General features: G+C 61.1%; 57 protein-coding genes (2 of these 57 cut by a window edge). 41 read left to right on the top strand and 16 right to left on the bottom strand.

Annotated elements, in window-relative coordinates:
• Positions 1-96, top strand: partial view of an FAD/NAD(P)-binding protein gene (locus tag BS629_RS09610; RefSeq protein ID WP_018244778.1) — the 3' portion only. 1,389 nt of this gene lie to the left of the window's left edge; 96 of the gene's 1,485 nt are visible here — the last part of the coding sequence; its start codon lies off the left edge, out of view; it ends in the stop codon at positions 94-96.
• A 107-nt stretch (positions 97-203) separates the two neighbouring features.
• Positions 204-1,097, top strand: a complete 894-nt coding sequence (locus BS629_RS09605; protein WP_018244779.1) for a DMT family transporter — start codon at positions 204-206, stop codon at positions 1,095-1,097.
• Positions 1,098-1,100: 3 nt separating this feature from the next.
• Here BS629_RS09605 and BS629_RS09600 read toward each other — a convergent pair whose 3' ends face one another.
• From BS629_RS09600 to BS629_RS09585, 4 genes are read right to left on the bottom strand one after another with little or no spacing between them, the layout of a single operon-like run.
• A complete protein-coding gene (locus tag BS629_RS09600) occupies positions 1,101-2,720 on the bottom strand; it encodes a VOC family protein (RefSeq protein WP_018244780.1) in 1,620 nt (539 codons plus the stop codon).
• A 21-nt stretch (positions 2,721-2,741) separates the two neighbouring features.
• Positions 2,742-4,337 carry a response regulator gene (locus tag BS629_RS09595; RefSeq protein ID WP_018244781.1) on the bottom strand — a complete coding sequence of 532 codons (1,596 nt, stop codon included), beginning with the start codon at positions 4,335-4,337 and terminating at the stop codon, positions 2,742-2,744.
• Positions 4,338-4,341: 4 nt separating this feature from the next.
• Positions 4,342-4,767, bottom strand: a complete 426-nt coding sequence (locus BS629_RS09590) for a response regulator (protein WP_018244782.1) — start codon at positions 4,765-4,767, stop codon at positions 4,342-4,344.
• The gene (locus tag BS629_RS09585) at positions 4,754-7,057 is read right to left on the bottom strand and encodes a sensor histidine kinase (protein WP_018244783.1); all 2,304 of its coding nucleotides are present in this window, start codon (positions 7,055-7,057) and stop codon (positions 4,754-4,756) included. The genes BS629_RS09590 and BS629_RS09585 overlap by 14 nt, the downstream gene beginning before the upstream one ends.
• Before the next feature lie 28 nt (positions 7,058-7,085).
• Here BS629_RS09585 and BS629_RS09580 point away from each other — a divergent pair, with 28 nt between their 5' ends.
• The 3 genes from BS629_RS09580 to BS629_RS09570 all read left to right on the top strand — a co-directional run bounded on the left by BS629_RS09580 (position 7,086) and on the right by BS629_RS09570 (position 9,116).
• Entirely contained in the window at positions 7,086-7,463 is a 378-nt protein-coding gene (locus BS629_RS09580) for a response regulator (RefSeq protein WP_018244784.1), read from the top strand.
• 480 nt (positions 7,464-7,943) lie between these two features.
• Positions 7,944-8,648, top strand: coding sequence for a response regulator transcription factor (locus tag BS629_RS09575; protein WP_018244785.1), 705 nt, complete (start codon positions 7,944-7,946; stop codon positions 8,646-8,648).
• Between the two features lie 30 nt (positions 8,649-8,678).
• Positions 8,679-9,116 (top strand): response regulator, encoded by a 438-nt coding sequence (locus BS629_RS09570; RefSeq protein WP_018445830.1) that lies wholly within the window; start codon positions 8,679-8,681, stop codon positions 9,114-9,116.
• Positions 9,117-9,119: 3 nt separating this feature from the next.
• Here the strand turns inward: BS629_RS09570 and BS629_RS09565 are convergent, their stop codons facing one another.
• From BS629_RS09565 to ybaL, 4 genes are all read right to left on the bottom strand, one after another.
• Positions 9,120-9,836, bottom strand: a complete 717-nt coding sequence (locus BS629_RS09565; RefSeq protein WP_018244787.1) for a sensor histidine kinase — start codon at positions 9,834-9,836, stop codon at positions 9,120-9,122.
• A 163-nt stretch (positions 9,837-9,999) separates the two neighbouring features.
• Positions 10,000-12,546 carry a protein translocase subunit SecD gene (gene secD, locus BS629_RS09560; protein WP_018244788.1) on the bottom strand — a complete coding sequence of 849 codons (2,547 nt, stop codon included), beginning with the start codon at positions 12,544-12,546 and terminating at the stop codon, positions 10,000-10,002.
• An 82-nt stretch (positions 12,547-12,628) separates the two neighbouring features.
• Positions 12,629-13,009, bottom strand: a complete 381-nt coding sequence (locus BS629_RS09555) for a hypothetical protein (RefSeq protein ID WP_018244789.1) — start codon at positions 13,007-13,009, stop codon at positions 12,629-12,631.
• Between the two features lie 54 nt (positions 13,010-13,063).
• Positions 13,064-14,884, bottom strand: coding sequence for a YbaL family putative K(+) efflux transporter (gene ybaL, locus BS629_RS09550; protein ID WP_018244790.1), 1,821 nt, complete (start codon positions 14,882-14,884; stop codon positions 13,064-13,066).
• 34 nt (positions 14,885-14,918) lie between these two features.
• Here ybaL and BS629_RS09545 point away from each other — a divergent pair, with 34 nt between their 5' ends.
• Positions 14,919-15,224, top strand: a complete 306-nt coding sequence (locus BS629_RS09545; protein WP_018244791.1) for a helix-turn-helix transcriptional regulator — start codon at positions 14,919-14,921, stop codon at positions 15,222-15,224.
• 6 nt (positions 15,225-15,230) lie between these two features.
• Here BS629_RS09545 and BS629_RS09540 read toward each other — a convergent pair whose 3' ends face one another.
• The gene (locus BS629_RS09540) at positions 15,231-16,652 is read right to left on the bottom strand and encodes an ArnT family glycosyltransferase (protein ID WP_018244792.1); all 1,422 of its coding nucleotides are present in this window, start codon (positions 16,650-16,652) and stop codon (positions 15,231-15,233) included.
• An 830-nt stretch (positions 16,653-17,482) separates the two neighbouring features.
• On the opposite strand from BS629_RS09540, the gene BS629_RS09535 reads away from it, so the two are divergent.
• The 13 genes from BS629_RS09535 to visR all read left to right on the top strand — a co-directional run bounded on the left by BS629_RS09535 (position 17,483) and on the right by visR (position 29,758).
• Positions 17,483-19,111, top strand: a complete 1,629-nt coding sequence (locus BS629_RS09535; protein WP_032981405.1) for a globin-coupled sensor protein — start codon at positions 17,483-17,485, stop codon at positions 19,109-19,111.
• A 63-nt stretch (positions 19,112-19,174) separates the two neighbouring features.
• Positions 19,175-19,471: an STAS domain-containing protein gene (locus tag BS629_RS09530; RefSeq protein ID WP_003545491.1), complete on the top strand. Its 297-nt coding sequence runs from the start codon at positions 19,175-19,177 to the stop codon at positions 19,469-19,471.
• Positions 19,468-19,833, top strand: coding sequence for a chemotaxis response regulator CheY1 (cheY1, locus tag BS629_RS09525; protein WP_003545492.1), 366 nt, complete (start codon positions 19,468-19,470; stop codon positions 19,831-19,833). The genes BS629_RS09530 and cheY1 overlap by 4 nt, the downstream gene beginning before the upstream one ends.
• A 17-nt stretch (positions 19,834-19,850) precedes the next feature.
• A complete protein-coding gene (locus BS629_RS09520) occupies positions 19,851-22,142 on the top strand; it encodes a chemotaxis protein CheA (protein ID WP_018244794.1) in 2,292 nt (763 codons plus the stop codon).
• Positions 22,143-22,146: 4 nt separating this feature from the next.
• Positions 22,147-22,614: a chemotaxis protein CheW gene (locus BS629_RS09515; protein WP_012756045.1), complete on the top strand. Its 468-nt coding sequence runs from the start codon at positions 22,147-22,149 to the stop codon at positions 22,612-22,614.
• Positions 22,611-23,519 carry a protein-glutamate O-methyltransferase CheR gene (gene cheR / locus BS629_RS09510; protein ID WP_017992932.1) on the top strand — a complete coding sequence of 303 codons (909 nt, stop codon included), beginning with the start codon at positions 22,611-22,613 and terminating at the stop codon, positions 23,517-23,519. The genes BS629_RS09515 and cheR overlap by 4 nt, the downstream gene beginning before the upstream one ends.
• Positions 23,516-24,559: a protein-glutamate O-methylesterase CheB gene (gene cheB / locus BS629_RS09505; protein WP_018244795.1), complete on the top strand. Its 1,044-nt coding sequence runs from the start codon at positions 23,516-23,518 to the stop codon at positions 24,557-24,559. Before cheR ends, cheB begins: the two co-directional genes overlap by 4 nt.
• Positions 24,560-24,949, top strand: a complete 390-nt coding sequence (locus BS629_RS09500; protein ID WP_003556488.1) for a response regulator — start codon at positions 24,560-24,562, stop codon at positions 24,947-24,949.
• The gene (cheD, locus tag BS629_RS09495; RefSeq protein ID WP_018244796.1) at positions 24,946-25,500 is read left to right on the top strand and encodes a chemoreceptor glutamine deamidase CheD; all 555 of its coding nucleotides are present in this window, start codon (positions 24,946-24,948) and stop codon (positions 25,498-25,500) included. The genes BS629_RS09500 and cheD overlap by 4 nt, the downstream gene beginning before the upstream one ends.
• A 16-nt stretch (positions 25,501-25,516) precedes the next feature.
• Complete coding sequence (cheT, locus tag BS629_RS09490) at positions 25,517-25,906, top strand: chemotaxis protein CheT (RefSeq protein WP_018072555.1); 390 nt, start codon at positions 25,517-25,519, stop codon at positions 25,904-25,906.
• Positions 25,907-26,117: 211 nt separating this feature from the next.
• Complete coding sequence (gene fliF, locus BS629_RS09485) at positions 26,118-27,809, top strand: flagellar basal-body MS-ring/collar protein FliF (RefSeq protein ID WP_018244797.1); 1,692 nt, start codon at positions 26,118-26,120, stop codon at positions 27,807-27,809.
• Positions 27,810-28,256: 447 nt separating this feature from the next.
• Positions 28,257-29,003, top strand: coding sequence for a transcriptional regulator VisN (gene visN, locus BS629_RS09480; RefSeq protein ID WP_026188624.1), 747 nt, complete (start codon positions 28,257-28,259; stop codon positions 29,001-29,003).
• 8 nt (positions 29,004-29,011) lie between these two features.
• Positions 29,012-29,758, top strand: a complete 747-nt coding sequence (visR, locus tag BS629_RS09475) for a transcriptional regulator VisR (RefSeq protein ID WP_018244799.1) — start codon at positions 29,012-29,014, stop codon at positions 29,756-29,758.
• Between the two features lie 106 nt (positions 29,759-29,864).
• Here visR and BS629_RS09470 read toward each other — a convergent pair whose 3' ends face one another.
• The 6 genes from BS629_RS09470 to motA form a co-directional block, all read right to left on the bottom strand.
• Positions 29,865-30,308: a hypothetical protein gene (locus tag BS629_RS09470; protein ID WP_018244800.1), complete on the bottom strand. Its 444-nt coding sequence runs from the start codon at positions 30,306-30,308 to the stop codon at positions 29,865-29,867.
• 5 nt (positions 30,309-30,313) lie between these two features.
• Entirely contained in the window at positions 30,314-31,393 is a 1,080-nt protein-coding gene (gene flhB / locus BS629_RS09465) for a flagellar biosynthesis protein FlhB (protein WP_026188625.1), read from the bottom strand.
• Positions 31,394-31,726: 333 nt separating this feature from the next.
• On the bottom strand, positions 31,727-32,767 hold the full coding sequence (gene fliG, locus BS629_RS09460; RefSeq protein ID WP_018244802.1) for a flagellar motor switch protein FliG: 1,041 nt from the start codon (positions 32,765-32,767) through the stop codon (positions 31,727-31,729).
• Positions 32,768-32,795: 28 nt separating this feature from the next.
• The gene (gene fliN, locus BS629_RS09455; RefSeq protein ID WP_018244803.1) at positions 32,796-33,383 is read right to left on the bottom strand and encodes a flagellar motor switch protein FliN; all 588 of its coding nucleotides are present in this window, start codon (positions 33,381-33,383) and stop codon (positions 32,796-32,798) included.
• A gap of 65 nt (positions 33,384-33,448) precedes the next feature.
• On the bottom strand, positions 33,449-34,399 hold the full coding sequence (locus tag BS629_RS09450) for a FliM/FliN family flagellar motor switch protein (protein WP_018244804.1): 951 nt from the start codon (positions 34,397-34,399) through the stop codon (positions 33,449-33,451).
• The gene (motA, locus tag BS629_RS09445) at positions 34,400-35,272 is read right to left on the bottom strand and encodes a flagellar motor stator protein MotA (protein WP_077988129.1); all 873 of its coding nucleotides are present in this window, start codon (positions 35,270-35,272) and stop codon (positions 34,400-34,402) included.
• Positions 35,273-35,526: 254 nt separating this feature from the next.
• Here motA and flgF point away from each other — a divergent pair, with 254 nt between their 5' ends.
• The 13 genes from flgF to fliP all read left to right on the top strand — a co-directional run bounded on the left by flgF (position 35,527) and on the right by fliP (position 44,489).
• On the top strand, positions 35,527-36,261 hold the full coding sequence (flgF, locus tag BS629_RS09440; protein ID WP_018244806.1) for a flagellar basal-body rod protein FlgF: 735 nt from the start codon (positions 35,527-35,529) through the stop codon (positions 36,259-36,261).
• 21 nt (positions 36,262-36,282) lie between these two features.
• Positions 36,283-37,680, top strand: a complete 1,398-nt coding sequence (gene fliI / locus BS629_RS09435) for a flagellar protein export ATPase FliI (RefSeq protein ID WP_018244807.1) — start codon at positions 36,283-36,285, stop codon at positions 37,678-37,680.
• 2 nt (positions 37,681-37,682) lie between these two features.
• Positions 37,683-38,225: a hypothetical protein gene (locus BS629_RS09430; RefSeq protein WP_018244808.1), complete on the top strand. Its 543-nt coding sequence runs from the start codon at positions 37,683-37,685 to the stop codon at positions 38,223-38,225.
• A 180-nt stretch (positions 38,226-38,405) separates the two neighbouring features.
• A complete protein-coding gene (flgB, locus tag BS629_RS09425) occupies positions 38,406-38,798 on the top strand; it encodes a flagellar basal body rod protein FlgB (protein ID WP_018072565.1) in 393 nt (130 codons plus the stop codon).
• Between the two features lie 4 nt (positions 38,799-38,802).
• A complete protein-coding gene (gene flgC / locus BS629_RS09420; protein WP_018244809.1) occupies positions 38,803-39,219 on the top strand; it encodes a flagellar basal body rod protein FlgC in 417 nt (138 codons plus the stop codon).
• Positions 39,220-39,221: 2 nt separating this feature from the next.
• Complete coding sequence (fliE, locus tag BS629_RS09415; protein WP_018244810.1) at positions 39,222-39,563, top strand: flagellar hook-basal body complex protein FliE; 342 nt, start codon at positions 39,222-39,224, stop codon at positions 39,561-39,563.
• A 19-nt stretch (positions 39,564-39,582) separates the two neighbouring features.
• Positions 39,583-40,371 (top strand): flagellar basal-body rod protein FlgG, encoded by a 789-nt coding sequence (gene flgG / locus BS629_RS09410; protein ID WP_018244811.1) that lies wholly within the window; start codon positions 39,583-39,585, stop codon positions 40,369-40,371.
• A gap of 15 nt (positions 40,372-40,386) precedes the next feature.
• Positions 40,387-40,869 (top strand): flagellar basal body P-ring formation chaperone FlgA, encoded by a 483-nt coding sequence (gene flgA / locus BS629_RS09405; protein WP_018244812.1) that lies wholly within the window; start codon positions 40,387-40,389, stop codon positions 40,867-40,869.
• Positions 40,866-41,987, top strand: coding sequence for a flagellar basal body P-ring protein FlgI (locus BS629_RS09400; RefSeq protein WP_018244813.1), 1,122 nt, complete (start codon positions 40,866-40,868; stop codon positions 41,985-41,987). The genes flgA and BS629_RS09400 overlap by 4 nt, the downstream gene beginning before the upstream one ends.
• The gene (locus tag BS629_RS09395; RefSeq protein WP_018244814.1) at positions 41,984-42,526 is read left to right on the top strand and encodes a MotE family protein; all 543 of its coding nucleotides are present in this window, start codon (positions 41,984-41,986) and stop codon (positions 42,524-42,526) included. Before BS629_RS09400 ends, BS629_RS09395 begins: the two co-directional genes overlap by 4 nt.
• The gene (flgH, locus tag BS629_RS09390) at positions 42,523-43,239 is read left to right on the top strand and encodes a flagellar basal body L-ring protein FlgH (protein ID WP_003556536.1); all 717 of its coding nucleotides are present in this window, start codon (positions 42,523-42,525) and stop codon (positions 43,237-43,239) included. Before BS629_RS09395 ends, flgH begins: the two co-directional genes overlap by 4 nt.
• 12 nt (positions 43,240-43,251) lie before the next feature.
• Complete coding sequence (locus tag BS629_RS09385) at positions 43,252-43,755, top strand: flagellar basal body-associated FliL family protein (protein WP_018244815.1); 504 nt, start codon at positions 43,252-43,254, stop codon at positions 43,753-43,755.
• The gene (gene fliP / locus BS629_RS09380) at positions 43,752-44,489 is read left to right on the top strand and encodes a flagellar type III secretion system pore protein FliP (RefSeq protein WP_018244816.1); all 738 of its coding nucleotides are present in this window, start codon (positions 43,752-43,754) and stop codon (positions 44,487-44,489) included. The genes BS629_RS09385 and fliP overlap by 4 nt, the downstream gene beginning before the upstream one ends.
• Positions 44,490-44,731: 242 nt before the next feature.
• On the opposite strand, the gene BS629_RS09375 is transcribed toward fliP, so the two are convergent.
• Positions 44,732-46,648, bottom strand: a complete 1,917-nt coding sequence (locus BS629_RS09375; RefSeq protein WP_032981411.1) for an O-linked N-acetylglucosamine transferase, SPINDLY family protein — start codon at positions 46,646-46,648, stop codon at positions 44,732-44,734.
• Positions 46,649-47,093: 445 nt separating this feature from the next.
• Between BS629_RS09375 and BS629_RS09370 the strand changes: the two genes are divergently transcribed.
• The 9 genes from BS629_RS09370 to BS629_RS09330 form a co-directional block, all read left to right on the top strand.
• Positions 47,094-47,999 carry a flagellin N-terminal helical domain-containing protein gene (locus BS629_RS09370; protein ID WP_018244818.1) on the top strand — a complete coding sequence of 302 codons (906 nt, stop codon included), beginning with the start codon at positions 47,094-47,096 and terminating at the stop codon, positions 47,997-47,999.
• A gap of 281 nt (positions 48,000-48,280) precedes the next feature.
• The gene (locus BS629_RS09365; protein WP_018244819.1) at positions 48,281-49,189 is read left to right on the top strand and encodes a flagellin N-terminal helical domain-containing protein; all 909 of its coding nucleotides are present in this window, start codon (positions 48,281-48,283) and stop codon (positions 49,187-49,189) included.
• Positions 49,190-49,436: 247 nt separating this feature from the next.
• The gene (locus tag BS629_RS09360) at positions 49,437-50,348 is read left to right on the top strand and encodes a flagellin N-terminal helical domain-containing protein (RefSeq protein ID WP_018244820.1); all 912 of its coding nucleotides are present in this window, start codon (positions 49,437-49,439) and stop codon (positions 50,346-50,348) included.
• A gap of 300 nt (positions 50,349-50,648) precedes the next feature.
• Positions 50,649-51,611, top strand: a complete 963-nt coding sequence (locus BS629_RS09355) for a flagellin N-terminal helical domain-containing protein (RefSeq protein ID WP_018244821.1) — start codon at positions 50,649-50,651, stop codon at positions 51,609-51,611.
• A 204-nt stretch (positions 51,612-51,815) separates the two neighbouring features.
• Positions 51,816-52,445 (top strand): hypothetical protein, encoded by a 630-nt coding sequence (locus BS629_RS09350; RefSeq protein WP_026188627.1) that lies wholly within the window; start codon positions 51,816-51,818, stop codon positions 52,443-52,445.
• Positions 52,442-53,770 carry a MotB family protein gene (locus tag BS629_RS09345; protein WP_018244823.1) on the top strand — a complete coding sequence of 443 codons (1,329 nt, stop codon included), beginning with the start codon at positions 52,442-52,444 and terminating at the stop codon, positions 53,768-53,770. Before BS629_RS09350 ends, BS629_RS09345 begins: the two co-directional genes overlap by 4 nt.
• Before the next feature lie 4 nt (positions 53,771-53,774).
• The gene (motC, locus tag BS629_RS09340; protein WP_018244824.1) at positions 53,775-55,070 is read left to right on the top strand and encodes a chemotaxis protein MotC; all 1,296 of its coding nucleotides are present in this window, start codon (positions 53,775-53,777) and stop codon (positions 55,068-55,070) included.
• Positions 55,067-56,497 (top strand): flagellar hook-length control protein FliK, encoded by a 1,431-nt coding sequence (gene fliK, locus BS629_RS09335; protein WP_018244825.1) that lies wholly within the window; start codon positions 55,067-55,069, stop codon positions 56,495-56,497. The genes motC and fliK overlap by 4 nt, the downstream gene beginning before the upstream one ends.
• A protein-coding gene (locus BS629_RS09330; protein ID WP_018244826.1) for a transglycosylase SLT domain-containing protein crosses the window boundary here: on the top strand, positions 56,445-56,846 show its 5' portion. 156 nt of this gene lie beyond the right edge of the window; the window shows 402 of its 558 coding nt (coding positions 1-402); it begins with the start codon at positions 56,445-56,447; its stop codon lies off the right edge, out of view. The genes fliK and BS629_RS09330 overlap by 53 nt, the downstream gene beginning before the upstream one ends.

Here is a 56,846-nt window from a genome sequence, read left to right as displayed (position 1 = left end):
ATGGGTCTACCGCAGGTGACCGAGCATGCCTTCTTCATCGCCGGCGAGATCGCCGAAAAGCTGCGGACGAGCGCGACGAATAGGCGTCCTGCCTGATTTTCCATCGATATGTCGCTCTTCGACTGTCCCCGGTGAGCGACTTCTGATAGTCACTCGGCCACCAATTCCCGCCCGGCATTCGGGCGGCCAGAAATATCGAGACCATGTCGCAGGCTGCCTCCACCCTTTCCGAAGCCTCGCCTTCCAATCGTTTCGCCCTCGCGGCGCTGCTTCTCGGCGGGGCGGCGATCGGCGGCTCGCCGATCTTCGTCAGACTGTCCGAGGTCGGACCGATGGCGACGGCCTTCTGGCGCGTGGCGCTGGCGCTGATCCCGATCGTCGTCGTCTCGCTGCTGAAGAAGGATGCGGGGCCGAAGCCGCAGAGCCTTTCCGACTATGGCATGCTGATTCTGCCAGGCGTCATGCTGGCGCTCGACCTCGGCGCCTGGCACTTTTCGCTCACCATGACGTCGGTCGCCAATGCGACGCTGCTGGCCAACCTCGCACCGGTTTTCGTCACGCTGATCGCCTTCCTCTTCTTCAGCGCGAGGATCAGCCGCATCTTCATGCTCGGACTTGCCGTGGCTCTCTCCGGCCTCGTCATTTTGAAGGGCGGGCCCGCAGCCATTGGTAACGGCGATTTCAGCGGCGATGGCATCGCGATGATCGCCGCCTTCTTCTATGCCTGCTACATCCTGGCGATCGGCAGGCTGCGCAGCCGGTTCGATACGATCCGCATCATGTTGTGGAGCACAGCCTGCGCTGCGGTCTGCATCTTTCCGATCGGCCTGATCTACGAGGGCCATATGCTGCCCGCGACCGTCTACGGCTGGTCGATCGTTTTCGGCCTGGCCTTTATCAGCCATGCCGGCGGGCAGGTGGCGATCACCTATGCGCTGGCCTATCTGCCGGCGGCCTTTTCCTCGCTGACGCTGCTGTTGCAGCCGGTTGTTGCGGCCATTCTCGCCTGGGCGTTGCTAAACGAGGCGATCGGGACGATGCAGGCGCTCGGCGGCGCCGTCGTGCTTGCCGGCATCATGGTTGCCCGCCGCGGTTGATCGTCAGCGATTTTCCTGCAGCAGCCATTTCTGGATGATCGGAATGTCGGCATCGCCGAGATCGTGGCCGCCGGGGATGACGTCGGAATCGACGGTGGCGCCTGAACTCTTCAGCCTCTCTTCCAACTCGCTCGCATATTTGCCGTAGGCATCCGTCTTGCCGCTGATGACGAGCAGGTCCGTGCCTTTCAGATCAGCATGCGGATAGTCGCTGAGCACAGGCATGGAGCGCAGCAGCACCGCCTTGTGAACCAGGTTCGGGTGCAGGTAGAGCAGCGAGTTCAAAAGGTTGGCGCCATTGGAGTAGCCGACATAGACGACCTTCTGAGGATCGAGCCCGTAGGATTTGACAGCGCCCTCAATGAAGGCCGCGAAGGCCTCCGCCTCGGTCTTGATGTCGTTCTGGTCGAAGGAGAAGGGAGTAATGCGCTTGTACCAGCGTGGAAACCCTTCCTCCGTCGCCCGGCCGCGCACGCCGAGCAGCGTCGCCCGCGGCGCCGCCTTGTTCAGCAGCGGCATCAGCGTCGTCTCATTGCCGCCGGAGCCGTGCAGCAGCACGAAGACGCTGCCATCGGGATCGGGGGGCGTATAGAAACGATGGACGAATGGCAGCTCGCGATAATTGATGCGCGGCTGACCGGGCATTGAAAATTGCGGCAGCATCACCTTCAGGTCATGGAGATTGGTGATGGCTTCGGGTGGCGCGAAGAGCTTGCCCCCGAGGGCGGCGTGCTCTTCGTCCACGGTCATGCCCGGCTTGTCGGTCGCAAGCTCCACCAGCGTGCCGCCGGGCTCGCGCGCATAGAGCGAGCGGAAATATTTGCGGTCGTGCATATTGGTCGGCGACGCATCGGTCGCTTCCAGCGCCTTGCGAACCGAAAGCAGCGTCTCCTCGTCGGCGGCGCGAAAGGCGACGTGATCGACCGTGCCGGTGCCCGGCGCACCGGACCAGAAGCCACGCGCATCGCGCACGTCGATAATGTCGCCGGACTGCGACACCAGCCTGTCGATCGTGCCGCGGCTGGCCTGGAAACGGTAACCGAAATGGCTCTCGAGGAAGTTGCGGCTTTCGGCGGGCTTCTCCGTCAGCATGGTGGCGCCGCGCACCCGCTGGATGGCATGCTCGGCCGGGATCGAGGCGCCGTCCCAGGCGGCCGGCGATACCAAGTTCTTTGCGCCTGCGAGCTTGAGGATGATGTTGTCAGGGTCCTTCAGCCGCAGGACGGGCTCACCGAATTCGTCGGCCGGGCCCTCCGAGCGCAGGCCGAAGCTCATGGCGCGCGTCAGCCAGTAGCCGATGCTGGCAGGGTCGATCGACAGCGATATTTCGCTGATCTGGCCATAGCCGGCCCGGCCGGGCGCGCCATCTTCCCAGGCGAGGAAGGTCAGCAGCGAACCCGGCGTCCCTGCCGCATCGCCATAGAAGAGATGAAGTTGCGTCGCGTCCTCGTAACCGGCTGTCTGCTTGACGAGCCGCATACCGAGAAATCCCGCGTAGAAGTCCACGTTCGCCTGCACCTTTCGGGTGACGGCCGTGACGTGATGTATGCCTGATACCATCGAGAGCAGTCCTGATTGAAGCGGCGTCGTCAGGAGCGCGAGTATGAGAGCTGCGAAGGTCATACCGTTGCCAATGACGATCGCTTAGTTTTGTTCCGCACAAAGCGCAAGCGAATCGCCGCGCTGCAACAACTCCAAATGTTCAACATCTTCGAGCGCCTCTTCCAGTTGCTGCAGGGTCGGCGGCTTGACCATATAGGCGCGCGCGCCGAGATTTCTGGCCCGTCGCATGTCGCTCTCGTCGCTTGACGTGCTGAGGATGCAGACGGGAATTTGCTTGAGGCGGACGTCGGCTGAAAGCGCATGCAGCACCTCGAAGCCGTCCATGATCGGCATGTTGATGTCGAGCAGCATCAGGTCGATCTGCGGCACATCGGCGATGCCTGCGCGTTCTTCGAGCAGCCGCATTGCCTCGCGTCCGTTGGTGGCGACATGCAGGTTGAAATTCACCTTCTCCCGCCGCATCAGCTTGATCTTCAGAATCTGGATGTCGGCCGGGCTGTCTTCCACCAGCAGCACCTCGGCCAGCCTGCCCGAACCTTCGCCTGGCTGCTCCGCCGGCTTGGCGCTGTGCGGGATGACCGATGCGGCAGGCGGCGTGGACCTCACCTCGGCGAGCGGCACTTCGAGAATGAAGGTGGCGCCCGGCCCATTTTCTGCCTCGCACCAGATCGAGCCGCCATGCATCTGCGCGATGCGGCGGCATATGGCAAGGCCGAGCCCGGTGCCTTCGATGCCACGACCGACGAGGCGCTTGAACGGCTGGAAAATCAGTTCGCGATGCTCCGGATCGATGCCAGGCCCGTTGTCACCCACGGTGAGGCGGCAGATATCGCCCTGCGCTTCGCCTATGATGCTGATCTCCGGAACCTTCTGCTCGCAATAGCGGATGGCATTCGACACCAGGTTCTGCAGGAGCTGGGTCAGCAGCGTCGCATCGCCCATGACCTCCGGCAGCGCCCCGCGGATGATGACGGCGCCGCGGCTTTCGGTCTGCTGACGCAGATTGTCCTCCACCTGGTCGAGCACGGCCGATAGCGAGACCGGCCTGAGCTCCAGCCCGCCGTAGGCCTCGAGCTTGGTGAAACCCGAGACTTTGACGATCAGGTCTTCCATATGGTCGGCGGCGCTGAGTACGTAATCAAGCAACTCCCGGTCTTCGGCCGGGAGCGCGGCAGAGCCGTGCAGGATGCGGCTGAAGGATTTGATCGTCCGGAGCGGCTCCTTCAGATCATGGGCCATGGCGCGAGTGAAGATCTCCAGCGATTGTCGCTTCTGCTCCAGCTTTGCTTCCAGCATGCCGTGCATGATGGCGTTCTGGATGCAGCGATGCAGTGTTTCAGGCGAAAGCGAATCCTTTGTCAGATAGTCGCGTGCCCCGCTCTTCATCACCTCGACGGCGACGGTTTCGTTGCCCTGGCCGGTCAGCATGATGACGTTGGCGGCGGGGTCATCCTCCAGGATATCGGCAAGAACGCCGAGCCCGTCGCGCCCCGGCAGCGAATAGTCGAGCAGGATGCAGTCCGGCCGTTTCCGGCCGTTCAGTGCAAGGCCCTCTTCGCCCGTCTCCGCCTCCACGACGGTATAGGCGGTGCTGGAAACGCGGCCCAATATGCGGCGATAGACCTCGCGATCGTCGATGTTGTCGTCGATGATGAGAATGGAGCAGTGTTCCGCCAATCTGTCAGTCCTCGAGCGGCAGGATGGCGATTTCGAACCAGTATTCCTTCAGCCGCTGGATCGCGGCGAAGAGCCCGTCGAGATCGACCGGCTTCTGCACATAGGTATTGGCGCCGAGCGCATAGCAGCCTTCGATGTCACGTTCGTCGTCGGAGGTCGTGAGGATCACCACCGGGATCTTGCGCCAGCCGGCATTCGACTTGATCGCCTCCAGCGTCTTGCGGCCGTCAAGGCCCGGCATGTTGAGATCGAGCAAGATCAGTCCCGGTTTCGGCACCATTGAGGCGAGCATGTCGAGCGCTTCCTGACCGGAAGCCGCCCAGCGGATCGAGTTGCGCAGGTTGGTGCGTTTGAAGGCGCGCATCGTCGCTTCGAAATCGTCTTCGCTGTCTTCGACGATCAGGATCGGTTGCGTGTCACGCTGCTGCATTTTGCCCCTCGCGCTTTTTTCCCAAGGTGAAATAGAATGTTGTGCCGGTGCCGACCTCGGATTCCAGCCAGATATCGCCATTGTGCCGCGCGATGATCTTGCGCACGAAGGTAAGGCCTGCTCCGGTGCCGTCGTCGGAATCCTGCGACTTTTCCAGCCGCTTGAAAATGCGGAAAATATCCTCGTGGAATTCCTGCGGAATGCCCTTGCCGTTATCCTTAACGAAAAACACGTTGCGGGCAACCGTGCCGTCCTTGCCGACGAAACGGTCGAGGTAACCGATCGAGACGAGCGGCGCCGGCTTGTCGTTGTATTTGATCGCATTGGTAATGAGATTGCGGAACACTTCGGTCAGCCGCGGCGCGTCGCAGACCACCTCCGGCAGCCGGCCGTCAATGATGACCTTGGCATGCCGCTCCTCCAGCAACAACTCCATCGTCGCGACGACATCCTTGACGATCAGGCCGATGTCGGTGCGTTTGACCGCCAGCTGCTGACGCCCGAGCCGGGAGAAATAAAGTAGGTCGTTGACGAGTTTCTCCATGCGTTGGCTGAGACGCACGAGCCGGTTCAGCCGGCGTACGCCGTCCTCGTCGAGCTTGTCTTCATAGTCCTCCAGAAGGAAGCGGGAGTGGTTGTGCAGGCCGCGCAGCGGCTCTTTGAGATCATGCGAGGCGATATAAGCGAATTCATCGAGGTCGTGGTTGCTGCGCTCGAGCTCGGCCGTATAGGCCTCGAGCTGGGAAAGCGTCGTTTTCATCCGTTCTTCCTGCCGGACGCGCTCGCTGATGTCGCGCACGATACCGACGAAGGTCTTTGTCTGGCCGGTGACGACGGCGCTGATGGAAACATCGATCGGAAAGACGATGCCGTTCTTGCGTCGTCCGGAGACCATGCGCGTCGTGCCGATGATGCGCTCCTCGCCAGTCTGCCGGTAATGGGCGAGATAGCCGTCGTGCTCGGAATGGTAGGGTTCGGGCATCAGCATCTTGATATTCCGGCCGATCGTCTCCTGCGGGGAGTAGCCGAACATGCTTTCAGCCGCCGGATTGAAATTCTTGATCGTTCCACGCTCGTCGATGACGACGACCGCATCAGGGGTGCCGCGCACCAGCGCGCCGAAGCGGACGCGCTCGCCTTCCAGGTGATGGGTGTTGCGCATGAAATAGTAGACGAGGAGCGCGATCAGCCAGAGCGTGGCAGCCGTAATAGTGCGGTTGGCGATCTCCTGCCAGAACGCCGCCTCATTGTGCCTGACGGCGAAAAAGCCGAGCATCAACAGCACGGTGCAGGCAAAGGCGAAGAAAAGCGGCGCATTTCTGTTGCCGAACCAGAGCGCCGTCAGCACCAGCGGCACATAGAGAATGCCGTTGGCGACACCCAGCGGCGTATAGAGATCGACGAGAAGGCCGGTGAAGCAGACCGCAGCCGGGATCCAGAGCGGGATCTGCGCCCGGTTTGCCGGCTGCATCCACCAGGAGCGGGCGAGAAGCCCCGAGCCGAAGATCACGATGCCGATCGCCGTATGCAGCGCCATTGCCGCATAGGGACCCCAGCGGTAACCCTGTTCGGCATCGGTGACATAGCCGGCCAGCGCGATCATGCCGAGCGTGACAACGACATAGCTCGTCAGTTCCTGCACCACCTGGCTCTTTTTCTCCATGTGGAGCGAGAGCAGCAGCGAAAGATTGGCGATCAGGAAGACCAACGCCGTGTTCGGTCCCATGCCGCCGCCGATCTTGGCGATGAAATCGGGCGGAACCAGGAAGCGCGTGATCAACACGTCGACATTGTGAAAAGTCCGCCCGATCGTGACGATTTCCACGAGCCGGGCCGCAGCGATCGCCGCCGCAAGCCCCGCCGTGATCGTTGCCGTCACGCGAAAACGGCGGGCCGCCAGTGTCGAGGCGGCAAGCCCCACGCCGGAAAGCACGAAGCACAGCGCGGTGTTGAAGGCCATCGACGGAAAGCCGGGAACCAGCGAAATGACAATCTCGACCTGCAGCAGCCAGCCGGCAAGGGCAGTCAAGCCGAGAAGGAACATCAGGCAGCCGACCGCAATCGCAAAGGCACGGTAGTGCCGCCTTGGCTGATCCTGCAGGTCCACGTTGCCCTGATCCTGCACCCGTGTGTCCTCCTTCGGTTCGCGCGGCCATCTTTTCCGAAATCGAGGAATACTCAATAGGCAAGGCGGGGCGGTGCCACGCTTTTTGCGAAATGATCTGCGATGAGGTATATCGAATTTCAGTGGAACCGCGATATGGTGATGTCGAAGGACAGCGAGGTTCATTCGAACAATATCCAAATTACGGTGCTAGATGACCACCCTATTTTATGTCGACGACAGCAAGGATGACCTCTTCTATCTCGACTATATCTGCAGAAAGCAGCAGATAGACGTCGATCTATTCTGTTTCTCCGCAGCCGACATGGCGCTGGAGGCGCTGGAGACGCGCGCGGCGGAAGGCAAGACACCGCCTGACGTGCTGGTCGCCGATCTCTACATGCCACTCGATAGCGGCATCGGCCTGATCACTCGGTTGCGCCTGGATGATCGTTTCAAGGCGATGCGGCTTGCTATCTGCAGCGGATCGGATGCTGCCGAGGACCGCGCGCGCTCGCTCGATGCCGGCGCCGATGTATATCTGGAAAAGCCACTTGACCTTGCCTCGATCATTCTCAATCTTGAGATGTAGAATACGGCGAAAGCCGGATGACCTGTTCCCCCTCATTCGTCCAAGCCATATGACGAACCGCAATTGACAAGGTCGAGGACGCATCACAAGATGCAACCGGAGCGAAGAATATGGAACGCAAAATAAGCGCTGAGAGAACCGATCAACCCGCGTTCGCCGCCACGAACATCAGCCAACCCCTTAGCTGAATGGGTCTATCGGCTCTCTCGCGCTTACGTCTGGCACTGCCTTCTCGCATTCATGGATGTTGAATGCAGGAAGAATACGATACCCAGGTAAGAACTACTGCCCCTCAGTAAAATCTGCCCGTGCATCACCTGTCGTTGAGATAATTGATGATTTCCGCCTTACATATCGAAAGTCCCCGTTTTCGATATCCCTCATCAACCGTCTCGCAATTTTTGTAGCTCTTCGCGTTTAAGACGTATATCCCAAGATTTCGGGATTAGAGGTATTGGCGGGAAGAGAGGAAGAGTTGGAATGAGCAATGCCCCGGCAATTCCCTTTCATGCCGGACCGGAGCTTAGCCGGGCGATCAACCGCACCGATTTTTTCCGTCTGCTGAAGTCGGCGGCGCAGCATTACAACTTCAACAATTTCGCGCTTGCCCGCATTTCCGAGGCTTCGGCCCCTTTCGGTGAACGTGATATCGTCATCACCAATGTCGCCGAGCGACGTGTCGGCCTTTTCATCACGACGTTGAAGGAAGCGCTCGGGACCGTCCGGGCAAAGAGCGCCCAGTTCCTGGCAACGCCGGTCCATGGCAGGAGCGCACAGCCGGAAGCTTACCCGTCCAATCTTGTTTTCAACGAATTCCTGAGCGGCGTCTTTCTCTTCATCCCGCTATTTACGCCGGAAGGGCGGCGATATTGCCTCGTGCTCAGCGGCGAGCGTCAGGAGCCGGATCAGAGTGAGATCGCCGACATGCTTCTCGACGCCATGCGCATTTTCGACAAGCTCTACGAGGAAATCCTGACGCCGGAAATGTCCGGACGGCTGACCCAGCGCGAATCGGAAATCGTCAAATGGACGAGCGAAGGCAAGACGTCGGCGGAAATCGCCATCATTCTCGGTCTGTCCGAACATACGGTCAATTCGCACATCACCGCGGCCGCGCGCAAACTTGACGCTGTCAACCGCGTTCATATGGTGGCGATCGCCTTGAGGAATGGTTTGGTTTCGTGAAGTTGGTTTCGGGATTGGGGAAATGAGATGATGATCACCGAAACGAGCCGAAGGAACACTGTCAAGGTTCTCTTTGTCGATGACGAATTCATCGAATTCCGTGCGCTCAAGAAGAAGATCGCCGATCTCTCCGAGCCGGCCGTCGAGGTTGAATATTCGCCATCGATCGGTGACGCGCTGGAAAAGATCCGCTTGGCGCGCTTCGATCTCATCCTGCTCGACAACCGCCTGCTGCCCAATGCCGATTTCCGCGAAACGGTGCCGGAGCTGCGGGGCATCGGTTACACCGGCCCGATCGGCGTTGTCTCGACCGATATATCGGGCGGCTATTTCCAGGAATTCCCGGATTACGGCGTCGATTTCCGCATCGGCAAGGACGAAATCGATGCCCAGGCGCTGCAGCACATCATCCGCGAATATGTGACCTATGACGTCCCGGATTTCTGGAAGGACGATTACAGCATCTAACCATCAAGCGATGGGAAGGCGGATGATGAAACAGCTGCCGCTTGCATCCGAATGTTCGAGGCTGATATCGCCGCCAAGCGCCGTCAGAAACTCCCGCGCCGTCGTCAGTCCGAGACCGGCGCCCTGGACTGCTCCCGGCTTCGGCAATTTCCAGAACGGCTCGAATATCCGCTCCCGATAAGCCGGATCGATGCCCATCCCATTGTCGGCAATCCGGATGAACCAGTCCGTCCCCTCGCGCTCCGCGGCAATGGCCACACGCGGCGACACTTCGCTGCGATAGGTGAGGGCATTGGTCAGCAGATGCCGCAGCACCAGACCGAAGAGGGCAGGGTCGGTACGGATGGAAGGCAGGCCGTCGCTTTCAAGCGTTGCCTCACGGACCGCCGTCTCATCGGTCAGTTCGCCCCAGACATTTTCGGCCAACGCCTGCAGATCGATCTCTTCAGGCGTCACCTGAGGTGTGCCGCCGGCAAGGCTCATCAACGCCTTGGTGAGACGCTGCGCCGTCTGCGCCTTTTCCATGATCATCCGGAGGCTCTGAAGCTGTTCGCCGTCGAGCGTCTCCTCGAGATCGTCGAGCAGCAGCTCGGCATACATGGCGATATGACGGAGCGGCGATTGCAGGTCGTGCGAGGCGGTTGCGAGAAAACGCTTGATGCGCTCCTCGCTGTCTCCGGCAACGGTGGTTTCCGGCGGTCTCGTCGGGTCGGATGACATCTGGCGGTTTCCCCGATCTCAATTGCAGCGCCGCGCGTCTTTTCAGACGCGCTAAGGACGCTCTAACACTTTGAATTGGCACATAATGCAGCAGCCGACAATAGAAAGAGGGCGCCGGCTCTGCAACCGGCGCCCTCTTCAAAGATGCGTTAAAAACGGGGATTTAGCTCGCGGACTTGCGCGGGCGACCCTGTTCCGGCGGGATGATCTCAACTGCCGCATCGGTTGCCGGTGCCTTGGCATGGCGGCGGCGCCAGTCGCCCAGGAAGAGCAGGATGGGTGCTGCGATGAAGATCGACGAGGCGCCGGCCACGAGAATGCCGAAGACCATCGGGATCGCGAAGCTCGAGACGGCACTACCGCCCCAGATCGCCATCGGCACCAGAGCGAGGAAGGCCGTCGCATTGGTGTAGAGGCTTCGCGCCAAGGTCTCGTTGATCGACTTGTCGATGATCTCGCGCAGCGGCATCGACTTATAGAGTCGCATGTTTTCGCGCATGCGGTCATAGACGACGACCTTGTCGTTCACCGAGTAACCGACGAGCGTCAGAATGGCGGCGATCGCCGTCAGATTGAAGTCGAGGCCGGTGATCGCGAAGAAGCCGATCGCCTTGGTGACGTCGAGCACCAGCGTGACGATGGCGCCGACGGCAAACGGCCATTCGAACCGTACCCAGATATAGATGAGCATCGCGAAGCTTGCGATCACGACCGACAGGATACCGGCCCAGGCAAGCTCGCCGCTGACCTTCGGCCCGATGACGTCGGTGCCCTCGATGGTGGCGGTCGGATCGATTTTGGCGACTTCGGCCTTCAGCTTGGTCACCGCTGCCGTCTGTGCCTCTTCGCCGCCTTCCTGCCGTTGGGCACGAACGAGAATGCTGTTCTTGTCACCGAAGGACTGCAGCGAGATTTCGCCGAGACCAAGCGTGTTCAGGCCTTCACGGAACGTCGCAAGATCGGCCGGGGCGGTGGTCCTGACGGCCATCTGGATGCCGCCGCGGAAATCGACGCCGTAGTTGAGGCCGGGATGGATGAAGAGCACGACGGAGGCGATCGAAAGCAGCGCTGAGACGGTGATGCCGAAGAAGCGCGCCTTCATGAACTGGATGTGCTTGTCATAGGGGCTGAACGGGATCAACGGCCGGATGTTCAGCACCTTGAGCTTTCTGCGGCGGGTGATCTCGATCATCGCCACACGCACGAAGGCGACCGATGTGAACATCGAGATGATCAGGCCGAGCGCCATGGTCACGGCAAAGCCGCGAACCGGTCCGGAGCCGAAAAAGAACAGGATGGCCGCAGCGATCAGGGCCGTCATGTTGCCGTCGATGATGGTCGAATAGGCACGGCGGAAACCGGTGTCGATGGCGGCGAAGGCGCTCCTGCCCTTGCGCGTTTCTTCGCGGATGCGCTCGTTGATGAGAACGTTGGCGTCGACCGCAAGGCCGATGCCGAGCACGACACCGGCAATGCCCGGTAGCGTCAGCGTCGCACCAACCAGCGTAAGCGCCGAGAAGGTCAGGATCGTGTGAATCAACAGTGCGATATTCGCCAGGAAGCCCCAGGTGCCATAGAGAACGAAGATGAAGACTGCGACGAGGACAAAGCCGACGATGCCGGAATAAATGCCCATCTTGATCGCGTCGGCGCCGAGGTCGGCGCCGACGGTGCGCTCCTCGATAACCGTCAGCTTGGCGGGCAGGGCGCCGGCGCGCAGCATGGCGGCCAGCGTCGTGGCGCTATCGGCCGAGAAGCTGCCGGAGATCTGACCGGAACCGCCAGTGATCGGCTCGCGGATAACAGGCGCGCTCAGCACCTTGTCGTCGAGGACGATGGCGAAGGGATTGCCGACATTCTGGCGGGTGATCTCGGCAAAGCGGCTGGCGCCGGCGCTGTCGAAGCGGAAGCTGACGATCGGCTCATGCGTGTTCGGGTCGAAGCCGACGCGGGCATCCGAAAGGCGGTCGCCGGAGATTTCGACGCGGTCGAGGACCGGATAGGATCGGCCTTCATCGTCCTTCAGCATGGTCACGCCGGGTCCGGGCGCATTGTTCGGCGCCAGCATGTGGAACGACATCTTGGCGGTGGAACCGAGAAGTTCGCGCAGGCGTGACGGATCCTGCGCGCCCGGAAGCTGGACGAGCACGCGGTTGGCGCCGATGCGCTGAATGGTCGGCTCGGAGACGCCGACCTGGTCGACGCGCTGGCGGATGACTTCGAGGCTCTGCTGGACGGCATTGTCGACATTGGCGGAGATGCCGGCCGGCGAGAAGCCGACGGTGATGGTGGCGCCGTTCGCAGTGACATCAAGATCGGCCTGGCCGGCGCTGAGGCCAGTGCTGATCGGGTTGGCGAGCGTCTTGAGTTCGGTGACGGCAGCATCGCTCTGTGAGGCATCGGCGAGCGTCACGACGATCTGGTTCTGGCTGCGGACCACGGCTTTCGGCTGGATGCCCTTTTCGCGCAGCACGCGGCGCGCATCCTGAAGCAGCGATTGCAGCCGCTCCTTGGTCAGGTCGGCTTCGTCGACTTCCAGAACGAGGTGCGAACCGCCGCGAAGGTCGAGGCCGAGCGACACCTGCTCATGCGGCAGCCAGGCCGGCACGCGCTGGAGGACGGATTGCGGCAGGACGTTCGGCAGGGCGATCAATAAGCCGAGTAGGATGATCACCGTATAGGTGAACACCAGCCATGGTGAAGTACGCATGTTGTATTCCTTGATATCGAGGGCCGGCGCTCGGGCGCTGGCGGCATGTCGTCAATGTCGGAAGCGCCGATCGGCGCGAGCGTCAGGCAGCGACCGGCGGTGCGCGCGGCTGATGGGTCCTGGAGACTGCGGCGTGAAGCGAAGCTTCGAATGCCGGAAAAGCGGCTGATATGTTCCAGCCGGCGAAATCAAGGGCCGGAGCGGCGGCAAGGGCAGGCGAGCCGGCGTCATGTGCCGTCTGCTTCGGCGCAAGCTTGCGCTCCGTGGCAAGCAGCCCACGCACGGTGTCGCGCGCAGTCAACTGCGGCGGCTGCGGATCTCGACCGGAAGAGGAAAGCGTATTGACGGCAGCGGCTGGCGAGATCACCAGATTGCCGCCGAAAAGCAGGCCGAGATAGGCAAAGATGGCGACGAGGAGAGAAGCGGCGATACGGCTCGTCAGACGGTGCTGGTCCAGCTCCATCTTCTCCGTCCCGGCGATGTCACTCCCGTATCGGCTCAAAAGCGCGCCAATCTCTCATTCTCTTTCCGGCGGAGGGTCGTCCGTCGGCATAATTGTATCAGGCCCATGCCCGTCTTCATAGGGTTCACTCTCATGATGCACTTGGGCGAGCCGGTCAACCATGCCAAGCGCGATTTCACGCTCGCCCATGATGACGGTGTCGGCGCCATAGAGCTTCAGCTCATCGACCTCGGCGTCGGAATGGGCGCGGGCGACGATGAGGATCGACGGATTGACGCTGCGCGCCTGCTCGGCGATGCGGCAGGCCTCGAAGGCGTTGGGGATAGCGATGGCAATGCTGCGGGCGCCGGAAAGATTGGCAAGGTCGAGCGTTTCCCGCATCACCGCATTGCCCGCCAGGGTTTCGATACCCTGCTCCTTCAGCTCGCCGATGCGCTTGTCGGAGTCCTCAATGACGAGAAAAGGTGTGGCTGACGACTTGAGATTCTGTCCGACGATGCTGCCAACCCGCCCATAGCCGACGAGAATGGCGTGGCCGCTGAGAGCGGTTGGGTGCACCTCGTCGTCTTCGGGCGGCATCTCCTCCTGCGCTGCTATCGCATCTGCAGCGGGAGCAGGGTCCGCCACGACGTCTTCGCGCTTTGCACCATCCAGCAGCGGCCGCATGCGGTCACAGAGGAAAAACAGCAGCGGATTGAGGATGATCGAGATGATGGCGCCGGCAAGGATCAGATCGCGGCCTTCCTCCGGCAGCAGCCCCAGTTCGACGCCGAGGGCGGCGAGGATGAAGGAGAATTCGCCGATCTGGCCGAGGCTGGCCGAAATCGTCAGCGCGGTGCCGAGCGGCTTCTTGAAGGCGAGCACGATCAGGAGCGCGGCGACTGACTTGCCGATGACGATGATGAAGATGGTGGCAAGGATCGGCAGCGGTTTGTCGATCAGGATGTTCGGATCGAACAGCATGCCGACAGAGACGAAGAACAGCACGGCAAAGGCGTCGCGCAGCGGCAGGCTTTCCTGTGCTGCGCGATGGCTGAGCTCGCTTTCGGCAAGCACCATGCCGGCAAAGAAGGCGCCGAGCGCCAGCGATACGCCGAAGAGCTTTGCCGCTCCGAAGGCGACGCCGAGCGCGATCGCCAGCACGCCGAGCCGGAAGAGTTCGCGCGAACCGGTATGGGCGATGCGGTGCATCGTCCATGGAATGAGCTTACGACCGAAGACCAGCATCAGCGCCACGAACAGCGCCACCTTGACCAGCGTCATGGCTATCATGCCGCCGATGCCGAGATCGAGGTCGAACAGGCGGCTCAGCGCGGCCGAGAGCGGCTCGACGGGAGCGTGACCCTCACCGCCGATGCTGGCTGCGGCCGGGATCAGCACCAGCGCCAGCACCATGGCGAGATCCTCGACGATCAGCCAGCCGACGGCGATCCTGCCGCGCTCCGTCTCGACCAGGCGCCGCTCCTGCAGCGCTTTCAAGAGCACAACGGTGGAGGCGACCGAAAGCGCCAGGCCGAAGACCAGACTGCCGCCGGTCGGCCAGCCCATGAAGGCGCCAAGCCCCCAGCCGAGCAGTGTCGCAAAGGCGATCTGCACGATCGCGCCGGGCACGGCGATGCCGCGCACCGATAGCAGGTCTTTCAGGGAGAAGTGCAGCCCGACGCCGAACATCAGCAGAATGACGCCGATTTCGGCCAGCTCCGGCGCAAGGTTCTGATCCGCCACATAACCTGGCGTATGTGGCCCCACAAGCACGCCGGCGATGAGATAACCGACGAGCGGCGGCATCCGCAGCCGATGGGCGAAGGCGCCGAAGATGAAAGCCAGCACGAGGCCGCCGACGATTGTCGAAATCAAGGGCGTATCGTGTGGCATTGCTGTCTCCCGATCTGGAAATCCCGTTCGTAATATGACATATATGGTCTATATCGACCAATATGGGCAACTTGAAATCATGGGTCAAGGCGCAAGGGAAACAATTCTCACTCCCCCTCTCTGTCGCGCGGCGCGCGGACTGCTCGACTGGACTCAGACCGATCTTGCCGAGAGGGCTGCCGTCTCGCGCAGCACCATCCGCGATTACGAAGGCCGGCACCACGACATCCACCGCGCGACGGAGGCGCAGCTCCGCCTCGCCTTCGAGGAGGGCGGCGTCAAATTCGTGGAGATCGAAGGGGCGGGCACCGGCCTTTGCCTGCCTGATCCAGCCGGCTGAACCGGCTTAGGGTGCCAGGCAGGTGGCCGAGACCTTGTAGATGGAAAGCGTCTTGCCCTTGTAGTTGCCTTCCGTCGGCTGCCAGTTCTTCAGCACCTCGGGCGTCTCGGTGGCGCAGGTGAAGGCCCCGTCCGTCAGGAAAAGCACCTTGCCGCTGATGTCGGCAGGCAGAGCGAATTCCTGCTCGTAATAGCTCTCCGGAAGGCCCGCGGGCGCTCGCGCATAGATCCTGTAGGACGCATCGCGGAGCGTATAGAAGAGATCGGCGACCATGTCGCGATTGTCGGTGACGATGATGTCGGTGCCGGCTTGAGCGGCGAGTGCGGCGGCCTCGCGGCTGACCTCGGCGCGGCCGAGATAGCGCTTCATCAGCTCGTCGCCGTTCGGCAGCAGCAATTGATGCGGAAAGATCGTCGCCAGCGGAAAAAGCAGGCTGGCGATGCCGTTGATGGTCAACGACAGCCTGAGGCCCTTCGGCCACATCCGGTAAAGCAGCCAGACGGCAAGGATGGTCCCGGCGACATAGGCGGTCACCGCCCAGTTGGCGTAGGCCTTGGCGACCGTTGCCTGTAGCGTGATGAGCACCACCACCGGCATCGACAGCCAGACCAGTATCTTTTCCCGATCGTCGCTCCTGCCCTTGACCATACGGTAGACCGCCCAGAGCATCGCGAAGAAGATGATCGGCCCGACGACGCCGAACTGGGCGGAGAAGAATTCAAGCCCGCGACGGACATTGATACCGAGTTCGCTCCAATGGGCGATATCCTGCGTATGCCGCACCGTCGTGTTGTCGTGCTGCAGGTTCCACCACAGGTTCGGCAGGGCGACGACGGCCGCGACCGCGACCGCGATGATGCAATCCCGGATGGCGATGCGCGCCGCCGGAATGAGGAGGAGGGCAAGCGCGCCGCCCGGAACGACGAACAGCACGGCATATTTCGTCAGGAAGGCGAGGCCGACGCTAAGGCCCATGACGAGCGCCAGCCCGACCGAGCGTCGCTGCGTCAGGCCGAAATAGGCAAGCAGCGCGATCGCGATGAAGAACAGCAGGATCACGTCGGTCGAGAAGAACACCGAAGAAAGCGCAACGCCGGGGAGCGTGATGTAGGTGGCGCCCGTCCAGCCTTCGATCTCCGGCCCGACGAAACGTTTTGCCGTCTTCATCAGCACCAGTGCCGCCGCCATGTGGATCAGCGGTCCGAGCAGCCTGATCCAATAGATGGCGTTGGAGCCGGAAAGCTCGGTCATCGCCCGGATCACCCAGGCAATCATCGGCGGCTTGGAATAATAGCCGAGATCGAGATTCTGCGACCAGAACCAGTACTGCGCCTCGTCGACGAAAAGGTCCGTCGCATCGAAATTGAGCGTGACGACGCGCCAGAGCGTGAAGCCAAGAACGATGAGGAGACCAGATCTGGGGGACATGAACCGATAGTTCCGCTGACATGAAAGGCGCGAGTGCGATACACCAAAGGTGCCGGACTGCCAACGGGGAAGGGTGGGTCTAGTGCATCGGCCCGAAAATCGGAATCGATTTTCGGAAAGCACGATGCGTAGATTCAAAGTGTTAGAGCGTCCTTTGTGCGTCCGAAAGGACGCACGGCGCTCTAATGCATGTCGCGCAAAACTGTGCAGCGGTTTTGCGACAACAACATGCGTAAAACAGAGAGCTAAATCGCGAGGAGCGAATCCCAAAGAATCGCGATGCGCTTTAGAACACCCGAAGCGCGCGGAGATCGCGGTTTGCAGCGAGAAAATCGAGACGGGCGACGGCGGCAAGCAGCGTCATTGCAATCAAGCAGGAACCCAATCCGAGAACAATCATTGCTCTGTCCTTGTCGACGTCATGTCTTGGTTATCGACCGGCATATAACACGGAGCTTGCGTGTGCCTTGTAGCAGCCGTGCAACTCCGCAGCAGTATTTGCTGTGAACGGCCTTGAATTGCTTCAAAAGCCTGCACCGCGAAAGGCTTATTAACCTTCAAGCAAGGAATTAACCATAAACATTGGGTTACACGTCGGAATGGGAAGATGCACTCGTTCCCACCAGGCATGACGCCGTCCCGCCGTACCGGGTTGATCCGGTATCCATCTCTTCAGACAGCTCCGAAACATAGCTGATCAGGGGGCTCGATCCGCCGGTTGCGACCGGTGGTGAGGACCGTCTCCACGCTTCGCGTTCATCGGATGCTGCGAAAGTTTTTGGCCGGGCCTTTGCCCGGAAAGTGGTTGGGGACAGGCGTTGAGGCAGGATATGCCATCAGATCAGGCTCGTGGCGCGCAGGCAGGCAGCTTGCGCGACCGCCTGCGCTTTGCCGGTCTCGACGCCGACCAGTGCGATCTGGTGCGCCGCAACCGGCCGGCCCTCGAAGCGCATCTGAAGGCGGGCCTCAGGGATCTCTTCCACAGGTTCCAGTCATTCCCCGACGCCTCGCGCAATTTCGAGAGCGAGCGCCAGGTCGACCGCCTGCACGATCTGCAGTCCTCGCATTGGGACGTGCTGACGGATGCGCGGTTCGACAGCCTCTATGCCGAGCGCGTCAAGGTTCTCTCCGATACCGAAAGCAAAATGGGCCTCGACCCGCGCTGGCACGTGGCCGGCCATGCCGTCATGCTGGAGCATGTCGTTTCCGGTCTCGCCGAGGAGATCGCCGGCCGTCCGCTGTTGCCGTCGGCCAAGCGCCGCACCCGCGAAATCTCCGACCTGATGACGGCGATCATCCGCATTGTCATGGTCGATGTGGAAATTGCCGTCTCGCTCCGCTTCAACGCGCTGCGCGCCGGGGAGCAGCGTGCGCTTGCCGACCAGCGCGCCGACAACGAGGCCGAGATCGCCCGGATCTTCGGCGATGTCATCGACGGTCTTTCCGCACGCGACCTGACGCGACGCGCGCCCGTCGACGGCGTCTATGCCGGGATTGCCGCCGCGCTGAACGGAGCGTTGGATGGCCTCCAGGCCGAGTTCGCCGCCATCACCGAGCGCACGGTCAAGGCCGAAGCGGCGACAGGCTCGCTTGCCGGTCTGTCGCGGCAGTTCGCCAGCACCGCTTCCGGACAGGCCGATCGGCTGCAGCTTTCCGCTGCGGCCCTTGCCGGCATCGCCGGCAGTGTGCGCGATGGTGCTGCCGACAGCCGCGCTGCCGAACAGGCGGCCGCCACGACGCGCGCTGCCGTCGAGGCAAGCGGCGAGGTCGTCGGCCGCGCGATCAGCGCCATGGCCGATATCGAGCAGTCGGCCGAAAAGATCGGCCAGATCATCGGCGCGATCGACGAGATCGCCTTCCAGACCAATCTTCTGGCGCTGAATGCCGGTATCGAGGCCGCTCGCGCCGGCGATTCCGGCCGCGGTTTTGCCGTCGTCGCCCAGGAAGTTCGCGCCCTTGCCCAGCGCTCGGCCGAAGCCGCCCGCGAGATCAAGACGCTGGTGACGACGACCAAGGCGCAAGTCGACGCCGGCGTGCAGATGGTCGGGCGCACGCAGGATTCGATCGGCAGCATCGTGCGTCAGGTCACCGACATCAACGCCGCCATCGCCGGCATCGCCACTCGAACCGGCGAACATGCCGCAAGCCTCGACAGCGTGACTTCAGACGTCAAGGGCCTGGGTGGCGAAGTGGCGGATAGTGCCGGCCTTGCGGAGCGCTCCGCTGAAGGCGCCGACCACCTCCACACCGTCATTCTCGAGCTCGGCCAGACGATTCGCGAATTCCGCATCGCCCGGGAAAATGCCACTGCCGGGCGTCAAGCACCGGTTCGCGTGACACCGCCGCGCGCCATCGAGGCCGCCGCCCGTCCGGCACCGGCCGTGGACGAATACGAAAATGACGATTTTGGCCTTCCACAGCCCTTCGCAGGCGTCGGAGGTGGGCGGAATGTTTACTAACCTATCGGATGATTGCCTCAGCTCGTCTTTTTGGGCCGGGGATAAGGGGACAAGGAAAAGCTGATGGCAGCAAAGAAGAGTGGCAAGACGCTGGATTTGACAGCGGTGCTCGACCTCAACGAGGCTTCCGCCTTGCGCGATAAACTCCTCTCCCTCCGGGGTAGCGGTCTTTCGATAGACGCTTCCGGCGTCGAACGGATCGGTGCTCTTTGCGCCCAGGTTCTGATGTCCGCCGAGAAGACCTGGGAGCAGGACAAGCAGCCGTTCACCTTCTCCAAGGTGTCCGACGCATTTCAGAAAACGATGCAGCTGGTTGGCGTCAATATTGACCACCTGCTTGCCAAGGAGATTCGGCAATGAAGAAAAAAGTGCTCACCGTGGATGATTCCCGCACCATCCGAAACATGCTTCTCGTGACGCTGAATAATGCCGGCTTCGAGACGATACAGGCGGAAGACGGCATCGAGGGCCTCGAGGTTCTCGAAGAGTCCAACCCTGACGTCATCGTGACCGACATCAACATGCCGCGCCTCGACGGTTTCGGCTTCATCGAAGGTGTCCGCCGCAACGAGAAATATCGGGCGATCCCGATCCTGGTCCTAACCACCGAAAGCGATGCGGAAAAGAAGAACCGCGCCCGCCAGGCCGGTGCCACGGGCTGGATCGTCAAGCCTTTCGACCCGGCCAAGCTGATCGATGCCATTGAGCGTGTAACCGCTTAAACCCAGGATTTGCTCCTATGGATATGAACGAAATCAAAGAGATCTTTTTCCAGGAGTGCGAGGAACAGCTCGCCGAGCTGGAATCCGGTCTTCTGAAAATGAATGATGGCGATCGCGATCCGGAAACCGTCAACGCGGTGTTCCGTGCCGTGCATTCGATCAAGGGTGGCGCCGGCGCCTTCGGCCTTGACGATCTGGTAGCCTTCGCCCATGTTTTCGAGACCACTCTCGATTGCGTTCGATCCAACAAGCTTGAGCCGAATCAGGATGTCCTGAAGGTGATGCTGAAGTCGGCCGACGTGCTCGCCGACCTGACGAACGCCGCACGCGACGGCGGCAGCGTCGATGAAAGCCGCAGCCGCGGCCTCGTCAAGGAACTTGAGGCGTTGGCCAACGGCGAATTGCCGTCTCCCTCGGCATCGTCCGAAGCGCCGGCGCCGAAGGCCGCCGCAAAGGCTGCTCCGGCCGCTCCGGCGCCGACCCCCAAGCCGACCGACGACAGCGGCTTCCAGCCAGTCCCCTTTTCCTTTGACGATTTTGGCGGCGAGGGCGATGCGGGCGGCATGCCGGCCTATGAAGTCATCTTCAAGCCGCGCTACGAACTCTATTCCAAGGGCAATGACGCCACCCTGCTGCTGCGCGACCTCTCGCGCCTCGGCGAAATGACCATCTACTGCAATACGGATGAGCTGCCGGGCCTCGAGGAACTCGATCCGGAAGGCGCCTATTTCTTCTGGAACGTCACGATCAAGACGGACAAAGGCGAGGACGCTATTCGCACCGTCTTCGAATTCGCCGAGTGGGATTGCGAGCTGACGGTGAAGCCGGTCGAAGAAGCAAGGGCGGACGCGACCAGCAACGACGAACTGCCGATGGTGCCGGTCCCCTTCGATCTGTCGATCCTGGACGAAACGGGCGCAACGGAAGAGGTTTCCGCCTCAGACGCGCGGGCCGAGGAGACGGCCGCAGCCGTTGCCGCCGCCGAAACTGCCTCCAACGTCACGCAGATGGCCGCAGCCGCCGCCCGCGTCGAGAAGAAGGAATCGGCAGCCGCCGCAGCGGCCGCAGCAAGTGCTGCCGCCCAGAACAATGCCGCCGGTGCCGGCCAGACGATCCGCGTCGATCTCGACCGTGTCGACCGCCTGATCAACCTCGTCGGCGAATTGGTCATCAACCAGGCGATGCTGTCGCAGAGTGTCATCGAGAATGACACGACCGGCACCTCCTCGATCAATATGGGCCTCGAAGAGCTGCAGCAGCTCACCCGCGAGATCCAGGACTCGGTCATGGCGATCCGCGCGCAGCCGGTGAAGCCGGTGTTCCAGCGCATGTCGCGTATCGTCCGCGAAATCGCCGACATGACCGGCAAATCGATCCGCCTCATCACTGAAGGTGAAAACACCGAAGTCGACAAGACGGTCATCGACAAGCTGGCCGAGCCGCTGACCCACATGATCCGCAACGCCGTCGACCACGGCATCGAAACACCCGAAAAGCGCGCAGCTGCCGGCAAGAACACCGAAGGCACGGTCCGCCTCACCGCCAAGCATCGTTCGGGACGCATCCTGATCGAGCTTGCCGACGACGGCGCCGGCATCAACCGCGAGAAGGTCCGCCAGAAGGCGATCGACAACGACCTCATCCCGGCCGACGCCAACCTGTCGGACGAGGAAATCGACAACCTGATCTTCCTGCCGGGCTTCTCGACGGCCGACAAGATCTCCGACATCTCCGGCCGCGGCGTCGGCATGGACGTCGTCAAGCGCTCGATCCAGGCGCTCGGCGGCCGCATCAACATCACCTCGAAGCCGGGCCACGGTTCGGTCTTCACCATGAGCCTGCCGCTGACGCTCGCCGTCCTCGACGGCATGGTAGTCACCGTCGCCGGCCAGACGCTGGTCGTGCCGCTGACCGCGATCGTCGAAACCCTGCAGCCGGAAGCTGCCGCGATCCATTCCTTCGGTGCCAACCACCGGCTGATCTCGATCCGCAACAGCTTCTGCCCGCTGGTCGATGTCGGCCGCATCCTGAACTTCCGCGCCACCCAGGCCAATCCGGTCGAGGGCGTGGCGCTTCTGGTGGAATCCGAAGGCGGCGGCCAGCGCGCCCTGATGGTCGACGCCATCCAGGGTCAGCGCCAGGTGGTCATCAAGAGCCTGGAAGCAAACTACACCCACGTGCCGGGCATTGCTGCCGCCACAATCCTCGGCGACGGCCGCGTGGCTCTCATCCTCGATGTCGACGCAGTTGTCGGCGCCTCGCGCGGCCAGTCGCTCAAAGCGGAAATGTCGTTAGCAGCGGTGGGCTAAGGGAATGTCGTACACTGTAAAAAATCTGAACGAGGGGGATCGCGAGCTGATCGCGTTCCGCATCGGGGATCAGGAATTTTGCGTGAACATCATGTCGGTTCGCGAAATCCGGGGCTGGACCCCGGCGACCGCGATGCCGCATTCGCCTGGCTATATGCTGGGTGTCATCAACCTGCGCGGCGCGGTGCTGCCGATCATCGATCTTGCGGCCCGGCTCGGCATGAAGCCGGCCGATCCGACTGCCCGTCATGTCATCATCGTCGCCCAGGTCCGGCGTAAGGTCGTCGGCCTCCTGGTCGACGCCGTTTCTGATATCCTGACGGTGACCGACGAAACCATCCAGCCGACGCCCGAGATCTCCTCCGAACTCGAGCGTCAATTTGCCCGCGGCATTCTCGCCATCGAGAAGCGAATGATCTGCCTGATCGAACTCGAATCCCTCTTTCCAGAGACCGAAAGCGAAGCCGCATGAGTGTAATGGGCGCAAAAGATCAGAGACAGGGATCCGACGAGGTCCTGGCGAGCGGAGAATATCCGCTGACGCGCCGCGACCTCACCGAGATCGCCGCGATGATCTATTCCGATGCCGGCATCTTCCTCAACGAGACGAAGGCGTCGCTGGTCTATTCGCGTCTATCGAAGCATATCCGCAATCTCGGTCTGTCCGGCTTTCGGGAATATTGCGACCTCGTCGCTTCGCCGGCGGGTGCTGCGCCGCGCCGCGAGATGCTTTCGCACCTGACGACCAATTTTACCCGCTTCTTCCGCGAGAACCACCATTTCGACCACCTGCGCGACCATGTCCTGCCCGAACTTCTACAGCGGGCGAGATCGGGCGGCAGGGTGCGCATCTGGTCAGCCGCCTCCTCCGATGGGCAGGAACCCTATTCGATCGCGCTGACGGTGCTGTCGCTGATGCCGAATGTCGCGGACTACGACTTCAAGATCCTGGCAACCGACATCGATCCGAAGATTCTCGCGATCGCCCGGGCCGGCGCCTATGACGAGAGCGCGCTTGAAACCGTGTCGCCGGCTATGCGCAAGCAATGGTTCAGCGAAGTCGAGATACAGGGCCGCAGGAAGTTCCAGGTCGACGACCGCGTGAAGCGGCTGATCACCTACAACGAGCTGAACCTGATGGCGCAATGGCCGTTCAAGGGCAAGTTCGACGTCATCTTCTGCCGCAACGTCGTCATCTATTTCGACGAGCCGACGCAGATGAAGATCTGGCAGCGTTTCGCCGGTCTGCTGCCGGAGGGCGGGCATCTCTATATCGGCCATTCCGAGCGCGTTTCGGGTGAGGCAAAACACGTCTTCGACAATATCGGCATCACGACCTATCGCTATACGGCCAAAGGTCTCGGGAGGAAGGCATGAGCGCTCCGGCAAGAGTTCTCGTTGTTGACGACTCCCCGACGATGCGGGGCCTGATCACCGCCGTGCTGAGTTCCGACCCCGAGGTCAACGTCATCGGCCAGGCCGGCGATGCGCTGGAAGCGCGCGAGGCGATCAAGCGGCTGAACCCCGACGTCGTGACGCTCGACATCGAGATGCCGAACATGAACGGTCTCGATTTCCTCGAAAAGATCATGACGCTGCGTCCGATGCCGGTGATCATGGTGTCCACCATGACCCATCGCGGCGCCGAGGCGACGCTTGCGGCGCTGGAGATCGGCGCCTTCGACTGCGTCGGCAAGCCGGCGCCGGGCGAACTCAGGCCGTTTGGCGACCTCGCCGAGAAGGTCAAGGCCGCCGCGCGCACGCAACGCCAGTATACCCAACCTGCTGCCGCCGTCGCGCCACCACCCTCGGTCGCCGATTTCCGCGTCGGCCGCAAGATCGTCGCGATAGGCTCGTCGACCGGCGGTGTCGAGGCGCTGATCGCCGTGCTGCAGAAATTTCCGGCGAATTGCCCGCCGACCGTTATCACCCAGCATATGCCGCCGACCTTCACCAAGAGCTTCGCCGAACGGCTGAACCGCCTCTGTGCGCCGGTGGTGCAGGAAGCGACCGATGGTGCCCGTCTCGAAATCGGCAAGATCTATCTGGCGCCCGGCGGCGAGCGTCACCTCCAGGTCAGCAGCGCCTCGGCGCCGTGCTGCCGTCTCATTGACCGGGCACCGGTCAACGGTCACCGCCCCTCGGTGGACGTACTTTTCGATTCGGTCGCGGAACTGGCGGGCCGTAATGCCGTCGGCGTGATTTTGACCGGAATGGGCCGCGATGGCGCCGCCGGATTGTTGAAAATGCGCCACGCCGGCGCCAGAACGCTCGGCCAGAACGAAAAAACCTGTGTCGTTTACGGAATGCCAAGGGTTGCCCACGAACTTGGCGCCGTTGAGCAGCAGCTCCCGCTGTCTGCCATCGGTGAAGAAATATTGAAAATGACAGCCGCCCGAAAGGAAGGGACCGAATAAATGTCGATCGCGGAGAAAATCAAAGTTCTGATCGTCGATGATCAGGTAACGAGCCGGTTGCTGCTCAGCGACGCGCTGACCCAGCTCGGTTTCAAGCAGATCACCTCGGCCGGCGACGGCGAGCAGGGCATGAAGATCATGGCCGAGCAGCCGCACCACCTGGTGATCTCGGACTTCAACATGCCGAAGATGGATGGCATCGGCTTCCTTCAGGCTGTTCGCACCAACCCGAACACCAAGAAGGCGGCCTTCATCATCCTGACCGCCCAGGGCGACCGCGCGCTGGTGCAGAAGGCGGCCCAGCTCGGCGCCAACAACGTGCTCGCCAAGCCGTTCACGATCGAGAAGATGAAAGCGGCCATCGAAGCCGTGTTTGGAGCCCTGAAATGATCACTGAGGGGGCAGCCCGCCGCGTGCACATCATTCAAGGCGAGTACAAGGTTCTGAGCGATCCGAATGCGGTCCTCTCGACCATTCTCGGCTCGTGCGTGGCTGCGTGCCTCAGAGATCCTGTCGCCGGTGTCGGCGGCATGAACCACTTTCTGCTACCCGGTTCGGCGACGTCGCCGACTTCAGGTGGCGATGCCACGCGGTACGGCGTGCATCTGATGGAACTGCTGATCAACGGCCTCCTGAAGCAGGGCGCCCGGCGCGACCGGCTGGAAGCAAAAATCTTCGGCGGCGCGAAGACGATCTCGACATTCTCCAATGTCGGTGAGCAGAACGCGGCCTTCGCCGTGCAGTTCCTGAGGGATGAAGGCATTCCGGTGGTCGGTTCCTCGACCGGTGGAGAGCATGGACGCAAGCTTGAATATTGGCCGGTCTCCGGTCGTGCGCGGCAATACCCCCTGACCGGCGCCGAAACGCAGAGAACTGTCGCTCTCGAGCAGCGTCCCGCCGCTCCGCAGAAGCCCGTCGAAACCAGTATCGAATTTTTTTGATGGCGAGGATTTTCATATGACATTTAACCCGGTGATGGAGCCGCCTGCGCCTGTTGAAGCGCTGAGCGACATCCTGATGCGCATCGTGTCCGAACTGCACGATGTCGCCTATCTCATCGAGCGCATCGAGCCGCAGCTTCTCGAAATCGGCGGCGCCGAAATCCTGAATTCGCCGGATGCCATGAAGGTCATGCAGGGCATTGATCTGGCCGTGCAGAAATCGCGCGGCCTTGCCGAATTTATCGATACCATCACCGGTGAAATCCCGCACGGCTGGGCAGTCGATGTCGCAACCGCGCTCAGCCTCGTCAAGCTGGCAGAGATGCAGAAGGCATTGGGCGGCGCCACACGCCACGGCCATTCCCAGCCATTGAGCAAGGCAGCCGGCGACTTCGATTTCTTCTAAAGCGCGTCGCAATCTTCAGATTCGCGCCTTGCGCTTTAGGCCCATTTTGCGCATGTCGTTTTCGCAAAACCGCAGCACACCTTTGCGCGACATGCTTTGGAACCTTTTCGGCCCTGCCGTTCTTCACGAAACGCTCGCACAAGTTTCGCCGACTATTCGTCTGATGAGGCAATAAGCCTGCTTTGTCTTTGACGGATCGTGCGAGAACAGAATGAATCTGTTAAATCAATTAGTTCAGATATTTAAGAACTTCGGCGCCTTGGGCCGAACGCGCCTGATGATTCTTGGAGGCGTCGGTGCCGTCTCTATCGCAATCGTCCTTGCGGCTGCCCTTTTCGTCAACAAGCCGGCACAGGAAACGCTCTATGTCGGTCTGGACTCGCCGGATCTCAACCAGATCAGCATGGCGCTTGCCGAAGCCAACATCAATTTCCAGGTCGGCACGGACGGCACCAGCATCAGCGTCCCCGCGGGGATGACGGGCAAGGCCCGCTTGATGCTTGCCGAGCGCGGCCTGCCGAACAGCGCCAATGCCGGTTACGAACTCTTCGACAATGTCGGCTCTCTCGGCCTGACCTCCTTCATGCAGGAGGTGACGCGGGTTCGGGCGCTGGAAGGCGAAATCGCCCGCACCATCCAGTCGATCTCGGGCATAACAGCCGCACGCGTCCACATCGTCATGCCGGAGGTCGGAAACTTCCGGAAGGCGGAGCAGAAACCGACTGCCTCCGTCATGATTCGCGCCAGCGCGACCACCGGGCGCAGCGCAGCGACCTCGATCCGCCACCTCGTCGCCTCGGCTGTGCCGGGGCTTGACGTCGATGACGTGACCATTCTCGATTCCGCCGGCCAGCTGCTCGCTTCCGGCGACGAGGCGAGCAACAGCTCGCTGAACCGCTCGCTCAACATCGTCCAGAACGTTCAGCAGGAAGTCGAATCCAACATCGACAAGGCGCTGGCACCCTTCCTCGGCATGGACAACTTCCGCTCCAGCGTCACCGCCGATCTCAACACGGACGCCCAGCAGATCCAGGAAACGACCTACGATCCCGAATCCAAGGTCGAACGCTCGGTTCGCTCGACGAAGGAAGCCCAGCAGTCGCAGCAGAAGCAGTCCGATAGCGCGACGACGGTCGAGCAGAACATTCCGCAGGCGGCCCCCGAGGCCGGCGGTTCCGCCGGGCCCGAATCGCAGGACAAATCCGACAAGCGCGAAGAGCAGACCAACTACGAAATCAACAGCAAGACGACGGCGACGACCCGCAACAGCTATAAGGTCGAGAAGCTGTCGATCGCTGTGGTGGTCAACAAGGGCCGCATCGCCAAGATGGTCGGAGAACCCGCCGACCAGACCAAGGTTGACGCCTATCTTGCCGAAATGCAGAAGATCGTTGCTTCGGCGGCTGGCATCGACGCCAAGCGCGGCGACGTCGTCACCGTCACGGCCATGGACTTCCTCGAAAACCAGCTGCTTGAAGACGCCACCGGTGGCGTCCGAGTCATGGACATGCTGAGCCGCAACCTTGCCGGCATCATCAACTCGCTCGCCTTTGTCGCGGTCGCCTTCGTGGTGGTCTGGATGGGTCTGCGGCCGCTGGTGCGCAGCGTCAGCGGCAACGGCAGCTCCGCGGCTTTCGGCGACGCCACGCCGGAAGCGGCCGGCCTCGAGCTTCCGGACTTCGCGCCTGCATCAGGAGCCGCCGGTGGCGCCCTCATGGACGGCTTCGGGTCCGATTTCGGCTTCGACAGTACCGAAGACCTGCTCAGCCTCGGCGACGACGATGGAAACTTCAATCGGCGCGTCAAGGAAGGTCCGGAACGCAAGCTTTCCCGTATGGTCGAGATCAACGAGGAACGCGCCGCGAAAATCCTCAGGAAATGGGCGATCGACGACGCAGCGTAAAGCAAAGGCCGGGCAACCGGCCTTTTTTCATGTCGGTACCGAAGCTTGATTCCCCAACCGCTGTTTGCTGAAAAGCCGTGGCTGGAGATGCGAGAGACCTGGCATGACAATCAGGGTCGGGAATTCGAATAAGACGATAGACCCGACCACTGAAATGCGGCTGTAGCGCGACATGATGAGATTGACTCGCGTAAAACGCGAAGCAAGTTGCGATGCCGCCAGAATCACCTTAGCCTCCCTATATCTTGAAGGCTGGAACGAGTGATCGAATCAGTGCATTGGCGACAGCGAAAGTAAATCCCTAGAAGTCGGAGATGGTGATTTGCATCGGCTGGCTTACCCTTAGGTGATTCGAAATGGGATTCGAGCGGGACTTGAATTGAATCCCTTACAGAAAAATTGCTGTTGCACCGAGTTCGATCGTTTCTCAGCCGCAGGACGTTGCCAATGGATATGAATGTAATTCAGGCGAGCAAAGGCGAGAGGCAGATGGCGAATTTCGCGAGCGCGGTGGTGCCGGATCTGTTGCCGCGCGATAAGCTGCTCCAGCGCCTCCACGGTGTCACCAGCAGCGGCAGGTTGCAGTCTGGTCTGCGCGCACTGACGGACTACGTGGGTGCTTCGCACTACCTTCTGGCGCGCTGCGATCTCCTTCAGGAAAGTGGCCTCGATTTCATCGTTTCGTCTGATTGGCCCTTCGACCTGGTCAGGGACATCGCCAATGATCTGGTCCGCGGCTATGCCCGTTCCACCGAGCTGGAAAGATGCATGCAGGTCTTCCAGCCGAATTTTGCTCTTCTGCCTGACAGTGCCGAAGTTCCGGACGGCGCCAGCCGCCAATATTGTTCGGTGACCTTCAATGTCGGCCGGTCGCGGCTGGCTCTGATGTTCCTGTTCGGCGAGGGATTCATTCTTTCGCCGGAGCGGTTGCGCGATGTCGGTCTGCTTGCAGGTTATGTCGCGAGCTTCCTTCGCTGCGGCGGGACGAGGGTCGATCGCGATTTCGAATTGACGGACCGGGAACTGGAATGCCTGTTCTGGATTGCCGAGGGCAAGACCAGCGACGAGATCGCGATGATCCTCGGAATTTCCCGCAATACCATCAACAACTACATCACCAGTGTGATGCGCAAGACGGCGACCAAGACCCGGTCCGAGGCCATTGCTTTCGCCGTCCGGAATAATCTCGTATAGGGGGATCTATGGGGCACCCATCAGGCAGGACGATGAGCAGCGCTGAGCAGCTGCGCATGGTGCGTGTGAGCAGGATTTCCAGCCGGTCCGATCTTTTTCCGCGGCTGATCGCGATGCAGAAGCTCGTCGATGCGCAAGGATTCGCGATCTTCCGCGTCAGCGGTTCGGGCCTTCCGGCAAAGCAGCGGCTTGTCTGCGAGCTTGAGAACTGGGGACCGTCCAATGCCGGTTTCGGCAAGGCCTTCACGGACGCCTATGGCGATATTCTTCTCGACCATATCGACAAATCGCTGCTGCCGCTTTCATGGGCCGGCGGTTACGACCGTGCGGCGCCCGGTCCGGCGGACTTCGCGCCGTTCATGACACGGCTGCAGGACGGTATTCTGCCTTTCTCCGGACTTGCCTTTCCGGTGCGGCTCGGCGCCGTCGGCAACGGTTTCATCCTTTTTACCGGCGATGAGATCGATCCCTCGAGCGATACCATCGTCGAGCTGCACGGCCGCTGCTGCCATATCATGATGGATCTACTCTCGCTCGACGAACGCCGCACGGCCGCCGCCGAGGCGCTCAGCGAACGCGAGATCGCCTGTCTGCAGCTTGCGGGCGACGGCCGCATCAGCGAAGAGATTGCCGACAAGCTCGGCCTGTCGGTGCACACCGTGAACGCCTATCTCGGCTCGGCGACCATCAAGCTCGATTCCGTCAACCGTATTCAGGCGATCGCCAAGGCAATCCGGCTCGGTTATATCAGCTGAACCCGCGCAGTCCTTCCAGCGTTGCGCGTCTCTTTAGCAAGCGACGCTGTAACGCTTTGAATTGCGGTCCAAGGCGAATGTGAAAGCTCGGTTGTCTTGAAAGTCGTCAGCCGGCCAGCGACTGAGGCAGCTGGTTCACGCTGTAACGCGCTTCCCGAAGGCTCTTTTTGAGGAAGATGGTGTTCTCGTCAGGATCGGCCGAGGGATCCTGGAAAGCGATATGATTGATCTCGATGCCGGCGTGATCTTCGGCAAGGGTGAGCTGCGCGTAGACGGTGACGCCGCGCGGTTTGATTTCCAGGTCGAGAACGACTTCGGGCTTGCCACCCCACTCCAGCGTATAATTGCCGCCCAGGCCGAAATTCACCGTGCCCGGATGAAAGAAAAGCTCCGCCGCCGAAGCGACGAGATCGGAAAGATTGCCGTAATACTCGAAGCGCAGCAGTGAAATAAGGTCAGAAGCATCCAGTAGGCGCAGTTCAGTGGCGACCGGGCTGATCGCGTCTGCGAGGATCTTTTCACGCTGGGTAGAGTGGGGACATTTTTTCATTCGGCTTATCTGACCCGTTTGTTCTTGGCGTCTGCGGCGTAGACCCGGTGGATGAGCTCCGCAACCGCCTTATAGAAGACTGACGGGATGACACTATCGATCGAGACTTGCGCAAACATGGAGCGCGCAAGCGGCGGATCCTCGAACACCGGTATACCGTTCTGCTCGGCAATCTCCCTGATTTTGAGCGCAATAAGGTCCTGACCCTTGGCCAGCACCACCGGCGCATCGTTTTCTTCACGCGCGTAACGCAGCGCCACCGCATAATGCGTCGGGTTTGCAATCACCAGCGTCGCGCGGTGCACGTTGGCGATCATGCGCCGGCGCGCGCGGTCGCGCATCAGCGAGCGCTGCCGGCTCTTGACGAAGGGGTCGCCCTGCGCCTGCTTGTTTTCTTCCTTCACCTCGTGCCGCGTCATCTTCAGCTCTGTGAACCAGTGATGGCGCGTCCAGAAAAGATCGGCGATCGCCACGATCGCGGTGGCGATCAGCATGACGATGATGATCTTGCGCATCGCTGCCATCATTCGCACGAGAATCGTCTGCGGATCGGAGAACATCGCGTCGATCGAGCCGAAATATTCGCTCCTGAGCACGAAGAACAGGATCACCCCGACGACGACGACCTTGAACAGCGATTTTCCGAATTCGACCAGGCCGGGCACGCTGAACAGTCGTGACCAGCCTTTGATCGGCGAGATACGCGAGGCCTGCGGGCGGATGCGTTCAAGCACCAGTGTCGGCAGATTCTGGAAGACGGAGGAGGCGATGCCGAACACCATGAACAGGATGAAGGCGGGCGCCACCAGCGCGGCACTTGCCCAGCCGAGCCGCCCGAACAGCGCCAGCACATCCGGCCCCGTCTCGATCTTCCATTGATCGGGCTGTTCGAAGATGTCGCGCAGCGTTTCACTCATGCGTCCGACGCTGTCGGGAAGGAAGAATACGAGGTAAATGAAGGTCGCGAGGATCGTCGCAAAGATGGAAAGTTCGCGCGAAGACGGCACGTTGCCCTTTTCTGCGGCATCGCTTTGCTTTTTCGCGGTTGGGGCTTCTGTTTTGCTGTCCTTGTCATCGTCTGCCAAGTCGCGGCCCTCCGTCAAAGAAATAGGCCGCAGCTAATGCATGCCGCCCAAAAAGGTGCAGCGGTTTTGCGATAACGACAGGCATCAGAACAAAGATCTAAAGCGCGTCGCAGGAACCGAGTTCTATGCGACGCGCTTTAGAGCGGTCTATGGCTGGAAGGGTAGTCGCCTGTGGCACGGCGATCAACAGCCGCCTTTCGGCATGCCGGATTTGTCAACAGTCTCGACGTGCCGATGCATGTCGCCTGGAAGTGTGCAGCGGTTCCGGGATAACGACGTGCATAAAACAAGGAACTAAAACGAGTCGCATGAATCAGTTCACTGCGACGCGTTTTAGGCGGCTGCCGAAGCGTCGCCTTCCTTTTCCTTGAGCTCGATCTGGCCGGAATTGGCCAGGCGAATCGCTTCCTGGGCCACGGCGCGGCGGGCAATCGCGATCTCGCGCGGATTGACGCCGCCCATGCCGCTCTGCAGATCCGATTCGATCATGCGGCGCTGGCGTGGGCTGATGGCGGAGAGAACCGATTCGCGAATCTCGGGGGGCGACCCGCGCAGCGCGACGGTGAGCACATCCGTCGAGATGTCGTTGAGCAGCATGACGCGGCTGCGCTGCGGCATGTACATGAGGTCCTCGAACAGGAAGATCTTCGGGCGAACCTTATTGACCGACTCGCGGCTGATCGATTCGAGCGAGCTGAGCAGCGTGTCGACCTGCGGCTTGTCGAGCTCGTTCATGAGATCGGCGACCTTCGTCGAGCCGGCTGCATTGCGCTCTGCCTCGACCTCGGCAAGCAGCGTCATGACCTGGTTTTCGATGATCTGCGCAGCCTTGGGGCTGACCGCCTTCATGTTGACCGTTCTGTTCATGATGTCGGCGCGGCGGTTGTCGGGAAGCTGCAGCAGCACCTTGGCGCCGAAGGAGGAGGGCATCATCGAAAGAATATAGGCGACGGTCTGCGGATGTTCGCGCAGCAGGAACTGTGCGACGAATGCCGGCTCCGCCTCGCTGAGGCGATCCCAGATCGAGGTTTCGTAAGCCTGGAATGCGGTGCGGCGGCCGAGCAGGCTATCGACTTCGTCGGGCGTCAGGCCTTCTTCCAGAATGGCCTCGATCGCCTTGGCGTTGTCCATCAGCCCGGCACCCTCGGTGAAGAGGTCTTCGAACTCGGAGACGAGCAACAGCAGCTCGTCCGGCGGAATGGCGCGCAGCGACTGGGCGGATGAGATAATGGTCTGCAGTTCGGCCTGGGTGAAATACTTCAACAGCCGGCCGGCGACACCCTTTCCCATAGCGAGAAGAACAGCCGCCGCCTTTTCAGCCTGGGTCAACGGTTTCCCGGCTAGCGCGCCGCCGAAATCGTCAAAGTCCATCATGGTCTAACCTCTCCGTCCCACACAGGGATCAGGCTTTTTTCGTACTCAAAACTTCTATCAGTTTCACACCGAATCGCGTGTCGTCGTTATCAAGCACCGTAATTTCGCCGCGGGCAATCCTGCGGCCATTCACCATGATCTCGACCGGTTCACCGATCTTCTTGTCGAGGGCGATCGTCGCCCCTTCATTGAGGTTCATCAGGCCGGATACCTGCATGCGGCTGGTGCCGAGCATGATCTGGACGTCGATCGGGATGTCCATGATCAGGTCGAAGTTGGAATTCAAAGCGCTGCCGAGCGGGGCCGGGGACGCCTCGAAGGAGGAGCTGCTGCCGAAATCCATGCCGGCAGCCGGGCTGGCATCGCCGCCGCCGAAGTCGCCGCCGAAATCGTCGCTGCCAAAGGGGGTTTCCGAAGTCTCGCCACCAAAGGCCGCCAGGTCCGTTCCTGCTGCGAAGGGGTCGCTCTGCAGGTCGTCGCCAAACTGCGACAGGTCGCCGTCGGCATCCTGCTTCAGCACGCCGCGCAGATCGTCGATCGCCTGATCGAGATCCGCTTCGCTGCCCGGAAGATCCAGGGAGAGGTCGCTGTTCTGCTGTGTTTTCTTCGTAGCCATGAAATCACTATTCCAGTTGAAACTTGCCTCAAACTGCCTTTGCAGCCCAAAAGCCAGAGAACCGATTAATTCATTAAATGACGGATGAGTTCATCATCCGAGTTCATCGTATCCTTGACGCGGACCATGTAATTTTCGCCTGAACGCCCGAACTCGCACACATACAATTCCTTGCTGTTGGCGCTGACCTCGACACGCACGTCGCCGTGGTCGCGGAACGGAATGACGTCACCGACCATCAGCTTCGATATCGTGCGCAGCGTCAGGTCCTGCAGCCTGATCTTGGCCTCGAGCGTGACATGTGAGCGGCGGACCTGGTCACCGAGCTGTTCGGTCCATTCCGCCGAGTTGCTGCTGGCCTGGCGTTTCGGCTTCGGCGGCGTCACCTTGGTCTTGAGCAGTGCCGTCTGCGGAACGATCAACGAAAATTCCGAAACGATGCCGGCAAGCGTGATCGACATGTTGATGGCGGCCGCGAATTCATCCGGACGATCCTCCTGCGGCCGGGCGCGCATGTCATGGGCGTGCGGGGCCGAAAGGCTCGGTTCGAAACCGCCCGGCGCGTTGACGGCCGAGCGCAGCACCTTGGCGATCTTGTCGAAGACCATGACCGCCAGATCGAGCTCGATGATCGAAAGCATTCGGTCGGCCGGTTCCTCGATCGTATCGGCGGTGGCGCCGAGCAGATGCTCCATCAGCGTGATGACGAAGCCGTTGCCGCAGGCAAGCGTAATGTTCTGCGACCAGTTGCGCAGCGTCGCGTCGACGAGTGTGACGTTCGCGCTCAGGTCTTCGATGAGGTGGTTCTTGTAGCCGATCTCGCAGCCGAGATAGTTGACCGTCACATCGAGGCCGGTCTCGCTTTTGATGACGTCGGGAAAGAATTCGCTGTAGATTTCCCCGAAGGAACTGCAGATCTTGGCGACCCTGCCTCTGTCGCCAAGCCCGCCTGTCAGCTTGGCGAGGAGGGCAGGATCCATTGTCGGTTTGTCGTGCGAAGCATTGCTCATAGTCATTTAAGCCGCCTTGTTTTCGCCACCTGGGTTCATCATTTCCTGCTCGACCGCATCGATGGACGGACGCTCGTAAGCCGAGATCGTCTTGCGGCCGTATTCGAGAGCGACCTGCGGCACCGAGCCGTTCATATAGGCAAGCAGTGTCTGCTTGACGATGACGTAGAGGCGGTGCTGCTTGTTGCGCACGACCTTGATCTGGGAGACCAGCGGCGAGCAGACGCAGTAGGACAAGAGAATGCCGAGGAAGGTGCCGACGAGCGCCGAGCCGATCAGGTGGCCGAGCACTTCAGGCGAATCGTTGATGTGGGCCATCGCCTTGATGACCCCGAGAACGGCCGCGACGATGCCGATCGCCGGGAAGGAATCGCTCATGATCTGGATCGAGTGGTAGGGCTTCATCTTGTCGTGCATGATGGTGTTGAGCTCTTCGTCCATCAGCGCCTCGATCTCGTGGCTGCGAGCGTTGCCGATGATGATCAGGCGCACGTAGTCGCAGATGAACGCCGTAAGCTCCTTGTTCTTCAGAACCGTCGGAGCCGCCTGGAAGATCGTCGATTCGGTCGGATTGTCGATATGGGCTTCGATTTCGTTTCGCGACTTGGTGCGCAGGTCGCGCATCAGCGAATAGAGCACGCCGAGCGTATCGAGATAATTGCGTTCCTTCGGCACAGCGTGCCTGAAGGCTTCGCTGAGCGCCTTGCCGGAGTCCTTCACCACCTTCATCGGGTTCGCCATGATGAAGCTGCCGAGGCCGGCGCCGCCGATGATGAGGAATTCGAAGGGCTGGAACAGCGCGTCCACTTCGCCGCCCATGGCCATGAAGCTGCCGACGATACAGCCGCAAGTCACTATAAATCCGATAATGATATTCATCGTCAGCCCAATCTGAACGTTGCTTTTCTTTGAGACGGATAGGGTTTCTGCCTTGCGTGAGGCTGATGAAAGGCCCGATCGCGAGGCATTTCCGCGTGCCAGCTTCGCGCAAGCATCTGCCGTCAGTCTAAAGGAGACGAATGGGTGCCCGCGCCCGTTTCTGAGATGCCGCCTCAGCGAAATCCCGGCCGAACCACTCAAGACGACGCCCGGCTTTTCGTCCCGTTCATCGCCAATGCTTGGAGCTTACCGACATGCAATCCGGTCTTTATGTTTCTCTGTCGTCGCAGATGGCCCTCGAAAAGCGTCTGAACACCATCGCAGACAACATGGCGAACGTGAATACGACCGGTTTTCGCGCCACCGAGGTGAAGTTCGATGAGATGGTGGCGAATACCAAGAACAAGCTGAACACCAAAGTCGCCTTCGTTTCCCAGGGCAACGACTATCTGAACGAGGGAAACGGCGAACTGCAGCACACCGGCAACATGCTGGATTTCGCCATCAAGGGCGATGCCTGGTTTTCGCTCGAAACGCCGGCCGGCCAGGTGCTGACGCGGGACGGTCGCTTCACGATCAAGGATACCGGCGAGCTCGTCTCGATCAGGGGATATCCCGTGCTCGACGCAGGCGGTGCGCCGATCCAGCTTAACACGAAAGGCGGCGAGCCGGCCGTGGGCACCGACGGCATCATCTATCAGGACAAACGCCAGGTCGCTTCGCTCGGCTTGTTCGAGGCCGATATCAGCAAGGGTTACCTGCGCTACGAAAACAGCGGCATCATGACCACCGACCAGCCGCGCGCCGTCGTCGACCGCTTCAATGTCGGTGTCGAGCAGGGTTATCTCGAAAACTCCAACGTCAACGCCATGCGCGAGATCACCCAGCTGATTGAAGTCAACCGCGCCTTCGAAAGTGTCTCGTCGCTGATGCGCGACAGCGAAGATTCCTTCAAGGAAGCCGTCCAGACACTTGGGGGCAGCCGCTAGGCGAAAGTTGAAAGTTAAAGTATGAGCACCACGCTACTGTCTGAGGACGGCCTCTCCCCTAAGCTGGCGCATCTGGCGGGCCTCGTCGACCGATACGCATCGCCGGAGTTCGCGGTTGCCCATGGCGGTCGCGTGCAGACCATCGCCGCCGGCCACTACACGGTTCACGGTCTCTCCCGCCATGTTCGTCTCGGCGAGTTCGTGGCCCATAAATCGGCGACCGGCATCCATCTGGGCGAAGTCGTGCGCGTCGAGCCGGAGCTGATCTATGTCTGCCCGATCGAACCCGGCGAGCCGATCGGCATCCACGATACCGTCATCCGCAAGGGCGCCTTCCGCATTTCACCGTCAGACAGCTGGTGTGGACGCACCGTCAACTCGCTCGGCGAGCCGATCGACGGGCTGGGTCCGGTCACCGAGGGGCTCGATCGCCGCTCGATCTCCAATACCGCGCCGCCCTCGATGACCCGCAAGCGTGTCGAGACCGGCTTCAAGACCGGCGTGCGCGCGATCGACATCTTCTCGCCGCTCTGCCTGGGGCAGCGCCTCGGCATCTTCGCCGGCTCCGGTGTTGGCAAGTCGACGCTTCTGTCCATGCTCGCCCGCGCCGATGCTTTCGACAAGGTTGTCATTGCGCTCGTCGGCGAACGCGGCCGCGAGGTGCGCGAATTCATCGAGGATACGCTCGGCAGCAATATGAGGAAGGCGATCGCGGTCGTCGCAACCAGCGACGAGAGCCCGATGCTTCGCAAGATGGCGCCGCTGACGGCCGTCACCATCGCCGAACATTTCCGCGACAAGGGCGAGAACGTCCTCTTCATCGTCGACAGCGTCACGCGTTTCGCCCATGCGATCCGCGAGGTGGCGACCGCCTCCGGCGAGCCGCCGATCGCGCGCGGCTATCCCGCTTCCGTTTTCACCGAGCTGCCACGCCTGCTGGAACGCGCCGGTCCCGGCCCCGAGGGCGCCGGAACCATCACGGCGATCATCTCGATCCTCGTCGACGGCGACAATCACAACGACCCGATTGCCGATTCGACGCGCGGCATCCTCGACGGTCATATCGTCCTGCAGCGCAGTCTCGCCGAAGAAGGGCGTTATCCTCCGATCGATCCGCTCGCCTCGATCTCGCGTCTTGCCCGCAAGGCCTGGACGCCGGACCAGGAAAAGCTGGTGTCGCGGCTAAAGGTGCTGATTCACCGCTTCGAGGAGACGCGCGACCTGCGCCTGATCGGCGGTTACCGCCAGGGTGCCGATCCCGATCTCGACATGGCGGTCAAGCAGGTGCCGATCATTTACGACGTCCTGAAACAGTCTCCGGGCGATCGCGACTCGCCCGATGCCTTTGCCGATCTCGCCGGCGCGCTCAAGGCTGCAGCCGGCATGGGCAATCAGGGCGGACCCATCCAGAGGAGATAGACGTGACTGAATTCGACGACGAACGCATCGCTTCCCTGAAGCAACGCAAGAAAACCGTCATCCTGGATCGGCTGCTGACCTATACCGGCCTGGCGCTTGCCGGCGCCTCCGCTTTCTTCCCCTGGTACGTGTTCTTCAACGCGGACAAGTTCGGCATCAATGTTGCCACCAGCAGCAATTCGCGCGAACTGCCGGATTGGCCGGCGCGCAACGTCTTCAGCGTCTCGCCGCTTGCCATGGTCAACAAGAACGAGGGGGACAAAAAGGCCCCGCCGATCGATCCGCTGACGACCGCAACGGTGTCCGATCTCGGCAAGGAGCGCGATGGCGGCCCCATATTGGAGGATCAGCCCTTCCCCGGCAAATCATCCTTCCGCCTGCTGCATGTTTCCAACGGCCGGGCGCTGATCGAGGATCCCTCCGGGATGTATGTGGTGCGCATCGGCTCGATCCTGCCCGATGAAAGCCGCCTTGCGACGCTCGAGCAGCGCGACGGCAAATGGGTGATCGTCACCTCCAAGGGCGAGACCTACCAGAACAACTGAACCTGTCCGCAAACCCAGGCAACAGGGGCTCCGCCGCGAACCGGCCGGAGCCCCTGTTCTTTTACCCCTGTTCTTTTGATAGCGGCGGCGTTCGCACAAAAGCCTCTCGAAGCCTGAATTCCCGTAAGTCCCACGCAAGATTACCGCACTAGGTTCGGGACAGTAAAAACGGAGAGTTTCATGCAACCAATCCAACTTTTCGACTTGGCTTCGCGACAGGCGGAATGGCTGACGATTCGTCAGCAGGTTGTTGCCGGCAACATCGCGAATGCCAATACCCCGAAGTTCCACGCCAAGGACGTCACGCCCTTTGACGCTGTGCTCGACAAGTCCGACATCGCCATGGCGCGCACCAATCCGGCGCATCTCAGCGGTAATGATTTCAGCAACAGCGGCGATATCGACGTCAAGGAGGCTGCACTCGACCAGGAAATCGGCGTCCAGGAATCCGGCAATACGGTCGGTTTGGCCGAGGAGCTTTCCAAGTCGGGCGATATCAAGCGTCAGTACGATCTGAACACCTCGCTGGTCAGTTCCTTCAACCGCATGATGTTGATGACCGTCAGAAGGTAAAGTCATGGATCCGCTTTCAGCAGCAATGAAAATCGCCGGCTCCGGGCTCGAAGCGCAGTCAACGCGCCTGCGCATCGTCTCGGAAAACATCGCCAATGCCCGCTCGACTGGCGACACGCCCGGCGCCGAGCCCTATCGGCGCAAGACGATTACCTTCGGCCAGCAGATGGATCGCGCCAGCGGCGTCGAGACGGTCGGCGTCAAGAAGGTCGGCGTCGACGAAGGCGACTTCAGCACTGAATTCGATCCCAGCAACCCGGCTGCGGACAAGAAGGGCGTCGTCAAGCTGCCGAACGTCAACATCCTGGTCGAGATGGCCGATATGCGCGAAGCCAACCGCTCGTATGACGCCAATCTGCAGACCATCAAACAGACCCGCGATCTCATCTCCTCCACGATCGATCTCCTGAAGAGCCAATAATCATGATCAGCAGCGTCCAGAATGTCAGCAACCTGTCAATGACCCGTGCGCTCGGCGCCGCCGACGCCGAAAATTCCGCCTCGTCGTCTGCCGCCACCATGCCGGGCGCCGCTGGTGCCGCCAATGGCATGAGCTTCGCCTCGGTCATGGGCAACATGGCGAGCGACGCGGTCACCAGCCTGAAGGGTGCGGAAAGCATGTCCTTTGCCGGTATCAAGGGCACGGCCACGACGCGTGAAGTCGTCGATTCCATGCTCCAGGCCGAGCAGACGCTGCAGACCGCGATTGCCATCCGCGACAAGGTCGTCTCGGCCTTTCTCGAAGTCACCAAGATGCAGATGTAACTGATTTGAGGACGAACACATGAGAGCGCTCGCCATCGCAGCAACGGGCATGGATGCCCAGCAGACCAATCTGGAAGTCATTGCGAACAACATCGCAAACATCAATACGACGGGTTTCAAGCGCGCTCGCGCCGAATTCTCGGATCTTCTCTACCAGACCGAACGTGCTAAGGGTGTCGCCAACCGCGCCAACCAGGCCGTCGTTCCGGAAGGTGCCAATATCGGCCTCGGCGTCCAGACCTCGGCGGTCCGCAACCTGCATCTCCAGGGCGAACTGACCCAGACCGGCAACGATCTCGACGTGGCGCTGATCGGCAAGGGCTTCTTCCAGATCCAGTCGACCGACGGCACGACGCTCTACACCCGCGCCGGCGCCTTCAACAAGAACGACCAGGGCCAGCTCGTCACCATCGACGGCTACGAGGTCCTTCCCGGCATCACCATTCCAACAGGCTCGACCGAGCTGACGATCAGCCGCTCCGGCCAGGTTTCTGCCAAGCTGCCGGGTGCGACGGATGCGACCGTGCTCGGTCAGTTGACGCTTGCTGACTTCGTCAACGAGGCGGGTCTCCAGCCGCTCGGCGACAATCTCTTCCAGGAAACGGCGGCCTCCGGCGAAGCGGTCATCGGCAATCCCGATGAGGAAGGTTTCGCCTACATGAAGCAGGGTTACCTGGAATCTTCGAACGTTGACCCGGTGAAGGAAATCACCGAGCTGATCTCGGCCCAGCGCGCTTACGAAATGAATTCCAAGGTGATCACCACCGCTGATGAAATGGCCTCCATCGTCAGCAAGAACCTGAAGTAAGGGAAGGGCCGAAACATGATGTTTTGCCGGGCAGGACACATCTCAGGATGGGTGGCGGCAGCCACGATCGCAGTCGCGGGCATTATCTTGCCCGCGAACGCGGATGCCGGCATGGGTTATGCCGTCGTCCCGACCACGATCATCTACCCCGGCGACACTTTGTCGGCCAGCCAGCTTCAGGAGGTCGAGGTCACCAACCCCAACCTCGCCGGCGATTATGCCAAATCCGTTTCGCAGGTCGAAGGCATGGTTTCCAAGCGCACGCTGTTGCCGGGCCGCACCATCTCGGTTTCGGCCCTGCGCGAGGCCTATACCGTGACCCGTGGCTCCTCGATCCGCCTGGTCTTCTCGCTCGGGGCGATGACGATCTCCGCCGCCGGCACGCCGCTCGAAGACGGCGCGACCGGGCAGGTCGTCCGCGCGCGCAATATGGATTCCGGCGTCATCGTCAGCGGCACGGTGCTTGCGGACGGCACGGTCCATGTGAGGGCAAAATGAAATTGTTCTTCCGTTTCGTTACTCTTGTCGCGGTTCTCGCCATGAGTTTGGCTGATGTCGCGCCCGCCTGGGCGCTGACCTCCCGCATCAAGGACATCGCCTCCCTTCAGGCCGGCCGCGATAACCAGCTGATCGGTTATGGCCTCATCGTCGGCCTCCAGGGGACCGGCGACGGCTTCCGGTCCTCACCCTTCACCGAGCAGTCGATGCGCGCGATGCTGCAGAATCTCGGCATCTCGACGCAGGGCGGCCAGTCCAACGCCAAGAACACGGCGGCCGTGATGGTCACCGCCAACCTGCCCCCTTTCGCAAGCCCTGGCAGCCGTATCGACGTGACGGTGAGCTCGCTCGGCGATGCGACGTCGCTGCGCGGCGGCACGCTCGTCATGACCTCGCTTTCCGGCGCCGACGGCCAGATCTACGCCGTCGCGCAGGGTGCTGCCATCGTTTCCGGTTTTCAGGCGCAGGGCCAGGCGGCGACCGTCACCGAAGGCGTCACCACCGCCGGCCGCGTGCCTGGCGGCGCGATCATCGAGCGCGAACTGCCGTCCCGCTTCAAGGATTCGGTCAATCTCGTCCTGCAGTTGCGCAACCCCGACTTCTCGACGGCGATCCGTATCGCCGACATCGTCAATGGTTATGCCTCGGCGCGCTTCGGCGGCCCGGTTGCCGAAGCCAAGGATTCGCAGGAAGTCGTGATCCAGAAGCCGCGCACGGCCGATCTCACTCGGCTGATGGCCGACATCGAAAATCTCATCGTCGAGACCGATACGCCGGCCAAGGTGGTCATCAACGAACGCACCGGAACGATCGTCATCGGCTCGGACGTCCGCGTCTCGCCGGTTGCCGTCAGCTACGGCACCCTGACGGTTCAGGTCACCGAAACGCCGCAGATCATCCAGCCCGAACCCTTCTCGCGCGGCGTAACCGCCGTCCAGCCGCAGACCGATATCGCCGCGCAGCAGACCGGCGGGCGCGTCGCGATCATCGACGGCCCTGACCTCCGGACCCTCGTCGCCGGCCTCAACAACATCGGGGTGAAACCGGATGGTATTATCGCCATTCTCCAGGGCATCAAATCGGCAGGCGCCCTGCAGGCGGAGCTTGTGCTGCAATGATCAAGATCATCAACCCTGACATGACGGTCCTGCAATTGCTGCGCCGGCTGGCGCTGCCGGCCGCGGGCCTCGTCCTTGTGTCGATCCCCGGCGCCTTCGCGCAGGAACATGCGCCGGCTGGCGACATCACGTCCCAGGACGAGATCAAGCAGTTCTGTACCAACATTGCCGAGCCCGCCCGCGACCAGCGTTATCTCCTGCAGAAGCAGGAACTGGAAAAGCTTCGCGCCGACATCGACGCCCGCATGGCGGAGATGGACAAGCGCAAGGCCGAATATCAGGACTGGCTGAAGCGGCGCGACGATTTCCTGAAGCAGGCGGAAGCCGGCCTCACCGAGATCTACAAGAAGATGAAGCCGGATGCGGCCGCACTCCAGTTGCAGGACATGAAGATCGAGGTGGCCTCCGCTGTGATCATGCGGCTCGGCCCGCGGCAGTCGAGCCTCATCCTCAACGAGATGGACCCGCAGAAGGCCGCTGCCATCGCCAGCGTCATTGCCAGTGCGTCCGATCCCAATACGTCGAAGGATCCTTCATGAATATGCGTTTCCCGGCCGCGATCGCCGCCCTCGCACTCCTTGCAGGTTGCCAGTCTCCGACGGCGGTCAGCGAGATCGGCCGCGCGCCCGCCATGAGCCCGATCGGAAGCGGTCTTGCCTACGGCCAGACGCCGCAGATGGCGCTCTATCCGAAGCAGCCGCGCGCCGTGGCGCAGGGCTACTCGCTGTGGAGCGATTCGCAGGCCGCTCTCTTCAAGGATGCGCGCGCGCTCAACGTCGGCGACATCCTGACCGTCGACATCCAGATCAACGACAAGGGCTCCTTCGACAACGAGACCAACCGCAGCCGCAAGAATTCGAGCGGCATGAACTGGGACGTCAACGCCCAGATCTTCGGCTGGACGCCCGAGTCCAAGACCGATCTGACCTATGGTTCCGACACCAGCACCGACGGCAAGGGCAAGATCGAGCGCACCGATAAGCTCACCCTTCTGGTCGCCGCCGTCGTCACCGGCATTCTCGAGAACGGCAACCTCGTCATATCGGGCTCGCAGGAAGTCCGCCTGAACCAGGAACTGCGCATCCTGAACGTTGCTGGTATCGTTCGTCCGCAGGACGTCAACGCCGAAAACCAGATCTCCTACGACAAGATCGCCGAAGCCCGCATTTCCTATGGTGGCCGCGGCCGCCTGATGGAAGTGCAGCAGCCTCCGCGCGGCCAGCAGGCCGTCGATCTTTTCTCGCCGCTTTGAGGCTGAACGACGATGGCAGAACCAGACGCAAGCGCAGGCCAACCGAAGAAATCCGGCACGCTGATGACGATCATCGGCGTCGTCGTCCTGACCCTGCTCGGCGCCGGCGGCGGCTGGGCGGTCGGCACCATCGTCGCGCCCAACATTAAGGGTGCCAAGGAGGTCGAGCAGGCCAAGGATGCCGAGGCCAAGAAGAAGGCCGAGGAAGGTCTGGCGCGCATCTCGACCGAGGCCAACAGCGTCGTCCAGCTCGAGCCGATCACCTCGAACCTCGCCTACCCCTCAGAAAACTGGGTGCGACTCGAAGTCGCGCTGCTGTTCAACGGGCCGCCGGATGTCAAGGTTTCCGAGGAAATTCATCAGGATATCCTCGCCTACATCAGAACCGTTTCCCTTCAGCAGATCGAGGGGCCGCGCGGCTTTCAATATCTCAAGGATGACATACAGGAACGTGTTGACCTTCGCTCGCAAGGGCGGGTATCGAAGGTCATGTTCAGGACATTTGTCATCGAATGATTCGTCTCATAGTTTTCCTTGCCGCCATGATGGCGGTACCGGAACTGGCGGTGGCACAGCAGCTGCCGACTGACTTGTTGAACGTGCCGGTCGATGGCTCCGTCGCCGCCTGGATCATCCGCACATTCGGCCTGCTGACCATTCTTTCGGTCGCGCCGGGCATCCTGATCATGGTGACGAGCTTCCCGCGCTTCATCATCGCCTTCTCGATCCTGCGCTCAGGGATGGGCCTCTCCTCGACGCCTTCCAACATGATCCTTTTGTCGCTGTCGCTGTTCATGACCTTCTATGTCATGTCGCCGACCTTTGATCAGGCCTGGCAGAACGGCGTGCAGCCGCTGCTTGCCAATCAGATCAACGAGACCGAGGCGGTCCAGCGTATCGCCGAACCCTTCCGCACCTTCATGGCGGCCAATACCCGCGACAAGGATCTGGCGCTCTTCGTCGATCTGGCGCGCGAACGCGGGCAGAATATCCAGACGACCAATCCGATCGACTACCGCGTGCTGATCCCGGCCTTCATGATTTCTGAGATTCGCCGCGGCTTCGAGATCGGCTTCCTCGTCGTGCTGCCGTTCCTCGTCATCGACCTCATCGTCGCCACCATCACCATGGCGATGGGCATGATGATGCTGCCGCCGACCTCGATCTCGCTGCCCTTCAAGATTCTCTTCTTCGTGCTGATCGACGGCTGGAACCTGCTCGTCGGCAGCCTGGTGCGCTCGTTCAGCTAGAGCGGTTCAGCTTTTAACGGAAGCGCAGAACCGCTCTATCCTTTTGTTTTTACGCAATTCCGGACGGAAAACCGCTTCGCATTTTTCCTGGAATTGCTCTAGCCGGCTGCCGCAGCTTGATATTCGCCAATGAGAAAACCCGCCGGATCGCTCCGGCGGGTTTCTAATTGTGCAGCCATCCCAAAGTGCTGCAGCGCCCGTTGCGCGCCTGAACCGACGCGCAACGGAGTGCGGATCGAACCTCACTCGGCCGCGAACGGCGCCGTGCGCGGCGGCAGCGCCGGAATGTCCATGTGATCGGGTGCAAGACCCTGCTTGGCACGCTCGGCCATGATTTCATAGGCCTGCTCCAGATGGTCGCAGAACCGTTCGGCATCGAAGAGCGGCGCGATATAACGCTTCTCCTTGAGATGCGCCTTGTATTGCGCGATCCGCGCGGGATTCTCAGCCAGTTCGACGGCAAGATCCTCATAGGCCTGCAGGTCGCTTGCCACGAGTTCGGGCAGGTCGATGGCCCTGAGCAGGCTCTCGCTGACGCGTGAGGCGAAGTTGGTGCCCTTGACGGTCAGGACCGGCAGGCCGCCCCAGAGCTGCTCCGAGGTGGTCGTGTGGCCGTTGACGGGGAAGGTGTCGATGCCGATGTCCGCCGCCTGCTGACGGTCGATGTGCTCTTCGTAGGGCGCGCGCGGGCAGAAGATGATCCGCTTGGCGGAGATCCCCGCCGCCTGGAATTGCTTCAAGAGGTTCGCCTGGTTGCGCGGCGTGTTCGCCATCAGCCAGAGCACGCTGTTTGGCGCGCGCTTGAGGATGCGGCACCAGCTGTCGATCGTCTCCGGCGTGATCTTGCGGTTGCCGTTGAAGGACGCGAAGATGAAGGCGTCTTCCGGCAGGCCGAGCTGCTCGCGGGTGACAGGACGCGGCTTCGGGCGATGCATCGGGTCGTTCGGCTGGTAGCTCTCCGGCAGCCGGCAGAATTTCTCATGGTAGAAGGGCTTGGCCACCTCGGGCAATACGGAATGGTCGCCGATGACGTAGTCGAGATCGATATTGACCGTGCTGCCGGGGAAGCCGAGCCAGCCGACATGCACCGGCGCGAGCGGCAAATTGAAGGCCGACGCGCGGCTGCCCGAAGTATGGCCCTTCAGGTCGACCATGATGTCGATATTATGCTCGCGCACCGCCGCCAGCATCCCCTGGTCGGAGAAGCCGTGAACGGTGACGATCCGGCCCCAGCGGCTGCGATCGGTATTGTTGTGTTTGAGGTACTCAGGGCCTGTATGGCAGAAGAGCGTCACCTCGAACCGATCCTTGTCGTGCAGTTCGAGGATGCGCTGCAAGAGCTTCATCGTGGCGTGGCGATCCCAGAAGTCCGATGACATGTAGCCGATCCGGATCTTGTTCGACCAGCTGTGCGGCTGGTTGCGGCGGAGGGCCACCCGTTCCGGGTTGAGGGGGGTGGTGCCGATCGTCGCATATCGGTTGAAATCCTCGTTGCCGCACCAGTGCAGATGATAGAACGGGTTATCCTTGCGCAGGATCTCGACATCGCCCTTTGCGAGTGAGGCATCGATCACCGCCTGATGTTTGCTTGCCTCTTCGAACTCATTGAATTCGCGGGCGAAAACCAGATGCAGGAAGCGGAATGCAAGATTGCCCGGAAACCGCTTGAAGAGGTTGCGCGAGAGGCTCTGGTTGGTTGCGTCGTTCAGATCGTCGCTCAGAAGCAGGGCCGCCAGGCGCATATGATCGGGATTGGCGCTCTGCGACAGCACCGTCTTGAACGGGCGGATGATATCGCGCTGCTGCCGCTTCAGATAGATCGCGGTGATGATGAAGGCGAGTTCCGCGTCTTCCTGCGCCTTGCTAAGGTTTCGCATGGCGATCAGCAGCGCATCGTCCTCGTTGCCGGTCTCGTAGTGCAGCTTGGCCGCCTGTTTCTGGTATTCGTAGGAGTTCGGTCCTTCGCAGTTGCCGGCCAGGCCATAGGCTTTCGCGGCATCGGCCTTGAAGCCGAGCTGCACGAGGTTCTTGGCCAGCAGCGCATAGGTCTTGGCGTCCTGCTGGATATCCATCAACTGGTTGAGCGTCGCCAAGGACTGTGTGTAGCGGCCCATCTGGTAATCCTTGGATGCCGCAGAGAACGAAACTTTGCTGTTCAAAACCCAACTCCGTGAAGGAAATGTTCTGGCGTCGACCGCCGAGGCACGGACAGGCCGTCCTCCGCAAAACGGGCGGATCGGTCCGATGGTGCTATCCCGGCGCCTGCCACATTGGCATTCGAAGCTTGCTTGAAACCGGTGCGCTTGGTGAACCTCTGTTTTCGCGGGGAAATGCCGACTTTTGCCTAGGGAAAACGCTTGGTTTTCAAGAGAATTAGAGTGCCAAGGAATATATTCAGCAAGCATTAACTATCCCCTGCGAGGAGCCGGCCTGGGGCCTGTATTTTTAAGGAGTTGGCAAGCATTGGCTGCGAGATTGCCCTGGACATGACGGGTTTGGGCCAAACAAAAAAGGCGCCGAGTAGCATGAAGCTGGTCCGTCATCGCCGGTACTATAGTCCGGTATGTCCTCCTTTTTGTATCTAGTTTTCCAGGGGACAGACTTATGACAAGCATTAACACCAATACTTCCGCGCAGGCCGCTCTCCAGACGCTGCGTAGCGTTAACCAGAGCCTCAACAACACGCAGAACCACGTTTCTTCTGGTTACCGCGTTGAAAAGGCTTCGGACAACGCTGCTTACTGGTCGATCGCAACGACCATGCGCTCGGACAACAAGGCACTTTCCGCCGTTTCCGACGCTCTCGGCGTAGGCGCTGCCAAGGTCGACACCGCTTACACCGCCATGGACAGCGCCATCGATGTCGTCGGCGACATCAAGGCCAAGCTGGTTGCCGCGACTGAAAACGGCGTCGACAAGGCCAAGGTCCAGGAAGAAATCGGTCAGCTGCAGCAGCAGCTCCTGAGCATCTCTCAGTCGGCTTCCTTCAACGGCGAAAACTGGGTTGCCGGCGCCTCTGGCACCAAGAGCGTCGTCTCCTCGTTCGTCCGCGACGGCTCCAACGCCGTTTCGATCACCACGACCGACTACGTTCTCGACAGCGGCTCTGCGGGCAACGTTCTGTTCGGCATGAGCGGCGGTTCGGTCGAAACCTCCACCGGTATCCTCGGCACTTCGAGTGGTGCGACCGGTTCGATCTACGCGATGGACATCACCAACTTCACCGCCGGCCAGATCCAGTCGGCTCTGACCAACGTTGAAGCGGCTCTGAAGGCCATGACCAGCGCCGGCGCTGCTCTCGGTTCGCTCTCCAGCCGCATCGACGCCCAGGACGACTTCGTGTCTGCTCTCAGCGACTCGATCGACTCCGGTGTCGGCCGTCTCGTTGACGCCAACATGGAAGAAGAGTCCTCCAAGCTCAGCGCCCTGCAGACCCAGCAGCAGCTGGCGATCCAGTCGCTGTCGATCGCGAACTCCTCTTCGCAGAACATCCTGTCGCTCTTCCGCTAAGACCGGTCGGCACAAGGTTTCCAAGTTTCGCGGCCGGGTCATCCCCGGCCGCGAAATGTTTTAATATAAGGTTAATGAAAATCCTTCTAAGCCTCAGATATTTTTGAATAATTTCCGATCTCGATTTAGCTTTCTTTAACCATCTTGCTGTTTTCTAGGCCCATCGAAACGGCGAGTTAACCTTAACAGAGATGGTTAACAGGCATGATGCTGATCGCTGTGGGCCGGCCGAAATCCGGAATGTCCCTTCTTAAGATCTGCCAACAAGGGGCAAGCAAACTATGACGAGCATCAACACCAATAACGCTGCAATGGCAGCCCTCCAGACTCTCCGTGGTATCAACCAGGGTCTCCAGGAAACCCAGGCTCACGTTTCGTCCGGCTATCGCGTCGGCAAGGCTTCCGACAACGCTGCTTACTGGTCGATCGCAACGACCATGCGTTCGGACAACAAGGCACTTTCCGCCGTTTCCGACGCTCTCGGCCTCGGCGCTGCAAAGGTCGACACCGCTTACTCCGCCATGGACAGCGCTATCGATGTCGTCGGCGACATCAAGGCCAAGCTGGTTGCCGCGACTGAAAACGGCGTCGACAAGGCCAAGGTCCAGGAAGAAATCAGCCAGCTGCAGCAGCAGCTGATGAGCATCGCGCAGTCGGCTTCCTTCTCCGGTGAAAACTGGGTTGCCGGCGCTGACGGCACCAAGAACGTCGTTTCGTCGTTCGTCCGCGACGGCTCCAACGCCGTTTCGGTCGTGATGACCGACTATATTCTCGACGACAGCTCCACGGGCAACGTTCTGTTCGGTATGAGCGGCGGCTCGGTCGAAACCTCCACGGGTATCCTCGGTACTTCGAATGGTGCGACCGGTTCTGTCTACGCAATGGACATCACCAACTTCACCCTCGGCCAGATCCAGTCGGCTCTGACCAACGTTGAATCGGCTCTGAAGGCCATGACCAGCGCCGGCGCTCAGCTCGGCTCGATCTCCAAGCGCATCGAGCTGCAGGAAAACTTCGTGTCCGCCCTCAGCGACTCGATCGACTCCGGTGTCGGCCGTCTCGTTGACGCCAACATGGAAGAAGAGTCCTCCAAGCTCAGCGCCCTGCAGACCCAGCAGCAGCTGGCGGTCCAGTCGCTGTCGATTGCGAACTCCTCTTCGCAGACCATCCTCACGCTGTTCCGCGGCTAATAACCCTCGGAAATATCGGCCCGCCGGTCTCCGGCGGGCATCTCGGAATCGAGCCGCGCTTCAATGGAGCGCGGCTTTTTTAATTTCCGTTAACTGTTGATTAACCATAATGCTGTCTTCTGCGGTCAACGAGACGGCGAGTTAACCAAATTTAAGAACCGGTTAACAGGCATGAGGCTGATCCCCGTTCCCGGTAGCTTCCCGGAATGTCCCTTTTTTCCATTTGCCAACAAGGGGCAATCATTTCATGACCAGCATTTTGACGAACGTCGCGGCGATGGCCGCTCTTCAGACACTCCGCGGAATCAACGACAGCCTAGAAACGACGCAGAACCACGTATCGTCGGGTTACCGCGTCGAAAAGGCAGCCGATAACGCCGCCTACTGGTCGATCGCAACGACCATGCGTTCGGACAACAAGGCACTTTCCGCCGTTTCCGACGCTCTCGGCCTCGGCGCCGCCAAGGTCGACACCGCTTACTCCGCGATGGACAGCGCCATCGACGTCATCAGCGAAATCAAGGCGAAGATCGTCGCCGCGACCGAAAAGGGCGTCGACAAAACCAAGATTCAGGAAGAAATCAGCCAGCTGCAGCAGCAGCTTCTGAGCATCGCGCAATCGGCTTCCTTCTCCGGTGAAAACTGGGTTGCCGGCGCTGACGGCACCAAGAGCGTCGTTTCCACCTTCGTGCGCGATGGCAACGGCAATGTCTCGGTCAAGACAACGGACTACATTCTGAACTCGAGCTCCGCGGGCAACGTCCTCTTCGGCATGACCTCGACTGGCACGATCGAGACGAGCTCCGGCATTCTCGGCACATCATCTGGTACGATCGGCTCGATCTACTCGATGGACATCAGCACTTTCGGCTCGGTTGAGATCTCCATGGCCCTGACGTCAATCGAGGCCGGCCTGGATGCCATGACCAAGGCTGCATCGCAGCTCGGCTCGATTTCCACTCGCATCGAGCTGCAGGAAAACTTCGTCGGCGCGCTCAGCGACTCGATCGACTCGGGCGTCGGCCGCCTCGTCGATGCAGACATGGAAGAGGAATCGAGCAAGCTGACGGCGCTGCAAACGCAGCAGCAGCTGGCCATCCAGTCGCTGTCGATCGCCAACTCCAGCGCTCAGAATATCCTCACGCTGTTCCGCAGCTAAATCTGGCGCTGAAGCTGGACCGAATCTTGCGCCACCGTCTGGCAGCAAGCGCAAAGCCTCCCGGACCGCGCCCGAAATGGCGCGGTTCTTTCTTTTATATCAATGCTTTGGTCGACATTTCGATCGCTGCGCCAGGCTCAGTGCTGCGCTCTTGCCCAATAGGTTGGTATCGAGTTAACTTCGCCTCGAGTTGATTTGCTTTTGCGACACGCCGGTAGAAACTCTGCCGGAGGCATGACGCCACTTCAGTCGCCGCCGGTAATCCGGCCTGCCCTTTCACCCAGATTCCGAGACCTGTCGATGACCGTTAAGATTACCAGCGCGGCCGCGGTGAATGCGCTTGCGGTGCTGCGCAGCATCAACAAAGAAGCCAACCAGACCCAACAGCAGGTGTCCTCGGGATATCGTATCGAGACGGCCGCCGACGATGCGTCCTACTGGTCGGTCGCGACCGTCATGCGTTCGGACAGCACCAATCTCGGAACGATCGGAGATGCGCTCGGTCTCGGCGCTGCCAAGGTGGATGCGACCTACACGGCGATGGACTCGGCGATCGATCTCATCGGCCAGATTCGCGCCAAGCTGGTTTCGGCAAGAGAGCCTGGCGCCGACAAGGACAAGATCAACGCCGAGATCAGCGAATACAAAGAGCAGTTGCAGACCGTCGTCGAATCGACGTCGTTTGCGGGTGAAAACTGGCTGTTGAACGGTGACACCGCTGCGCCGCCGACATGGCAGGTCATCTCTGGTTTCGTGCGCGCTCCGACCGGCGAATATCAGGCCCAGACCATCGATTTCCCATCCTCGCAGACCATCCTCATCGACAAGAACAATGCCAGCGGCGGCCTGCTGACCAAGCCGGTCGATGCCAATGCGATCAATAACAGCGGCACGACGTCGCGGAACTATTATTTGCTGAACGCTAACTCCACCACGCCGGCGACAGGTACGGAAATTGCGATTGGCAAAACCACGACCGATGCACAACTCACCGACATGCTTGACGTCACCGACTCGCTGCTCTCCTCGCTGACGACGACGGCCGCGTCCATCGGGGTGATGAAGACGCGCATCGATGATCAGATCGACTATACCGCCGATCTGTCCGATTCGATCGACAAGAGCGTCGGTGCGCTCGTCGATACCGACATGGACGAGGCTTCGATTCGGCAGAAGGCGATCGAAACCCAGAAACAAATGGCCGTCGAAGCGATCTCGATCCTCAACACGGCCGCAAGCAAGATCCTGATCCTGCTGGAATAGGGGCGGGCGCGATCACGGGTGGCGGCGGCGCCATTCATCCTCGCGCAAGTTTGACTTCCTAGTTTCCGGCATGAAGGCATCGTCCGAATCCGTGCCGGCGCAAGGTCAGGCCCTTGTCCGTTTCGAAGGGGATGGCGGCGCGCAAGGTCAATTTGAGCGGGGGCGGGCATGTTGCATGCCTCCCGAATGCTGGATGGTTTTTTTATGAGCATTTCGCTTTCCCGGTATTTGAAGGATTTCGGTGAACCGGAATCGTCAGCGCCAATCCTCGACATGGATGTTTTCGGCGGCGATGCTTTCCCCGAAATGCCGAGCGAACCGGCGATCGATATCGAGGCAGAGCGCCGCGAAGCCTATGCGGAAGGTCATGCCGCTGCGACCGCGGAATTGACTGACAAATACGAACTCGAGGCGCGGGCGCTGGCGGAGGTCCATGCGCGTGAACTCGAGGAACTGAAGCTTCGCTACGAAGTCGAGGCGGCGGCGGTCATTGCATCCCGCATCCGCGATATCGCCGAAGAGGTCGCTCAGCTGGTCAGCGCCGGCGCCGCCGTCGCCATCGCGCCTGTGATGACGGACGCGCTCGCCGCCAAGGCTGCCGAAAGCCTCGCGGCCCTGCTGCGCGACGCGATCCTCGAAGGCGCGGCCGGAGCGATCGTCGTCAGGGGGCCGACCCGGCTTTTCGACATAGTGAAGGCCGAGCTCGGCGAACATGCCGGGGCGGTTCGCCACATTGAGACCGACGATATCGATCTCGCCGTTGAAATCGGTGAATCCGTCATCGTCACCCGTATGTCCGCCTGGGCAGCCAGCTTGAAGAAAGTTCTCGAATGAGCGAAGGCGAAAACCACCACCACGGCAAGAACGAGATCATCATCGTCAAGAGACATGGCGGCGGTGATCACGATGGCGCCCATGGCGGTGCGTGGAAAATTGCCTATGCCGACTTCATGACGGCGATGATGGCGTTCTTCCTGGTCATGTGGCTGGTCAATGCCGCCAACGAGGAGACCAAGGCGTCGGTCGCGACCTATTTCAATCCGATCAAACTGTCCGACGAAAAGCCCACCGAGAAGGGCCTGAAGAAGCCCGTAGACAACGCCGAGGGCGAAGAGAAGCAGGAGAAGTCGAAGCAGAAGGAAGAAGATCCGAACGACGGCAAGGCTGCCGCCGATGGTGACGACCAGACATCGACATCAGGCGACCAAACCAATTATTCCGAGGCCGATTTCTTCGAAAATCCGTATTCGGTTCTGGCCGAGATCGCCCAGGAGGTCGGCCAGCAGGCCAATGTCAGCGCCAAGGGCGACGGCGGTGCCGCCGATTCGGGCCCGGCCACCGGCGCCGACGGCGGCGAGGCCTATCGTGATCCCTTCGATCCGGATTTCTGGACGAAGCAGGTCGAGGTCACGACGGCCGGCAAGACGTTGCCGCCCGGCAAGAGCGACGACCAGCAGGCGGTCGAGAGCGAGACAAGCGAGATCGCCAAGGTCGAGGATATGCAGCCGATACCGCTGACCACCGATCAGAAGGCGGCCAAGGAAACCAAAGAAACCAAGGAAACCAAGGAAACCAAGGGCGCGGTCGAAGCCAAGGACGGCAAGTCGCCTGAGGGCAAGAAAGCCGACGCTCAGAAAGACGCCGATCATCAGAAGGATGCGGACAAGAGTGCCTCCGAGACCGAGCAGCAGCAGAAGAAGGAAGCCGAGCAGCTGCAGGCCCAGATCGCCCAGCAGATCGGCGGTGTCGCCGGCAAGCTCGCCGAAGGTCTGACCGTGACGGCGTCCGAGGGCGGATTGCTGGTCAGCATCTCCGACCAGACCGACGATTCGATGTTCAATATCGGTTCTGCGGTTCCGCGCCAGGAGATGGTGCTCGCCATGGAAAAGATCGGTGCGATCCTGAAGGCGAGGGGTGGTGCGATCGCCATCCGCGGCCACACGGACGGGCGCCAGTATAAGGGCACGCAGAACGAGAATTGGCGGCTTTCGATGGATCGCGCCCAGAGCGCCTACTACATGCTTGTGCGCGGCGGGCTCGACGAGAAACGCATCTCCCAGGTTTCCGGCTTCGCCGACCGTCGGCTGAAGCTGCCGTCTGACCCGTTCAACGCGACCAACCGCCGGATCGAGATTCTGGTGCAGGCGGATCAAGGATAGTCGAATGGCGCGTCGGCAGCATCGCTACGTCGGATTTGTGGCCCTTGGCTTGGCGATGCTTTCGCCGGCCGCAGGCAATGCACAGGATCCGGATGATCTTGCGCCGTACAAGATGCTGCGGTCGCTGCAATTCGTGCAGGATTCCGTCGTCAGCGGCGATCATTCGGCCGGCGAGATGCAGCGCTTCATGCTGGGCACGATCGACGAGCGGTTGCGCACTGTCGATCCTTCGACGTTCGACGACGACCGCAATGTCGACGCGGCGCTGATCTACGCGATGAGCGGCGGCAATCCCCAGACGCTCGAATATCTAATCGCCCACGACGTCAACGGCTATTTCGACAACCGCGTCACCGATGTGCTGCGCAAATATCTGAGCGGCAAGGGGCTGCTTGTCGCCAAGACGCTGGAGGAGACGGCCAGGGAATATCGCGACAAGAAGATCGGCCCCTATCTTGCGCTGATCGGCGGCAACGTGCTGATCGCGACGAAACCGACAGACGCGCTGGATCTCTACGACCAGGCGCGTCTTGCAGCACCCGGTACGATCGTCGAGGAAGCGGCGTTGCGCCGCTCCGTAGCCATCTGCGTCGACAAGGGCATGCTCGACAAGGGAATGGCTTATTCGCAGCGTTATGTCAGACGCTTCCTGCATTCGCCCTATGCCAGCCAGTTCGCCGATCTTTTCGTCACGCTCGTCGTCGGCCACGATCACGACGTGAAACCGCAGGACGTCATCGATATCCTCTCCTTCATGGACGCTCCGCGCCAGCGCGAGGTCTATCTGCGCATCGCCCGCGCCGCCGCGATATCAGGCAAGCCGGAGCTGGCGCGCATGGCGGTCGGACGTGTGCAGTCGCTTGGCGCCGCCACCGACAATGCCTTCGGTCCGCTCGCGGATTTGTATGGCGGCATGGCCGGCCTTCCCACAGAGGATATCGACCGGGCGGCGAAGAATGTCAGCGGCATCGACGGCAACACACTTTCGCCGCGGGATCAGGCGCTGCAGGAGGCCGCGCGATCCGTTGCCGAGCAGATCCTGCGCGCTCCCGACCCGGCAAGCTTGACGCAAGCCTCCAACCCTAACACTGATCATCAAGAAATCACTTCTGAAAAGGCTGTGGCAATAGCCACGCAATCGGAAGCGCCAGGCGCGCTTCCCGAGCCTGTTCCGGGAGGTGTGGCATCGACTGGCCAGAGCCAGGATACCGACCCCTCATTCAACGCATTTGTGACGACCAATCGATCCAAGCTCGACGAGATCGACGGTCTTCTGGCGCAGGAAGGCAACGAACAATGATGGATATGAGCGTCTCGGGCGGAGCCCCCGGTGCGGAGTCCGCCGCGATTGCGAAATCTGCGCGACCGGCCGGAAAAGACGATGCCGCCGGCCAAAAGAATGGCTTCTCCGACGCGCTGGCCAAGGCGAGCAGCGGTACCGCCAATGACGATGCCGATGATGCGCAGGGGGATCAGGGCGTGGTTGCCGATGGAAGCGCCGACAAAGTGGCGCAGACGATCCGCGGCCGCAGCAGCGCAAAGCCATTGATCGATCTTAGCGACGCCGCGCTGAAGGCGCAGGCTGATGTTCAGCCGGCAACGATCGCCAGTGTCGACAAGGTCGCAGCAAAACCCGCAAAGGCTGAGGTCAAAGTGTCGGCAGATCTCGCCTTGGGCAAGCTCGATCCGAAGGACCGTTCCGCAGATGAGGTCGCTCCGGCCGCCAAGGGCGCCAAGCACGCCAAGGGCGACGCATTGGAAACCGAGACGGACAAGACCAGCGATGACGATGACGGCGGCATTTCGGATGTTCTCGGCTTGCTGAAGCAGGAACCTGCCGATGGTGCAGTGACTTTGCCGGCGGCCGTAGCCGCGCATCACGTCTCCAAGGTCGATGAGGCTGGAACGGCCGACAAGAAGCTCGACGCCAAGATGGGCGGCCATGCGTCCGACGCCCTGGCGGCGGTCAGCAGCAACATCGAGAGCGGCAAGGCGGATGACATCAAGGTTCCCGGAGCGGAGAATGCCGAAGCCGCCGATGGCAAGACATTCAGGATCAGCCGCGCCGATGGCCGCGGCGTGTCGATGGATGTTCACATCGGTACCGATCAGGCCGGAGCGAAGGATGGCTCGAAGAAAGCCGATGTCGAAAACGTTTCGGTGCTGGAATCGCGCCGCTATATCGGCCTGATGCAGAATTCGAATTCCGCCGCCGTGACCGCTGCTCTCTCGGGGGATTCCGAATGGGCGCGCGCCATGGAGCCGAGCTCAGCGCTCTCCAACGCAGCGGAATGGACGAGCACCGGCAAGGTGGTCAATACGCTGAAGATCCAGATGAACCCGCTCGACCTCGGTCTGGTGACGGCCACCATGCGGCTGTCCGGCGACGCACTGAACGTCGACCTTAAGGTCGAAACCGGGGCGGCTTACCGTCAAATGAAGGAGGATCACGGCAAGATTCTCGAAGCTCTGCGCAGCCAGGGCTACGCGGTCGAAAACGTCACCATCAGCATGGCGCCGGTCGAGCGTTCCGACGCCGGCAACCAGGCGGGCAGCCAGGCCTCCCAGCAGCAGTCGCTCCCCCAGCAGGGGCAGGGCGGCGAGGCGCGCGAGCGCCACAATCAGACGGCACAGCGGACGGACGGAGGCTTCAATGGCGCAGGCGAGACGGGTATTGAAGACGCTCGTGCTGGCGGTAGCAGCGGCACTGGCGGCGTTTACCTCTGAGGCGGCCGCTTCTACCGGCGCCTGCGAGCGCGAGATCCAGTCGGCAGCGGCCAAGTATGGCATCCCGGAAGGCATCCTCTATTCGGTCGGCCTGACGGAGACCGGCCGCAAGGGCTCGCTCTATCCCTATGCCATGAACGTCGAAGGCAAAGCGATCTTTCCGCCCTCGGAGCAGGACGCGTTGAGGCAGTTCGATGTCGCCCGCAACAGCGGCGCGAAGCTCATCGATATCGGCTGCATGCAGATCAACCATTACTTTCACGGCGAGAATTTCCGCTCCGCCGAGGAGATGTTCGACCCGCATCGCAACGTGGAATATGCTGCAAAATTTCTCCGCAACCTGCATGAC

The organism is Rhizobium leguminosarum bv. viciae USDA 2370 (genome assembly GCF_002008365.1).
Lineage (GTDB): Bacteria > Pseudomonadota > Alphaproteobacteria > Rhizobiales > Rhizobiaceae > Rhizobium > Rhizobium leguminosarum.
This window is presented reverse-complemented; position numbering and strand designations above follow the sequence as displayed.

Bases quoted from the DNA above. Each gene is read 5' to 3' on its own strand.
- BS629_RS09585 (WP_018244783.1), bottom strand. From the start codon at position 7,057: ATGAACCTCGCTGTCCTTCGACATCACCATATCGCGGTTCCACTGAAA.
- cheY1 (WP_003545492.1), top strand. From the start codon at position 19,468: ATGAAGAAAAAAGTGCTCACCGTGGATGATTCCCGCACCATCCGAAAC.
- fliI (WP_018244807.1), top strand. From the start codon at position 36,283: ATGAGCACCACGCTACTGTCTGAGGACGGCCTCTCCCCTAAGCTGGCG.
- motA (WP_077988129.1), bottom strand. From the start codon at position 35,272: ATGAATATCATTATCGGATTTATAGTGACTTGCGGCTGTATCGTCGGC.
- motC (WP_018244824.1), top strand. From the start codon at position 53,775: ATGGCGCGTCGGCAGCATCGCTACGTCGGATTTGTGGCCCTTGGCTTG.
- BS629_RS09590 (WP_018244782.1), bottom strand. From the start codon at position 4,767: ATGCAGCAGCGTGACACGCAACCGATCCTGATCGTCGAAGACAGCGAA.
- ybaL (WP_018244790.1), bottom strand. From the start codon at position 14,884: ATGCCACACGATACGCCCTTGATTTCGACAATCGTCGGCGGCCTCGTG.
- flgH (WP_003556536.1), top strand. From the start codon at position 42,523: ATGAATATGCGTTTCCCGGCCGCGATCGCCGCCCTCGCACTCCTTGCA.
- BS629_RS09555 (WP_018244789.1), bottom strand. From the start codon at position 13,009: ATGGAGCTGGACCAGCACCGTCTGACGAGCCGTATCGCCGCTTCTCTC.
- BS629_RS09575 (WP_018244785.1), top strand. From the start codon at position 7,944: ATGAGCAATGCCCCGGCAATTCCCTTTCATGCCGGACCGGAGCTTAGC.
- BS629_RS09345 (WP_018244823.1), top strand. From the start codon at position 52,442: ATGAGCGAAGGCGAAAACCACCACCACGGCAAGAACGAGATCATCATC.
- flgG (WP_018244811.1), top strand. From the start codon at position 39,583: ATGAGAGCGCTCGCCATCGCAGCAACGGGCATGGATGCCCAGCAGACC.
- BS629_RS09580 (WP_018244784.1), top strand. From the start codon at position 7,086: ATGACCACCCTATTTTATGTCGACGACAGCAAGGATGACCTCTTCTAT.
- BS629_RS09520 (WP_018244794.1), top strand. From the start codon at position 19,851: ATGGATATGAACGAAATCAAAGAGATCTTTTTCCAGGAGTGCGAGGAA.
- cheR (WP_017992932.1), top strand. From the start codon at position 22,611: ATGAGTGTAATGGGCGCAAAAGATCAGAGACAGGGATCCGACGAGGTC.
- BS629_RS09355 (WP_018244821.1), top strand. From the start codon at position 50,649: ATGACCGTTAAGATTACCAGCGCGGCCGCGGTGAATGCGCTTGCGGTG.
- BS629_RS09605 (WP_018244779.1), top strand. From the start codon at position 204: ATGTCGCAGGCTGCCTCCACCCTTTCCGAAGCCTCGCCTTCCAATCGT.
- BS629_RS09545 (WP_018244791.1), top strand. From the start codon at position 14,919: ATGACATATATGGTCTATATCGACCAATATGGGCAACTTGAAATCATG.
- BS629_RS09530 (WP_003545491.1), top strand. From the start codon at position 19,175: ATGGCAGCAAAGAAGAGTGGCAAGACGCTGGATTTGACAGCGGTGCTC.
- BS629_RS09400 (WP_018244813.1), top strand. From the start codon at position 40,866: ATGAAATTGTTCTTCCGTTTCGTTACTCTTGTCGCGGTTCTCGCCATG.
- flgC (WP_018244809.1), top strand. From the start codon at position 38,803: ATGGATCCGCTTTCAGCAGCAATGAAAATCGCCGGCTCCGGGCTCGAA.
- visR (WP_018244799.1), top strand. From the start codon at position 29,012: ATGGGGCACCCATCAGGCAGGACGATGAGCAGCGCTGAGCAGCTGCGC.
- BS629_RS09360 (WP_018244820.1), top strand. From the start codon at position 49,437: ATGACCAGCATTTTGACGAACGTCGCGGCGATGGCCGCTCTTCAGACA.
- BS629_RS09450 (WP_018244804.1), bottom strand. From the start codon at position 34,399: ATGACTATGAGCAATGCTTCGCACGACAAACCGACAATGGATCCTGCC.
- flgF (WP_018244806.1), top strand. From the start codon at position 35,527: ATGCAATCCGGTCTTTATGTTTCTCTGTCGTCGCAGATGGCCCTCGAA.
- BS629_RS09350 (WP_026188627.1), top strand. From the start codon at position 51,816: ATGAGCATTTCGCTTTCCCGGTATTTGAAGGATTTCGGTGAACCGGAA.
- cheB (WP_018244795.1), top strand. From the start codon at position 23,516: ATGAGCGCTCCGGCAAGAGTTCTCGTTGTTGACGACTCCCCGACGATG.
- BS629_RS09565 (WP_018244787.1), bottom strand. From the start codon at position 9,836: ATGTCATCCGACCCGACGAGACCGCCGGAAACCACCGTTGCCGGAGAC.
- fliE (WP_018244810.1), top strand. From the start codon at position 39,222: ATGATCAGCAGCGTCCAGAATGTCAGCAACCTGTCAATGACCCGTGCG.
- BS629_RS09515 (WP_012756045.1), top strand. From the start codon at position 22,147: ATGTCGTACACTGTAAAAAATCTGAACGAGGGGGATCGCGAGCTGATC.
- fliF (WP_018244797.1), top strand. From the start codon at position 26,118: ATGAATCTGTTAAATCAATTAGTTCAGATATTTAAGAACTTCGGCGCC.
- fliG (WP_018244802.1), bottom strand. From the start codon at position 32,767: ATGATGGACTTTGACGATTTCGGCGGCGCGCTAGCCGGGAAACCGTTG.
- BS629_RS09395 (WP_018244814.1), top strand. From the start codon at position 41,984: ATGATCAAGATCATCAACCCTGACATGACGGTCCTGCAATTGCTGCGC.
- BS629_RS09370 (WP_018244818.1), top strand. From the start codon at position 47,094: ATGACAAGCATTAACACCAATACTTCCGCGCAGGCCGCTCTCCAGACG.
- BS629_RS09500 (WP_003556488.1), top strand. From the start codon at position 24,560: ATGTCGATCGCGGAGAAAATCAAAGTTCTGATCGTCGATGATCAGGTA.
- secD (WP_018244788.1), bottom strand. From the start codon at position 12,546: ATGCGTACTTCACCATGGCTGGTGTTCACCTATACGGTGATCATCCTA.
- fliP (WP_018244816.1), top strand. From the start codon at position 43,752: ATGATTCGTCTCATAGTTTTCCTTGCCGCCATGATGGCGGTACCGGAA.
- BS629_RS09570 (WP_018445830.1), top strand. From the start codon at position 8,679: ATGATCACCGAAACGAGCCGAAGGAACACTGTCAAGGTTCTCTTTGTC.
- fliN (WP_018244803.1), bottom strand. From the start codon at position 33,383: ATGGCTACGAAGAAAACACAGCAGAACAGCGACCTCTCCCTGGATCTT.
- BS629_RS09385 (WP_018244815.1), top strand. From the start codon at position 43,252: ATGGCAGAACCAGACGCAAGCGCAGGCCAACCGAAGAAATCCGGCACG.
- BS629_RS09600 (WP_018244780.1), bottom strand. From the start codon at position 2,720: ATGACCTTCGCAGCTCTCATACTCGCGCTCCTGACGACGCCGCTTCAA.
- cheD (WP_018244796.1), top strand. From the start codon at position 24,946: ATGATCACTGAGGGGGCAGCCCGCCGCGTGCACATCATTCAAGGCGAG.
- fliK (WP_018244825.1), top strand. From the start codon at position 55,067: ATGATGGATATGAGCGTCTCGGGCGGAGCCCCCGGTGCGGAGTCCGCC.
- BS629_RS09540 (WP_018244792.1), bottom strand. From the start codon at position 16,652: ATGTCCCCCAGATCTGGTCTCCTCATCGTTCTTGGCTTCACGCTCTGG.
- flgB (WP_018072565.1), top strand. From the start codon at position 38,406: ATGCAACCAATCCAACTTTTCGACTTGGCTTCGCGACAGGCGGAATGG.
- BS629_RS09470 (WP_018244800.1), bottom strand. From the start codon at position 30,308: ATGAAAAAATGTCCCCACTCTACCCAGCGTGAAAAGATCCTCGCAGAC.
- cheT (WP_018072555.1), top strand. From the start codon at position 25,517: ATGACATTTAACCCGGTGATGGAGCCGCCTGCGCCTGTTGAAGCGCTG.
- flgA (WP_018244812.1), top strand. From the start codon at position 40,387: ATGATGTTTTGCCGGGCAGGACACATCTCAGGATGGGTGGCGGCAGCC.
- BS629_RS09535 (WP_032981405.1), top strand. From the start codon at position 17,483: ATGCCATCAGATCAGGCTCGTGGCGCGCAGGCAGGCAGCTTGCGCGAC.
- visN (WP_026188624.1), top strand. From the start codon at position 28,257: ATGGATATGAATGTAATTCAGGCGAGCAAAGGCGAGAGGCAGATGGCG.
- BS629_RS09365 (WP_018244819.1), top strand. From the start codon at position 48,281: ATGACGAGCATCAACACCAATAACGCTGCAATGGCAGCCCTCCAGACT.